At 64.0% G+C, this 56,692-nt stretch carries 52 protein-coding genes and 1 pseudogene (1 of these 53 only partly in view); 29 read left to right on the top strand and 24 right to left on the bottom strand.

Annotated elements, in window-relative coordinates; all coding sequences use genetic code 11:
• Positions 1-184 precede the first annotated feature (184 nt).
• From AB4099_RS10540 to AB4099_RS10485, 12 genes are all read left to right on the top strand, one after another.
• Positions 185-961, top strand: coding sequence for a DeoR/GlpR family DNA-binding transcription regulator (locus tag AB4099_RS10540; protein ID WP_113519034.1), 777 nt, complete (start codon positions 185-187; stop codon positions 959-961).
• A gap of 146 nt (positions 962-1,107) precedes the next feature.
• A complete protein-coding gene (gene glpD / locus AB4099_RS10535; protein ID WP_441478014.1) occupies positions 1,108-2,652 on the top strand; it encodes a glycerol-3-phosphate dehydrogenase in 1,545 nt (514 codons plus the stop codon).
• A gap of 122 nt (positions 2,653-2,774) precedes the next feature.
• Positions 2,775-4,268 (top strand): carboxypeptidase M32, encoded by a 1,494-nt coding sequence (locus tag AB4099_RS10530; RefSeq protein ID WP_441478013.1) that lies wholly within the window; start codon positions 2,775-2,777, stop codon positions 4,266-4,268.
• Between the two features lie 111 nt (positions 4,269-4,379).
• Entirely contained in the window at positions 4,380-5,171 is a 792-nt protein-coding gene (locus AB4099_RS10525) for a DeoR/GlpR family DNA-binding transcription regulator (RefSeq protein ID WP_441478012.1), read from the top strand.
• Between the two features lie 130 nt (positions 5,172-5,301).
• The gene (gene phnD / locus AB4099_RS10520; protein WP_441478011.1) at positions 5,302-6,291 is read left to right on the top strand and encodes a phosphate/phosphite/phosphonate ABC transporter substrate-binding protein; all 990 of its coding nucleotides are present in this window, start codon (positions 5,302-5,304) and stop codon (positions 6,289-6,291) included.
• A gap of 23 nt (positions 6,292-6,314) precedes the next feature.
• Positions 6,315-7,112, top strand: coding sequence for a phosphonate ABC transporter ATP-binding protein (gene phnC, locus AB4099_RS10515; protein WP_441478064.1), 798 nt, complete (start codon positions 6,315-6,317; stop codon positions 7,110-7,112).
• Positions 7,109-7,918, top strand: coding sequence for a phosphonate ABC transporter, permease protein PhnE (gene phnE, locus AB4099_RS10510; RefSeq protein ID WP_441478010.1), 810 nt, complete (start codon positions 7,109-7,111; stop codon positions 7,916-7,918). The genes phnC and phnE (AB4099_RS10510) overlap by 4 nt, the downstream gene beginning before the upstream one ends.
• Positions 7,915-8,754, top strand: a complete 840-nt coding sequence (gene phnE / locus AB4099_RS10505) for a phosphonate ABC transporter, permease protein PhnE (protein WP_441478009.1) — start codon at positions 7,915-7,917, stop codon at positions 8,752-8,754. The genes phnE (AB4099_RS10510) and phnE (AB4099_RS10505) overlap by 4 nt, the downstream gene beginning before the upstream one ends.
• On the top strand, positions 8,732-9,634 hold the full coding sequence (locus AB4099_RS10500; RefSeq protein ID WP_441478008.1) for a TIGR01459 family HAD-type hydrolase: 903 nt from the start codon (positions 8,732-8,734) through the stop codon (positions 9,632-9,634). The genes phnE (AB4099_RS10505) and AB4099_RS10500 overlap by 23 nt, the downstream gene beginning before the upstream one ends.
• Positions 9,635-9,885: 251 nt before the next feature.
• Entirely contained in the window at positions 9,886-11,076 is a 1,191-nt protein-coding gene (locus AB4099_RS10495) for an extracellular solute-binding protein (protein WP_441478007.1), read from the top strand.
• 1 nt (position 11,077) lies between these two features.
• On the top strand, positions 11,078-12,106 hold the full coding sequence (locus tag AB4099_RS10490) for a Gfo/Idh/MocA family protein (RefSeq protein WP_441478063.1): 1,029 nt from the start codon (positions 11,078-11,080) through the stop codon (positions 12,104-12,106).
• Complete coding sequence (locus tag AB4099_RS10485; RefSeq protein WP_441478006.1) at positions 12,103-13,107, top strand: Gfo/Idh/MocA family protein; 1,005 nt, start codon at positions 12,103-12,105, stop codon at positions 13,105-13,107. The genes AB4099_RS10490 and AB4099_RS10485 overlap by 4 nt, the downstream gene beginning before the upstream one ends.
• A 192-nt stretch (positions 13,108-13,299) precedes the next feature.
• Here AB4099_RS10485 and AB4099_RS10480 read toward each other — a convergent pair whose 3' ends face one another.
• From AB4099_RS10480 to AB4099_RS10470, 3 genes are read right to left on the bottom strand one after another with little or no spacing between them, the layout of a single operon-like run.
• The gene (locus AB4099_RS10480; protein ID WP_113519045.1) at positions 13,300-14,493 is read right to left on the bottom strand and encodes an ABC transporter substrate-binding protein; all 1,194 of its coding nucleotides are present in this window, start codon (positions 14,491-14,493) and stop codon (positions 13,300-13,302) included.
• A 38-nt stretch (positions 14,494-14,531) separates the two neighbouring features.
• On the bottom strand, positions 14,532-15,563 hold the full coding sequence (locus AB4099_RS10475) for an N-acetylglucosamine-6-phosphate deacetylase (RefSeq protein WP_441478005.1): 1,032 nt from the start codon (positions 15,561-15,563) through the stop codon (positions 14,532-14,534).
• A 20-nt stretch (positions 15,564-15,583) separates the two neighbouring features.
• Complete coding sequence (locus AB4099_RS10470) at positions 15,584-16,327, bottom strand: glucosamine-6-phosphate deaminase (protein WP_441478004.1); 744 nt, start codon at positions 16,325-16,327, stop codon at positions 15,584-15,586.
• Positions 16,328-16,445: 118 nt separating this feature from the next.
• Between AB4099_RS10470 and AB4099_RS10465 the strand changes: the two genes are divergently transcribed.
• The gene (locus AB4099_RS10465; RefSeq protein ID WP_441478003.1) at positions 16,446-17,630 is read left to right on the top strand and encodes an ROK family protein; all 1,185 of its coding nucleotides are present in this window, start codon (positions 16,446-16,448) and stop codon (positions 17,628-17,630) included.
• Positions 17,631-17,638: 8 nt separating this feature from the next.
• On the opposite strand, the gene AB4099_RS10460 is transcribed toward AB4099_RS10465, so the two are convergent.
• The 6 genes from AB4099_RS10460 to AB4099_RS10435 form a co-directional block, all read right to left on the bottom strand.
• Positions 17,639-17,806: a hypothetical protein gene (locus tag AB4099_RS10460; RefSeq protein WP_441478002.1), complete on the bottom strand. Its 168-nt coding sequence runs from the start codon at positions 17,804-17,806 to the stop codon at positions 17,639-17,641.
• Between the two features lie 80 nt (positions 17,807-17,886).
• Positions 17,887-18,210 (bottom strand): c-type cytochrome, encoded by a 324-nt coding sequence (locus tag AB4099_RS10455; RefSeq protein ID WP_441478001.1) that lies wholly within the window; start codon positions 18,208-18,210, stop codon positions 17,887-17,889.
• A gap of 131 nt (positions 18,211-18,341) precedes the next feature.
• Positions 18,342-19,976 carry a thiamine pyrophosphate-dependent enzyme gene (locus AB4099_RS10450; protein WP_441478000.1) on the bottom strand — a complete coding sequence of 545 codons (1,635 nt, stop codon included), beginning with the start codon at positions 19,974-19,976 and terminating at the stop codon, positions 18,342-18,344.
• A gap of 78 nt (positions 19,977-20,054) precedes the next feature.
• Positions 20,055-21,035, bottom strand: a complete 981-nt coding sequence (hpaD, locus tag AB4099_RS10445; RefSeq protein ID WP_441477999.1) for a 3,4-dihydroxyphenylacetate 2,3-dioxygenase — start codon at positions 21,033-21,035, stop codon at positions 20,055-20,057.
• Positions 21,036-21,159: 124 nt separating this feature from the next.
• Positions 21,160-22,710, bottom strand: a complete 1,551-nt coding sequence (hpaE, locus tag AB4099_RS10440) for a 5-carboxymethyl-2-hydroxymuconate semialdehyde dehydrogenase (RefSeq protein WP_441477998.1) — start codon at positions 22,708-22,710, stop codon at positions 21,160-21,162.
• A complete protein-coding gene (locus tag AB4099_RS10435) occupies positions 22,707-23,105 on the bottom strand; it encodes a 5-carboxymethyl-2-hydroxymuconate Delta-isomerase (protein WP_441477997.1) in 399 nt (132 codons plus the stop codon). Before AB4099_RS10435 ends, hpaE begins: the two co-directional genes overlap by 4 nt.
• Before the next feature lie 219 nt (positions 23,106-23,324).
• On the opposite strand from AB4099_RS10435, the gene hpaR reads away from it, so the two are divergent.
• Positions 23,325-23,822 (top strand): homoprotocatechuate degradation operon regulator HpaR, encoded by a 498-nt coding sequence (hpaR, locus tag AB4099_RS10430; protein WP_113516636.1) that lies wholly within the window; start codon positions 23,325-23,327, stop codon positions 23,820-23,822.
• Between the two features lie 24 nt (positions 23,823-23,846).
• Here hpaR and AB4099_RS10425 read toward each other — a convergent pair whose 3' ends face one another.
• From AB4099_RS10425 to AB4099_RS10390, 8 genes and pseudogenes are all read right to left on the bottom strand, one after another.
• A complete protein-coding gene (locus AB4099_RS10425; RefSeq protein ID WP_069881005.1) occupies positions 23,847-24,137 on the bottom strand; it encodes a GYD domain-containing protein in 291 nt (96 codons plus the stop codon).
• A gap of 127 nt (positions 24,138-24,264) precedes the next feature.
• On the bottom strand, positions 24,265-25,041 hold the full coding sequence (locus AB4099_RS10420; RefSeq protein ID WP_441477996.1) for a bestrophin-like domain: 777 nt from the start codon (positions 25,039-25,041) through the stop codon (positions 24,265-24,267).
• A 69-nt stretch (positions 25,042-25,110) separates the two neighbouring features.
• Positions 25,111-25,488, bottom strand: a complete 378-nt coding sequence (locus tag AB4099_RS10415) for a VanZ family protein (protein WP_441477995.1) — start codon at positions 25,486-25,488, stop codon at positions 25,111-25,113.
• Between the two features lie 76 nt (positions 25,489-25,564).
• Complete coding sequence (locus tag AB4099_RS10410; RefSeq protein WP_441478062.1) at positions 25,565-26,692, bottom strand: glycosyltransferase family 4 protein; 1,128 nt, start codon at positions 26,690-26,692, stop codon at positions 25,565-25,567.
• Positions 26,693-26,990: 298 nt separating this feature from the next.
• The gene (locus AB4099_RS10405) at positions 26,991-28,235 is read right to left on the bottom strand and encodes a glycosyltransferase family 4 protein (RefSeq protein ID WP_441477994.1); all 1,245 of its coding nucleotides are present in this window, start codon (positions 28,233-28,235) and stop codon (positions 26,991-26,993) included.
• An 11-nt stretch (positions 28,236-28,246) separates the two neighbouring features.
• Positions 28,247-29,008 carry a polysaccharide deacetylase family protein gene (locus AB4099_RS10400; protein ID WP_441477993.1) on the bottom strand — a complete coding sequence of 254 codons (762 nt, stop codon included), beginning with the start codon at positions 29,006-29,008 and terminating at the stop codon, positions 28,247-28,249.
• Positions 29,001-30,332, bottom strand: a complete 1,332-nt coding sequence (locus tag AB4099_RS10395; RefSeq protein WP_441477992.1) for an O-antigen ligase family protein — start codon at positions 30,330-30,332, stop codon at positions 29,001-29,003. The genes AB4099_RS10400 and AB4099_RS10395 overlap by 8 nt, the downstream gene beginning before the upstream one ends.
• 9 nt (positions 30,333-30,341) lie before the next feature.
• Positions 30,342-31,724 (bottom strand): annotated as a pseudogene (locus tag AB4099_RS10390) (GumC family protein); the annotation flags it as partial.
• 499 nt (positions 31,725-32,223) lie between these two features.
• Here AB4099_RS10390 and asnB point away from each other — a divergent pair.
• From asnB to nadE, 4 genes are read left to right on the top strand one after another with little or no spacing between them, the layout of a single operon-like run.
• Positions 32,224-34,161, top strand: coding sequence for an asparagine synthase (glutamine-hydrolyzing) (gene asnB, locus AB4099_RS10385; RefSeq protein ID WP_441477991.1), 1,938 nt, complete (start codon positions 32,224-32,226; stop codon positions 34,159-34,161).
• A gap of 22 nt (positions 34,162-34,183) precedes the next feature.
• The gene (locus AB4099_RS10380; RefSeq protein ID WP_113516627.1) at positions 34,184-34,450 is read left to right on the top strand and encodes an acyl carrier protein; all 267 of its coding nucleotides are present in this window, start codon (positions 34,184-34,186) and stop codon (positions 34,448-34,450) included.
• A gap of 25 nt (positions 34,451-34,475) precedes the next feature.
• Complete coding sequence (locus tag AB4099_RS10375; RefSeq protein WP_441477990.1) at positions 34,476-36,023, top strand: class I adenylate-forming enzyme family protein; 1,548 nt, start codon at positions 34,476-34,478, stop codon at positions 36,021-36,023.
• A complete protein-coding gene (gene nadE / locus AB4099_RS10370) occupies positions 36,020-37,027 on the top strand; it encodes an NAD(+) synthase (RefSeq protein WP_441477989.1) in 1,008 nt (335 codons plus the stop codon). Before AB4099_RS10375 ends, nadE begins: the two co-directional genes overlap by 4 nt.
• A gap of 45 nt (positions 37,028-37,072) precedes the next feature.
• Here nadE and AB4099_RS10365 read toward each other — a convergent pair whose 3' ends face one another.
• Together AB4099_RS10365 and AB4099_RS10360 are read right to left on the bottom strand one after the other, a co-directional pair.
• Positions 37,073-38,188: a hypothetical protein gene (locus AB4099_RS10365; protein WP_441477988.1), complete on the bottom strand. Its 1,116-nt coding sequence runs from the start codon at positions 38,186-38,188 to the stop codon at positions 37,073-37,075.
• Complete coding sequence (locus AB4099_RS10360) at positions 38,185-38,916, bottom strand: N5-glutamine methyltransferase family protein (protein WP_441477987.1); 732 nt, start codon at positions 38,914-38,916, stop codon at positions 38,185-38,187. Before AB4099_RS10360 ends, AB4099_RS10365 begins: the two co-directional genes overlap by 4 nt.
• 189 nt (positions 38,917-39,105) lie before the next feature.
• Here AB4099_RS10360 and AB4099_RS10355 point away from each other — a divergent pair, with 189 nt between their 5' ends.
• The 10 genes from AB4099_RS10355 (at position 39,106) to AB4099_RS10310 (ending at position 50,612) form a co-directional block, all read left to right on the top strand.
• Positions 39,106-40,428 (top strand): lipopolysaccharide biosynthesis protein, encoded by a 1,323-nt coding sequence (locus AB4099_RS10355; RefSeq protein WP_441477986.1) that lies wholly within the window; start codon positions 39,106-39,108, stop codon positions 40,426-40,428.
• Entirely contained in the window at positions 40,418-41,575 is a 1,158-nt protein-coding gene (locus AB4099_RS10350; RefSeq protein WP_441477985.1) for a GNAT family N-acetyltransferase, read from the top strand. Before AB4099_RS10355 ends, AB4099_RS10350 begins: the two co-directional genes overlap by 11 nt.
• A 34-nt stretch (positions 41,576-41,609) precedes the next feature.
• Positions 41,610-42,620: a glycosyltransferase family 2 protein gene (locus AB4099_RS10345; protein WP_441477984.1), complete on the top strand. Its 1,011-nt coding sequence runs from the start codon at positions 41,610-41,612 to the stop codon at positions 42,618-42,620.
• A gap of 42 nt (positions 42,621-42,662) precedes the next feature.
• Complete coding sequence (locus tag AB4099_RS10340; RefSeq protein ID WP_441477983.1) at positions 42,663-43,346, top strand: class I SAM-dependent methyltransferase; 684 nt, start codon at positions 42,663-42,665, stop codon at positions 43,344-43,346.
• A gap of 47 nt (positions 43,347-43,393) precedes the next feature.
• Positions 43,394-45,595: a glycoside hydrolase family 5 protein gene (locus AB4099_RS10335; protein ID WP_441477982.1), complete on the top strand. Its 2,202-nt coding sequence runs from the start codon at positions 43,394-43,396 to the stop codon at positions 45,593-45,595.
• Positions 45,595-45,786 (top strand): hypothetical protein, encoded by a 192-nt coding sequence (locus tag AB4099_RS10330; RefSeq protein ID WP_113516617.1) that lies wholly within the window; start codon positions 45,595-45,597, stop codon positions 45,784-45,786. Before AB4099_RS10335 ends, AB4099_RS10330 begins: the two co-directional genes overlap by 1 nt.
• A gap of 307 nt (positions 45,787-46,093) precedes the next feature.
• Positions 46,094-46,885, top strand: a complete 792-nt coding sequence (locus tag AB4099_RS10325; RefSeq protein ID WP_113516616.1) for an IclR family transcriptional regulator — start codon at positions 46,094-46,096, stop codon at positions 46,883-46,885.
• 333 nt (positions 46,886-47,218) lie between these two features.
• Positions 47,219-48,448, top strand: coding sequence for a hypothetical protein (locus AB4099_RS10320; protein ID WP_113516615.1), 1,230 nt, complete (start codon positions 47,219-47,221; stop codon positions 48,446-48,448).
• Positions 48,445-49,032 (top strand): protein-S-isoprenylcysteine O-methyltransferase, encoded by a 588-nt coding sequence (locus AB4099_RS10315; protein ID WP_441477981.1) that lies wholly within the window; start codon positions 48,445-48,447, stop codon positions 49,030-49,032. The genes AB4099_RS10320 and AB4099_RS10315 overlap by 4 nt, the downstream gene beginning before the upstream one ends.
• An 869-nt stretch (positions 49,033-49,901) precedes the next feature.
• Positions 49,902-50,612, top strand: coding sequence for a hypothetical protein (locus AB4099_RS10310; protein ID WP_113516612.1), 711 nt, complete (start codon positions 49,902-49,904; stop codon positions 50,610-50,612).
• A gap of 84 nt (positions 50,613-50,696) precedes the next feature.
• Here AB4099_RS10310 and AB4099_RS10305 read toward each other — a convergent pair whose 3' ends face one another.
• The 5 genes from AB4099_RS10305 to AB4099_RS10285 all read right to left on the bottom strand — a co-directional run bounded on the left by AB4099_RS10305 (position 50,697) and on the right by AB4099_RS10285 (position 55,575).
• Positions 50,697-51,158 carry a L,D-transpeptidase gene (locus tag AB4099_RS10305; RefSeq protein WP_441477980.1) on the bottom strand — a complete coding sequence of 154 codons (462 nt, stop codon included), beginning with the start codon at positions 51,156-51,158 and terminating at the stop codon, positions 50,697-50,699.
• Positions 51,159-51,633: 475 nt separating this feature from the next.
• The gene (locus AB4099_RS10300; protein ID WP_441477979.1) at positions 51,634-52,134 is read right to left on the bottom strand and encodes a hypothetical protein; all 501 of its coding nucleotides are present in this window, start codon (positions 52,132-52,134) and stop codon (positions 51,634-51,636) included.
• Between the two features lie 210 nt (positions 52,135-52,344).
• On the bottom strand, positions 52,345-52,842 hold the full coding sequence (locus AB4099_RS10295; RefSeq protein ID WP_441477978.1) for a hypothetical protein: 498 nt from the start codon (positions 52,840-52,842) through the stop codon (positions 52,345-52,347).
• A 56-nt stretch (positions 52,843-52,898) separates the two neighbouring features.
• A complete protein-coding gene (locus tag AB4099_RS10290) occupies positions 52,899-54,068 on the bottom strand; it encodes a DUF937 domain-containing protein (protein ID WP_441477977.1) in 1,170 nt (389 codons plus the stop codon).
• Between the two features lie 607 nt (positions 54,069-54,675).
• Positions 54,676-55,575: a LysR family transcriptional regulator gene (locus AB4099_RS10285; protein ID WP_441477976.1), complete on the bottom strand. Its 900-nt coding sequence runs from the start codon at positions 55,573-55,575 to the stop codon at positions 54,676-54,678.
• Positions 55,576-55,719: 144 nt separating this feature from the next.
• On the opposite strand from AB4099_RS10285, the gene AB4099_RS10280 reads away from it, so the two are divergent.
• On the top strand, positions 55,720-56,692 hold the 5' portion of the coding sequence (locus AB4099_RS10280) for a hydroxyacid dehydrogenase (protein WP_441477975.1). Its footprint extends 32 nt past the window's final position; 973 of the gene's 1,005 nt are visible here — the first part of the coding sequence; the start codon lies at positions 55,720-55,722; its stop codon lies beyond the right edge, outside the window.

The raw sequence follows: 56,692 nt of genomic DNA, 5'->3' as shown, positions 1-56,692 counted from the left end.
AAGCTGCCGCGAGAGAGGAGCCATTGCATCGGCATCCTGATGCGCGACACTCTTCGGCGCGTCTTCAGCGATATCGCCGATCCGCCATGGCGAGGTCAGGTACCGCGTAATCAAGCATTCGTATTTTGCGTGTTTCTATTGCAAACTGAAAGCCAATCGCAATCGCGCTCGCAGTGACAGGCCCATGGATCAGCTCAGCACCCCTCGGCAGGCCGAGATTCTGGCCACGGCGCGATTGCAGGGAAAGGTCGGCGTCGACGAGCTGGCTGCTCGCTTCGATGTGAGCCCGCAGACCATCCGCAAAGACCTCAACGAACTGTGCGACCGCAGGCTGATGACGCGTATCCATGGCGGCGCCGTCATCGCCTCGGGGGTCGAGAATGTCGCCTATGAGGCCCGCCGCTTCATCGCGCAGGCCGAAAAGCGCGCCATCGGCGAAGCCGCCGCCCGGCTGATTCCCAACAACGCCTCGCTCTTCATCAATATCGGCACCACGACCGAGGAGGTCGCGCGCGCCTTGATGCAGCATGAGGACCTGATGGTCATCACCAACAACCTGAATGTCGCAACGCTGCTGTACCGGCAGCCCAGGATCGATGTGGTGTTGGCCGGGGGACCGGTCCGGCGCACGGATGGCGGGCTGATCGGCTCGAGCACGGCCGAATTCGTCAGCCAGTTCAAGGTCGATTATGCCGTGATCGGAGCCTCGGCCATCGACGAGGACGGTGCGTTGCTCGATTTCGATTTCCGCGAGGTGAAGATCTCACGCGCGATCATCGACAATGCCCGGCGGGTCATGCTGGTCGCCGACCGGCTGAAGCTGGAGCGCGCAGCACCGATCCGCATCGGGCATCTTTCCGAGGTTGACGTCTTCGTCACCGACGAATTGCCCTCGCCGGCGTTGCGAACCCTATGCAAAGGCGAAGCTGTCCAGCTCGTCGAAGTCGGGCGCCGGGAGTGATCCGCATGGGCGCGCTCGCCCCGTGTTGGCGCAAACTGGCCATGCTGGCGGAGCCATTGCTTTCGATTTTAGGTTCACCTATTCAAAAATCATCATCAAAACGAAACCAAACCTGAAGCTATCATCCCGACAGCCGGAGAAACGCCGTGACCGCCGCTCCCGAGAATGCCGCCCAGCCATATGATCTCGCGATCATCGGCGGTGGTGTTAATGGCTGCGGAATCGCGCGCGACGCCTCCGGCCGCGGCGCCTCCGTCATCCTGTTCGAACAGAGCGACCTCGCCAGCGCGACGTCCTCGGCCTCGACCAAGCTGATCCATGGCGGTCTGCGCTATCTCGAGCATTACGAGTTCCGGCTGGTGCGCGAGGCGCTGATGGAGCGCGAGGTGCTCTGGCAGCTGGCGCCGCACATCATCCGGCCGCTGCGTTTCGTGTTGCCGCACCACAAGGGCCTGCGCCCGGCCTGGCTGCTGCGGCTCGGCCTCTTCCTCTATGACCATATTGGCGGTCGAAAACTCCTGCCGCCGACCAGCACCATAGACCTCCGGCAAACCCCGCAGGGCGAGCCGCTGAAGCCGGAGTTGGTGAAGGCCTTCGAATACTCGGATTGCTGGGTCGAGGATTCGCGGCTCGTCGTGTTGAACGCAGCCGACGCGGCAGCGCGCGGCGCGGACATCCACACGCGCACGAAGGTGCTTCATGCCGAACGCGAGGGTGACGTCTGGCGAATCAGCACGGTGCGGGACGGTGTGCGCAACAGCGTCCGCGCCAAGGCCCTGGTGAATGCGGCCGGGCCCTGGGTCGGGCAGGTGCTGAACGGGATCGTCCGCTCGAACACGCAGGCCGCCGTGCGCATGGTCCAGGGCAGCCATATCGTGGTGCGCAAGCTCTACGAGCATGACCGCTGCTATATCTTCCAGAATTCCGACGGCCGGATCGTTTTCGCCATTCCCTATGAGCGCGACTTCACGCTGATCGGCACGACCGATCGCGACTACCACGGCGACCCGGCGACCGCTTCGGCCACGGCCGAGGAGATCGACTATCTCTGCGCGGCGGCAAGCGAGTATTTCAAGCAGCCGGTGACGCGCGACGGCGTGGTCTGGACCTATTCCGGCGTCCGGCCGCTCTATGACGATGGCGCCTCGATGGCCCAGGAGGCAACGCGCGATTATGTCCTGACGCTCGACGCACCCGAGAGGGAGGCGCCGCTGCTGTCGGTGTTTGGTGGGAAAATCACCACCTATCGCCGACTGGCGGAAGCTGCGATCGAGCGCCTGGCGCCACATGCCGACTGGGCAAAGAAACCCAGATGGACGGTCACCGGCACCTTGCCGGGCGGCGATTTTCCGGTCACCGGCTTCGATACGCTCACCACTTCGATCAGTGCGGCGCATCCGTGGCTGCAGCGAGAGATCGTCACTCGGCTCGTTCGTGCCTATGGTACCCGGGCTCGCGATATCCTTGATGGTGCAAGTTCGCTTGCGGACCTCGGCCAGCATTTCGGCGCCGATCTCTATGAGCGCGAAGTCCGCTACCTCATGCGCGCGGAATGGGCCGAGAGGGCCGAGGATGTGCTCTGGCGCCGGACCAAGCTCGGCCTGAGGCTGTCCGAGGCCGGGGCCGGGACACTCGACGCCTTCATGACCAACACCGCGGAAGCACACCTCGCCCCTGCGACGCAAGGCTGACCTCCTCCAGTCCATCCATGGGCGCGTGAGGCGCGGTTTGCTCCCATGCGCTTGATCAAGCCCTGGGAATGACGCACCACTTTGCGCCCTGCCCTACGGCTACCGGATTGCGAGTTTCCGCCATGACTGCCTATGCCGAGCTTTCCGCCCATTTCGGCCGCGTCGCCGCCCTGTCCAATGCCATCGGCATCCTGCAATGGGACAATGACGCGATGATGCCGAAGGGCGCGGCCGATACGCGGGCCGAGAGCATGGCGTTGCTGCATGTGCTGCGCCACGGCATGGTCACCGAGCCGCGTATCGGCGACTGGCTGCCAGCGGCCGAGGCCGATACGACGCTTGGCGCCTGGGAGAGGGCCAATCTGCGCGAGATCCGGCGCAGCTGGACGGTCGAGACGGCGTTGCCCAGCGATCTGGTCGAGGCATCGAGCAAGGCGGTTTCGGCCTGTGAGATGCGCTGGCGCCAGGCCCGGGCCGATTCCGATTTTGCCGGCCTGCTGCCCTTTCTGGCCGAGGTGCTCAAGCTTCAGCGCGAGATCGGGCGGGCCAAGGGCGAGCGGCTCGGGCTCTCCCCCTATGATGCGCTGCTGAATGATTACGAGCCCGGCGGTCGCGCGCAGCGGATCGACGGGCTGTTCGATGATCTCGCGGCCTTCCTGCCGGGGTTCACGCAGGAGGCGCTTGCAGCGCAGGCCAGGCGGCCTGCCGCACCGAGTCTGGAAGGGCCCTTTCCGATCGAGGCGCAGCGCGCGCTCGGCCTGAAGATGATGGCGGCGCTCGGCTATGATTTCGAGCGTGGCAGGCTCGACATCTCGACGCATCCCTTCTGCGGGGGCGCCGACAATGATGTGCGCATCACCACCCGCTATGACGAGGCCGACTTCACCAAGGCCCTGATGGGGGTCCTGCACGAGACCGGCCATGCCCTCTACGAGCAGGGCCGTCCGCAAGCCTGGTTGAGCCAGCCGGTCAGCCATGCGCGGGGCATGAGCCTGCATGAGAGCCAGTCGCTGCTGATCGAGATGCAGGCTTGCCGCAGTCACGAATTCATGAGCTTCGCCGCGCCGCTGATGCGGGGCGCCTTTGACGCGAGCGGACCGGCCTGGGAGGCCGAGGCGCTGTGGCGCAATGCGACGCGGGTCCAGCCCGGCTTCATCCGCGTCGATGCCGACGAGGTCACCTATCCCGCCCATGTCATTCTGCGTTATCGCCTGGAACAAGCCCTGATCGCGGACGCCATGCCGCTCTCGGAGCTGCCCTCGGCCTGGAACGAGCAGATGCGGGCGCTGCTCGGGATCACGCCGCCGGACGACCGGCTCGGCTGCCTGCAGGACGTGCACTGGCCGAGCGGCGGCTGGGGCTATTTTCCGACCTACACGCTCGGTGCGATGACTGCGGCGCAGATCTTCGACGCAGCCTGCCGGGCCCAGCCGGAAATCCTGCCCGCCATCGGACGCGGAGACTTCTCTCCGCTCCTCGGCTGGTTGCGAACCAACATCCACAGCCAAGGCTCGCTCTACGAGACCGATGAATTGCTGACCCGCGCCACCGGTCGTCCGCTCGATGCTGGAGTGTTCAAGGCGCATCTGCGCCGACGCTATGTCGGAGAATCGTGACATCACCTGCAAATAGTCTGGCGGGAATGTAAGATATCTTCCACAATCACAGACGAGCCAGGCGCGGCACTCCAGCGCCCGGTTCTCTTTGTCACGGTGCAAGAGGTCTACATGTCTCCGCGCGGCGCAGCTCCACCCAAACCCGCCGCACTGACGCGCCGCCAGCGCAGTGTGCTCGCGGCCGTCCAGGAGCTTGGCTTCGTCACGATCGACGGGCTCGCAAGGGAGTTCGAAGTCTCCAGTCAGACGATCCGGCGCGACATCATCAAGCTGCAGCAGGCCAATTACCTGCACCGCTTTCACGGCGGCGCCGGATTGACGGACGGTACATTTCGCCCGGGCTACGCGCAGAAACTGACGACAGCCCCTGCCGGCAAGGAACGGATCGGCAGGGCGGTGGCGGAGATGATTCCCGAGGGCGCATCGGTCTATCTCGATGTCGGGACGACGGTCGAAGCCGTCGCGCGGGCGCTTTTGAGCAAGATGACCCTGAGAATCATCACCTGCAGCGTCTCCGTCGCAATGATCTTCTGCTCCCATGGCAAGTTCGACGTGTTCGTGACGGGCGGCAGCGTCCGTGGGGCGAACGGCTCGCTCGTCGGCAGCGTCACCACCGAAAGCCTCAAGATGTTCAGGGTCGATTATGCGGTGATCGGCTTCGGCGGCTTCGACGACGACGGCGCACCGATGGATTTCGACCTGGAGAAGATCGCGGTGCGGCAGGTGGCGCTGGCCCATTCCCGCCATGGAATTGCGGTCGCGGATGCCTCCAAGTTCGGCAAAGCCGGCGTTGCCCGCGTCGCGCCGCTCTCGGCCTTCCATGCCCTGGTGACCGATAGCGAACCGCCCAAGCCCTTGCGCCGCTTGTTCGACACGGCCGGCGTCCGCTGCGTCGTGGCCTAAGTCACGATTTGAGAGGATAGCCGGCAAAATCATGATTGCATGATCGTTCCCGCGCATTATGATCATTTCAGATCAACCGCACCGGCCATGCAGGCCCAAGAAGATGCGGCAGATAATCTGGAGGGAACGGATGGTTCGGATTTCGCTGGCCGCGCTCGGCGCGGTAGCTATGGGGCTCGCCCTGGCATCGCCCGCCCATGCGCAGAGCTGCGCCAATCGAGGCACGCTCGATGCGCGCTATTGCGATGCGGATAACGATCTCCTCGCGGATACGCCGAGCGACAAGGCGCTACAGAAGAACCCGGATACGCTGGTCTTCTCCTACACCCCAGTCGAGGACCCGGCCGTCTACGAGAACGTCTTCTCCGATTTCCTGGCCCATCTCAGCAAGGTCACGGGCAAGCGCATCCGCTGGTTCGCGGCGGAATCCTATGCGGCCCAAATCGAGGCCATGCGCTCGGGCCGCCTGCATATCGCTGGCGTCGCCAGCGGTCCGACGCCCTTCGCCGTCAATCTTGCCGGCTTCGTTCCGATCGTCGCCATGGAGCGCAAGGACGGCGGTGTCGGCTATACCTTGCAGCTGATCGTGCCGAAGGACAGCCCGATCAAGAGCATTGCCGACCTCAAGGGCAAGCGCGTCGCCCATGTCGCGCCCTCCTCAAATTCCGGTGACACCGCGCCGCGCGTCCTGTTCAGGGAGAAGGGCATCGAGCCGGGCAAGGACTATGAGGTGCTGTATTCCGGCAAGCACGACAACTCGATCATGGGCGTCGTGAACAAGGACTATGACGCCGCTCCGGTTGCATCGAGCGTGGTCGACCGCATGAGGGCGCGCGGCATGTTCAAGCCCGACGACCTGCGCATTGTCTATGAATCGGCACCGTTCCCACGGACCGCTTTCGGCATCTCGCATGATCTCGCGCCCGAGCTGCAGGACAAGATCAAGCAGGCCTTCGCGACCTTCGACTTCCCGAATTCCAAGCTCGCCAAGGAGTTCAAGGACGAGAAGGGCTTCAAGGCATTGAGCTACAAGGCCGACTGGGCCGATATCCGCACGATCCAGCGGGATACGGGCATCGTCTACACCCAGGACGGCCTCTCCAAGCTGAAGCCGGATTGATGACGGCCCCCTCCGGCATGCCGCTGCTGCGGATCGAGGCGCTCGAAAAGACCTACCCGACGGGCAAGCGCGCCCTGGCTGGCGTCGATGTCACCATCGATAGACCGCAGGTCGTCGCGATCATCGGCTCGTCGGGCGCGGGCAAGAGCACGCTGATCCGCTGCATCAACAGACTCGTCGAGCCGACGGCCGGGCGTATCCTGCTCAATGGCGGGGATATCGTGGCGCTCGATCGCAAGGGCCTGCGAGCCGCGCGGCGGCGGATCGGCATGATTTTCCAGGAGTACAATCTGGTCGAGCGGCTGACCGTTATGCAGAACGTGCTCTCGGGCCGGCTCGGCTATGTCGGCCTGATCGCCTCGCTGCGCTATCGCTTTCCGGCAGAGGATATCCAGGCGGCCTTCGCGCTTCTCGACCGTGTCGGGCTCGACGGCTACCACAACCAGCGCGCCGATGCTCTGTCGGGCGGGCAGCGGCAGCGTGTCGGCATTGCGCGCGCACTGATGCAACGGCCCGATCTGCTGCTGCTCGACGAGCCGACGGCCAGCCTGGACCCGAAGACCGCCCGCCAGATCATGCGGCTGGTGCGCGAACTGGTCTCCGAACGGCAAACGCCGGCGATCATCAATATCCACGATGTCGCGCTGGCAAAGGCCTATTCCGATCGCATCATCGGCCTGCGCGACGGCGTCGTCGTCTTCGACGACGGCCCGGCCGAACTGACGGACGAAGTTCTCTCGGTCATCTATGGCGACGAGGACTGGGCTTTGCCTGGAGAGGGCGACGACGAACCCACCCCGGCGCTCAGTTCCGCCTCATGAGCGTAACCGCCTCCCCCGCCTATCCGACGACATGGCGGCCGCCGAGCCTCTTTGGCAGCCGCCGGCGCAGGTTCATCTTCTGGGCCGCCGTCGTCGCCTATGTGATCTGGTCGGTGTCCGACCTCAATATCGACGGCAACCGCATCCTCGCTGGCCTGCCGCGCGCGCTCGACATTTTCGCACGCATGGTCCCGCCGGATTTTTCGCGCTGGGAAATGCTGCTTTCCGGCATGGTGGAGAGCATCCAGATCGCGATCGCCTCGACGATCCTCGGTGCCCTGCTCGCAATCCCGATCGGGCTGGCGGCCGCTGCCAATCTCTCGCCGCGCCCACTCTATCTGCTGGCGCGCGGCTTCATCGTGGTCGGGCGGACCTTCCATGAAGTCATCATCGCGATCTTCTTTGTGAAGCTGTTCGGCTTCGGACCCGTCGCGGGGCTGCTGACGCTCGCCTTCTCCTCGGCGATCTTCCTCGGCAAGATGCTGGCCGAGGACATCGAGAACATGAAGGAAGGCCCGGTTGAGGCCATTCGCGCGACCGGCGCGAGTTTTGGCCAGGTCGTCGGCTACGCTGTCGTGCCTCAGGTCATGGTCAAACAGCTCGGCGTGCTGATCTATCGGCTCGACGCCAATCTGCGCCATTCCACCGTCATCGGCATCGTCGGCGCAGGTGGCATCGGCCAGACGCTCTCGGCCTCCTTCTCCCGCTACGATTTCGATTTCTCGAGCGCCATCCTGCTCACCATCGCAGCGCTTGTCGCGCTTGGCGAGTGGTTCAGCGACTGGGCACGGCGGAGGCTCAGGTGAAGGCGAAAGCAAACCAGCGCCGGGATGGCGGGGCGCGGCCCGAGCGCAGCTATCCCGACCATTGGGAGCGCCATACCGCGCGCGAACGGCTGACGCAGTGGCTCTGGCTCCTCGGCGGCGCGTTCGCTGCCGTCTGGTCGGTTTCGGCGCTCGACATCGAATGGGCCTTCTTCGCCGACGCGCATGAGCAGGCGGCGGACCTGATCCAGCGGATGTGGCCGCCGCGCTGGTCCTATCTGCCCGTTGTCGTGCGTCCGCTGATCGAGACGATCCATATCGCGACACTCGGCACCATGATCTCCATCGTGCTGGCGCTGCCGGTCGCCTTCCTGGCAGCGCGCAACACCACGCTGAATCAGGGAACCTGGCTCGTCGGGCGCGCGATCCTCGTGCTGTCCCGTTCGATCAATACGGTGATCTGGGGGCTTCTCTTCGTCGCCATCTTCGGCCCTGGCCCGGTGGCCGGCATCTGTGCGGTCGCGGCCCGTTCGGTCGGCTTTATCGCCAAACTCGTCGCCGAAGCGATCGAGGAGGTCGAATCCGGCCAGATCGAGGCGGTGGAGGCGACTGGCGCTGGCACCTTCCAGATCTACGGAGTCGCCATTCTGCCGCAGATCCTGCCCGTGCTGATCGGCACATCGATCTATCGCTGGGACATCAATGTGCGGGAGTCGAGCGTGCTCGGCTTCGTCGGCGCCGGCGGTATCGGGCTCCTGCTCTACGCCTCGATCAACCAGTTCGCCTGGAGCCAGGTTCTGGTCATCCTCATTGCCATTCTGGCGATCATCATCATCAGCGAGGCGCTTTCCGCCTATGTCCGTTCACGTATCACCTGAAACCGGGGCCCCCGTCAGGCATCTCTCCGGCCTTGCCGAAATCGCGCAGCGCTATGACGGCTTCCTGCTCGACCAATGGGGCGTGCTGCATGACGGCACCACCCCCTATCCCGGCGCGATCGATTGCCTGGAGAGGCTGCGTTCGGCTGGCAAGGCCATCATCATCCTGTCCAATTCGGGCCGGGGAGCCCGAGAGAATGAGGAGCTGATCGCCCGGATGGGCTTTGCCCGCGCGCTGTATGATCATGTCGTTTCGGCCGGAGACGATGCGCGGGATGCCCTTCTGACCGAGCCTGATCCGTTCTATCGCGCTCTCGGCCGCCGCTGCTACCTCTTCGCGCGCGACGGCGAGGACCATTTGATCGACGGGCTGGGCCTGGCCAGGGTCGAGCGCATCGAGGACGCCGATTTCCTGTTCACGCTGAGCATGAATCCGCCGCAGCAATCGCTGGCGGGCTGCCGCAGCGTGCTTGAGGCTGCGGTGGCCCGCGATCTGCCGATGATCTGCGGCAATCCCGATCTCTACCGCGTCCATGCCGACGGTACGCTGCATGAGGCGCCCGGACTTGTCGCACGGACCTATGCCGAGATGGGCGGGCGGGTTCGCTATCACGGCAAGCCCGAGCCGCGTATCTATCGCAGCAGTCTGCAGCGGCTTGGCCTGGCTCCGCGTCAGGTGCTTGCGGTCGGAGATTCGCTCGAGCATGACGTCGCCGGCGCAACCGGTGCCGGGATCGATGTCGCCTTCATTGCCGGTGGCATTCATCGTCAGGATCTGGGCTGGCCAACGTCGGGCACGGTCGACCGTGCCAGCTGCGCCAGGCTTTTCGGTACGTCCGGATGGGCGCCCGGTTACGTCTTGCCCTATTTCGCGTGGTGATATCGACGCCCTGACTCGGCTACCGCCGATTCCCACCTGCGTCCTATTCTGACGATCAGCCGGTCCTCGGGCCCCCAGGCCTTGGGGGCCGGCTTCTGCGCGCCGTCATGCTCTCCGCGAAGCCGTCCCCCTCCTCAAGGTCAAGTTCCACCCGCTAGTCGGGCCGGAATTGGTGTACTAGTATACATGTCAAGGCCTCGGCGCGCGGCCGGTCTGGTTGCGCGGATAGCAGGCCTATCCAGGGAGAGACCATGACCGAATTCACACGCCGCGGCGTGCTGCATGGAGCAGCCAGCCTTGCCGCTCTCCAGGCGACAGGCGCCTTCGCCCAAGGCCTGCCCCTGCCTTCCAGCCCGGTTGCGCTGAACATCATCGATGTCGCCGGCAACCTGCAGCTGACCCAAGCCTCGATCGAACGCTTCGCCAGGGAAAACCCAAAGCTGATCTCGCGGGTGAATTTCTCGCGGGCGCCCTCGCCGGAGCTGCCGGCGAAGCTCAAGGCGCAGCAGCAGGCCAATCGCGTCGATCTCGACCTCGTGCTGACCGGGCCGGGCGCGATGTCGGACGGCATCCAGCAAGGACTGTGGATCGACGTCTGGAAGTCCTACCCGTCGCAATTGCCGAAGGCCGAGGAGGTCTATCACGAGCAGGCGCTGATGATGCAGCGCAACTTCGGTCAGAACGAAGGGGTTGCGGTCGTCTATTCGCCATCGGGACCGCTCTTCGAATACATCCCGGCCCGGCTGAAGACCGTGCCCAAGACGGCTGCCGAGCTGCTGGCCTATGTAAAAGCCAACCCCAAGCGCTTCACCTATGCCCGCCCGCTGAATTCCGGTCCCGGCTGGACCTTCCTCCAGGGTATGCCCTACATCCTCGGCGACAAGGATCCGAGCGATCCGATGAATGGCTGGGACAAGACCTGGGCCTATCTCAAGGAGCTCGGCACCGGCATCGACTACTATCCCGGTGGCACGGCCGCGACGATGAAGGAACTCGGCGAGGGCACGCGCGACGTCATCGTCTCGACGCTCGGCTGGGACATCAACCCGCGCGTGCTCGGCATCGTGCCGAAGGAGGCCGAGGTCTTTGCGCTGGAGAACACCCACTGGATTCCCGACACCCAGTTCATGTGCATTCCCAAGGGCGTGCCGGAGGCCAAGGTCGCCGTCATCTTGGCACTGATGTCGTTCATGCTGAAGCCCGAGCCGCAGGCCGCGACTTATGACAAGGGCTATTTCTATCCCGGCCCGGCCGTGAAGGGCGTGACGCTCGCCATGGCGCCGCAGGAAAGCCGCGACGTCATCAAGGAATTCGGGCGCGCCCATTATGACGAGTTGATCGCCAAGCTGCCGACCCGCCCGCCTCTGACTCCGGAACGGCTCGTCGCCGCCTTCCGGCGCTGGGACCAGGAGATCGGCGTTGGCCACGGAGCACCCCAATAGCATGCGCTTTGCCGCCATCGGCCTCGACCACCGCCATATCTACAACATGGTCGAAGGTCTCCTCGAAGCCGGCGCTGTCTGCGCCGGCTTCGACCCGCGCACCAGCGACGAGCGTGTCCTTGTGGGGTTCCGCGAGCGCTTTCCGCAGCTCCAGGCCATGGATGCCGACCGGCTGATCGACGATCCCTCGATCGATCTCGTCGCCTGCGCAGCCATTCCCTCGGAGCGCGCCGCGATCGCGATCCGGGCCATGCAGGCCGGCAAGGACGTCATGGTCGACAAGCCGGGCGTGACGACATTCCAGCAGCTTGCCGATGTCGAGGCGACGGTCGCCCGGACCGGGCGGATCTTCTCGATCTGCTTCTCCGAGCGGTTCTTGGTGCCCTCGACGATCATCGCCGCCAAGCTCATCGCCGACGGTGCGATCGGGCGGGTGGTACAGACCCTGGGTGTCGGCCCGCATCGCCTCAACCGGGCGATCCGGCCGTCATGGTTCTTCGAGACGAGCGCTTTCGGCGGCATTCTCACCGATATCGCCTCGCACCAGATCGACCAGTTCCTGCACTTCACCGGTTCGCGCGATGCCGACATCGTTGCGTCGGGAACGGGCCATTTCGGTGGCGCGGAGCTGCCGGATTTCGAGGATTTCGGGGAGATCCTGCTGCGCAGCCCGCAAGCCGGCGGCTATATCCGCGTCGACTGGTTCACCGCCGACGGGCTTCCAACCTGGGGCGACGGGCGGCTGACCATCCTCGGGACGGAAGGCACGATCGAGCTGCGCAAATATGTCGATATCGCCGGCCGGCCGGGCACCGACCATCTCTTCCTCGTCGACGGCAAGGGCACCCGCCATATCGATGCCTCCGGCGAGCCGCTGACCTATTTCCGCAATCTGGTCGCCGATATCGGAGACAGGACGGAGACCGCGATGTCCCAGCAACACGCCTTCACGGTCTGCCGGCTGGCGCTGGAAGCGCAGGCAAAGGCCGTGCGGCTGCCCGCCCGCACGAGCGAAAGGACTGCTTCGTGACCCGCAAGATCGGCATTGCCATCGTCGGCCTCGGGCCAGCTTCCCTGCCGCATTCCCGCAGCCTGATCGACCTCGCAGAGAGGGTCGATGTACGCTGGGCGGTCAGTCGCTCGGCAGAGCGAGCCGGGGCCTACGCCAAGCAGTTCGCCTTTCCGGTGACGACCGATCTCGATGCCGTGCTGGCTGATCCAGCGGTCGAGGCCGTCATTGTGCTGACGCCGCCGAGCAGTCATCTCGACGTCTCCGCGCGCTGCTTCGAGAATGGCAAGCATGTGCTGGTCGAGAAGCCGCTGGAGTTGACGGTCGCACGCGGCGAGGCGCTGGTCGAAGCCGCGCGCCGTGCCGGCAAAGTCTTCGGGGTCGTGCTGCAGCACCGATTCCGGCCTGCGAGCCTGCGCCTCAAGGCTGCACTGGCCGCCGGCGAACTCGGAACCGTCGAGGCCGCTTTCCTCAGCGTGCCGTGGTGGCGTCCGCAGGCCTATTACGACGAGCCCGGCCGCGGCACGCTGGCGCGTGACGGTGGCGGCGTGCTCCTGACCCAGGCGATCCACTCGCTCGACCTGTTCCGCTCTTTGGTGGGTGTGTCCCAAGTGGTCGCGGCGCAGGCGCGGACCACGAAGCTGCACCGCATGGAGACCGAGGATTTCGCCTCGGCGCTGCTCGAGCTCGGCAATGGCGCACCGGGCACGCTGATGACGACGACCGCCGCCTATCCCGGCCATCCCGAGCGCATCGAGATCATCGGGACCCAGGGCTTCGCGACATTGATTGGCGGCACGCTTAGCCTCTCCTTCCTCGACGGCCGCAAGGAGATCGTGGAGGCGGAGGGCAGCACGGGCAGCGGCGCCAATATCATGGATTTCCCCCATGATGCGCACCGCGCGGTGATTGCCGATTTCCTGGATGCGATATCGACCGGCCGCGATCCCGTGGTGACGGGCAGCGAGGCGCTGGCATCCCAACGCGTCGTCGATGACATCCTCGCGGCCGCGAGACGCTGAGGCCGCGCATATAACGGCCTGTCGACCCATCATGGCATCCCGGACGCCGCGAAGCGGAGATCCGGGAACCATGTCGGCGGCATATCTCGCAAGAAGAGCAGATCTGGATCCCGGGCCGCCCTGAGGGCGCCCGGGGTGTCCCTGTTGTGTCCGGGACCGTCGTGTCCCGGACCTCGCGTTTGACCGCGACGCTCAGCGGGCGCGCTTGGCGCCGACCATTTCGTCCCATTTGCGGAAGGCCACGACCATCTTGTCGGGCTTCAAGGGCAGCTCGATCGGGTTCTTGGCAATCAGGTCGGCATATTCCGGCCGGCCGAATTCGGCGATCACCTTCTGGCTGCTCTCCGGGGCCAGCGACAGCGGCACGTTCTTCACCGCCGGGCCCGGATAGAGATAGCCCTCGTCATAGGCATAGGCTTGGGCCTTCGGCGTCAGCACATAGGCCATCAGATCGAGTACCACGGCGAGGCGATCGTTCGGGACGCCCTTCGGTACGCACATGAAGAAGGCGTCCGAAACCCAGTGGAAGCCCTTCAGCGTGCCGATCATCGCCGATTTCGGCACGATGCCGAGCGCGCGCGGGTTGATGTCCCAACCGGTGGTCGAGATGATGATGTCGCGCGAGCCCTCGCCGAACTCCTTCATCGTCGCGCCGGTGCCAGCCGGATAGTAGTCGATGTACTGGCCAAGCTCCTGCAGATAGGCCCAGGTCTTGTCCCAGCCGCCGACCGGATCCTGCGGATCCTTGTCGCCGAGGATATACGGCAGGCCCATCATGAAGGTGCGGCCCGGTCCGGAATTGGTCGGGCGCGCATACATGAACTTGCCGGGATTGGCCTTGGCCCAGGCGAGCAGCTCGTCGGCCGTGGTCGGCACGTTCTTGACGCGCTCCGGTGCATATTCGAGCAGCGGGCCGGAGGGGTAGTAGTTGACCACGACGCCAAAGCCGTCGCCCTGCGCTCGGTGCAGGTTGAGCGCGGCCGGCTCGTAGTTCTCCTCGATATTCGGGAATTTGTCGGCGAAGTCGGGCAGGATCTTGAGCCAGAGCTTCTGTTCGAGGCCCGCTGCAAGGCCGTCGCTGCCGGTCAGCACGAGATCGAGATCGGCGCGGCCGGCCTCCTGCTGCGCCTTGATTTTGCTGGCGAGTTCCGGTGCCGGCGCCTTCACGAAGGTGATGCGCGAGACCAGCTTCGGATTGGCCGCGCGATAATCCTCGAACGCCTTCTGCATCAAGGCCAGCGCACCGCCGACATCGATGATGTTGATGCCGACTGGCGAGGTCGGCAGCGGCGGCGAAGCCGCAAAGGCCGCTGGCGCTCCCGTCGCCATCGCGGCCAGGCCGCCCAGCACGGTGCGGCGGTCAATCCCCGTGAAATCCTTGCTCATGGTCTCTCCCTCTTTGGTTAGGCTGATCGTTGGGTTGTCTAGATCTTGCCCGCGTCGTAGCGGCGTTCCTCGGGTCCGATGCGCACGCGCTGCACGGCGAGATCAGCGGACCACTCGACCTCGCTCAGTGGCAACACCAGCCCCCTCGCCCGCAAGGCTGGCTCAAGCGCCGCCAGCGGATGGCTCGAGGCCATCGCGACCGCCTCCTCAGGCGCCGCCAGGCCCCAGGCCACGATATTGCGCACCCCCTGATCGAGGCAGAGCGCCGAGCCGGCGAGCGAGACGCTTCCCGGCTGGCGCACGGAGCCGTCGGCCTTCCGCTCCACGCTCATGCCGGCGAAGGGATAGTTGCCGGGCTCCGCCGCTGCGGCCGAAACCGCGTCGGTCACAAGGATCGAATGGCCAAGTCCTTTGGCGCGCAACAGAGATTTCAGGGCCTTGGGATGGACATGGATGCCGTCGGCAATGAAACTTGCCCAAAGCCCGTCTTCGGCAAGCTGCGCGAAGATCGCATTGGCGAGCTTGTGCGTGACCTGCGGCATGCCGTTGCCGAGATGGGTGGAGAGGGTCGCGCCCGCTGTTGCCGCGGCCGCGACCTGATCGAAGTCAGCCGCTGTATGGCCGAGAGCGACGATCCTGCCCTGGCCATGCAGTGCCGCGATCAGGGCCGGCACGGCCTCGACCTCGGGGGCGACCGTCACCATCAGGATCGGCCGGTCGAGCCCTGCTTCGAGGCGATCGACCAGGCCGGGATCGGCGGCGGTCATCGCGGCGGCCGGGTGACAGCCGGAATAGCCGTCAGCCGGATTCAAGAAGGGCCCTTCGAGATGGTAGCCCGGGCACATCAGTGGGCCGAGCCGGCTCGCCGAGATCGCGGCATCAAGCGCGCGCAGGCGCTGTACCAGTTCATGCGGATGGGCGGTGATCACTGTCGGCAGGCAAAAGGTCACGCCCGTCCGAAGCATCGCCTCCAGCGCCCGGTCGATCTCGGCCGCCGTCACCACGCCTGAATTGAAGTCGACGGCCGCAAAGCCGTTGACCTGGAGATCGACGAGGCCGGCCGTCAGCATGATCGCGCTCTTTCCCACCATCAGCCGCGCTTGAGCAGGGAGGCCGCTGGCGGATCGAGGAACAGCACCGTGTTCTTGTGGGTCTGAAGGATCGAGGCGGGGTAGAGCGGGCTCACCGGACCTTCCAGCGCGTCGCGCGTGGCCTTCGCCTTGCGCTCGTCCGGCACCGAAAGGACGATCAACTCGCTCTTCAGGATCTGGCGGACGCTCATCGAGATGGCGCGCTCCGGCACCGCTTCGAGGCTCGGGAACCAGCCTTCGCCGAACTGCTGCTGGCGGCAGGCATCATCGAGCTTGACCACGATGTAGGGCTCGTCCGTCTCGAAATCGGCCGGAGGGTCGTTGAAGGCAAGATGGCAGTTCTCGCCGAAGCCGGCGAAGCAGACATCGATGCGTCGTCCCGCGATCAGTTCGCCGAGCCGGCGCGCCTCCTGCTCGGCATCACCCTCGCCATCGACCGGGATGAACTCGACCTTGCCACCCAGCGGGGCGACAAAGCGCTCCTGCAGATAGCGACGGAAGCTCGCCGGATGCTCCTGGCCGAGACCGACATACTCGTCGAGATGGAAGGCGGTGACCTTCGACCAGTCGATGCCCTCGGCAATGACGAGATGGTTCAGCATCTCGAACTGGCTGGCCCCGGTCGCGACGATGATCGTCGCATGGCCGTGACGCGCCTGTGCTTCGCGAATGGCCGCAGCACCACGGGCCGCAGCCTGAACGCCGAGGGTCTGCTTGTCGGCGACGATGTTGATATCGATCATGCTATTTCTGAACCCGGACAGAGCAAATTGTTTCAAAATTCTCAGATCGAGCTTATGAGCGCCTCTGTAAAATGCAATCTCAATTTCGGAACCGTTAGGTTCTAAAATATGGATGCCCATGACACTGCCAGCCATCGACCAGATGCTGTTCTCCGACGGACACGGCAGCGACCGCGCCCGCGCCTTTACACTCGTCGCACGCGGCCAAGCCCATTCCCGGCCTGAGATCGGCGCCGCGCTCGGGCTGCGCTCGACCACGACATCGCGCCTCGTCGGCGATCTGGTGGAGCGCCGCCTGCTGCTGGAAACCGCGGGGCAGAAAGCCGGCCGCGGCCGTCCGGCCGGCCTTCTCATTGCCAATCCACGCCGCATCGGCGCTTCCGTGATCTATGTCGCGAGCCAATCGCTGGTCGGTGCCTTGGTCGATCTCGATGGCCAGTTGCTCGAGGAACGCGTAGTCGAAATTGCCTCGAAGGCGGATAACGGCGTTGTCGCAGGCGTGATGGCGACGCTTGGCGCGAACCTGCTTGCGGCCATGCCGCGCGGCATGGAGCATGCCGGCACGGCCGTGTCGCTCTCGGGCCTGCTCGATCTCAGGCGCAAGCAATGGCTGATGTCGTCGCGCTGGCCGAACCTGCGCGGCCTCGATGTCGGTATCGCGCTCGGGGAAACGGTCGGGCCCGTCGTGGTCTGCCGCAATCTCGACGCCGAGTTGCGCGCGCGCATGGCGCAGGATTCCGAGCAGTTCTCGGACGGCGCGCTCCTGCTGCACTGGGGTTGGGGCATCGGGCTCGGCTACGCCATCGGCGGACGCTCGCTTGCGCCGCCCGGCGGCTCTTTCGGAGAAGTCGGGCACTGGCGCTTCGCCGCGCTCGATGGCCGCCGTTGCGGCTGCGGCAACACCGCCTGCCTGGAAACCGGCGCAGCGCTTTGGTCGCTCCTGCCAGAACTGCGCCGGCGTTGGCCCGATCTCGCGGAGGACGAGAACCGCCTCTACCGGCAACTGGCGCGCTGCGACCTGACCAGCCTGCCCGAGATCGACACAGCTGCACGCTTGCTGGCGCGCGCACTCGCCAATGCAAGCCGCCTGCTCTTTCCGACCCGGATCATCGTGACCGGCCCGTTCGTCGCCAATGCGCAGCTATGGGCGCATTTCGACGGGTTGTTCAGGGCCGAGGGAACAATGCACGGGTTGATGATGCCTGAACTCGTCAGCGACCGCTCGAGCCGGCACTATGAAGTCCACGGAGCGGCGACGCCGCTGCTCAGCAAGGCGCTCGCAGGGCTCCTGCAGGGATCCTGACCTTTGCGTCAATCCTCAGCGGTTTCGCGCCGCAATTCCCAGGCGAGCATCGCCTCGGCGAGCGCATGCAGTTCCTGTTCCTTGGTGCTGGTATCGGGGGCAGTCTGAAGCTCCGCAACACGCAGCTGAGCTTGCTCATAATCCTCGTCGGTATGAATTACGATCGGTTGTTTCATGACAGCCCCGCGCTACGTCCGGGTCATGAAAGAGGCTGACCCAACCTGATTATAACCCAAAAATCGGCGCGGATGTTCCGCTAACGCGGCGGCAGCGCGGCATAATAGGCCGCAATCGCCGCAATCTCGTTCACCGACATATGCCGCGCCATGTAGCGCATCTCCTTGTGAGCCCGCTTGCCGGTGCGAAAGGCCATCATCTGGTTGAAGAGATAGCGCTCATTCTGCCCCGCCAGATGGGGCACTTCGGTGTCGCGGGCAATGCCATCTGCGCCGTGGCAGGCAGCACAATCATCGAGCGGGGATGTCCGCGGCTCGGACGCCACCGGTGCAACCATCATCAACCCGGCCACCGTGAGCGAGGCCGCCGCCGTCATCCCCAAGCCAAATCTGAACCAGCTCATGATCGAGGCTCCTCCCATCGCAGCCTTCGCCGCAAAGCCATGGCGAGCCTGTCGCACGGTAAGCGTTAAGATCGCGGAAGCCCTCGCCCTGAAATGCGCTGGGTCCGCACTGGCTCGCGCCTCCAGGCGCGCTACCGCGTCGCCGGTGGCGCCGGATGGATGAACGGCCAAGGGCTTGCCTCAGTGCCGCGCGGAATCGTGATCTCGATCAACGCCGGCCGATCATCGGCCAGCGCCTTCTCCAGCACAGGGCGGAAGGCTTCGGGTGTGTCGACCCGAACGGCCTCGACCCCGAAGGACCGAGCGAGCTGAACGAAGTCAGGGTTGACCAGATCCGACCCGATCAGCCGGCCCTCGAAGCCCGTCAGCTGGTCGCGCCGAACATTGCCATAGGAGCTGTTGTTGAAGACCAGCGTGACGACGCCGATGCCATACTGCACGGCCGTCGCCAGTTCCTGGACAGCGAACATGAAGCCACCGTCGCCGGTGATCGCAACCACGGGCCGATCCGGCCGGGCCACTTTCGCGCCAAGCGCGGTCGGGAAGCCGGAGCCGAGCGTGCCCTGATAGCCGGAGGACAAATAGGTCCTGGGCTCATAGACCTTGAAGCCGTACCAGGAAGCAAAGCCGACCTGTGACAGTTCGTCGGTGACGATGCCGTCCCTCGGCAAGACCTCGCGCAGGACCTGCAAATAGGCCATTTGCGGTTGGATCGCCTGGATCTTGGCTTCAGCTGTCGCGGTCGCCTCCGTAATCACCGCGCGACGGCCGGGGCGGCTCTGCGGCAGCCGTCCAGCGGCCTTGGTGAGCGCAGCCGTGGCCGCACGGGCATCGGCCAGGATCGCGACATCGGGAACGGAGCGGCGCATCTCGACCGGATCGATGTCGATGCGAACCGATTTCAGGTTCGGCGGCGTGTGCGACCAGCGCCAGCCCGGCAGCTCCAGGCGCGTACCGATCCCGATCAGCAGGTCAGTCTGGGGCCAAAGCTCATAGGCCGCAGCCATGGTGAGGCCGAGTTCATGGTCATTCGACAGGATGCCGCGACCGCTGCGGAAGGCGATGACCGGCGCATCGATCAGTTCGGCCAGTTGCAGGATGTCATCCGCGGCATCGAACGCGCCGCTGCCGACGAAGATCATCGGCGCCTTCGCCTCCGAGATCAGTCTCGCGGCGCGGTCAATCGCATCGGCGTCAATGGGCGGCGGCGGCGAGGGATCGAGCACGGACGCGACCGGCATTTCCGCCTGCTGCGTGAAGACGTTCCAGGGCATTTCCAGCGCCGCCGGACCGCGCCGTCCCGAGAGCATCGCCTGGAAGGCACGGGATACGGCGGTCGGCGCCAGTGCGGGATGCTCGACACGCTCGGCCCATTTGGTGAAGCCGCGCAGGGTCGCAAGCTGGTCCGGCATCTCGTGCAGGTGCCCGCGACCGCGATCGAGGAAGGGCGTTGGCACCTGCCCTGTCAGGCAGAGCACCGGCTCGTTGCCGCCGAAGGCCGTCAACAGGGCCGCCCCTGCATTCAGGATGCCGGGGCCGGGCACGACGGTGCAGACGGAGGGCCGACCGGTGGCCCGCGCATAGCCAAAGGCCATGTAGCCGCAGGCCTGCTCGTGACGCGCGCCGATGGTCGCGATCCTGTCCTTGTTGCGCTCGAGCGCGTCGAACAGGCCGTAGATCTGTGCCCCGGGAAGGCCGAACACCGTATCGATGCCATGATCGATCAGCCCGGACACAAGTCCCTCGCCGCCAGTCGCTCTCACCATATCCGCCTCACCTTGTCCTGCAGACTGGCCCAATGGGCCAGGACATCAACCTGAGTGGAGTCCCCGCGCCTCGCGAACTCACGCAGCGATGATCGGGGACGCCTGGAAAGAGGGTTGGCGCACCGGCGTCTCAGCGAAGTGCGTGCCCTCCTCGAACCAGGAGCGCGGTGCCGGCGCGCCCCAGAGGGTCTGGCGCTGCGGATCGCGCAGATCCCAACGGATCGGTTCGTGGTCGGGGTCGACCGTCTGGTAGTCCGAGCAATAAATCTCGATCCGATGACCGTCAGGGTCGCGGATATAGAGGAAGAAGGCATTCGAGATGCCGTGCCGCCCCGGGCCGCGCTCGATATTGGTGACATAGCCGGTGGTCGCCATCAGATCGAGCAGGTCGATGATGTTGAGCGGCGTCGGCACCCAGAAGGCAACATGGTGGAGGCGCGGCCCAACCCCATGGGTGAAGGCCATGTCGTGAACGCCGCCCTTGCGGTGCATCCAAGCCGCCCAGAGCCGGCTGCCATCCTCGTTCACCGTGTATTCGGTCGTTCGGAATCCGATCGCGTTATAGAACGCGACGGACGCGTCGACATTGTCGGAGAAGCAGTTGAAATGGTCGATCCGGAGCGGCTTCACGCCCTTGTAGAGTGCGTATTTCTGATGAACCGACGGAAGCTTGTCCATGCTGAAATAGAACTCCAGCGGGACGCCGAGCGGGTCGACGGTCCTGAGCGTGCGGCCCTGGAACGGCTCCTCGACAAACCGGGCCGGCAGGCCGTTCGCCCGAAAGAAATGATGTGCCTTGTCCAGATCCTCTTCCGAAAAAACCTTGAAGCCGAGCACCTTTGCGACCGGGCTTTCACCCTTCTCCAAGACGATGCAATGGTGTCCACGTTCCTCCATCGCACGCATGTAGAGGCGGGTCTGGCTCTCGTCCGTCACCTGCAGCCCGAGCGTATCGGACCAGAAGGCTCGCGAAGCCGCCAGGTCGCTCACGGTCAGGACGACGTGATTGAGCCGCACCACCTGAAAGGGCGGATTCAATACCGGCTGCGGGACAGGCATAGAGCTTCCTCCTTGGTATCTTATTCCTGGTGCCGGCCTGCTTTTCGAGGCCTTGATGCTGTGAAGCCGGTGGCACGGCTGCGACCACGGCCGCCGTTCCCGCTTCGATCCGTCCCGTTACCGGTCAGCCTCCGAGCCCGAGCTTTGGGACCTTGTGGCTGTCATAGGCGACCGCGATGTTCTTCGTCTCCATGTAGAAATCGAAGGAATAGTCGCCGCCGTCACGGCCGATGCCGGAATTCTTGATGCCTCCGAACGGGGTCGGCAAATGCCGCACATTCTCGGAGTTCACCCAGATCATGCCGGCTTCGAGATCGCGAGCGACACGGTGCGCGCGGCCGATATCACGGGTCCAGAGATAGCCGGCGAGCCCGTAGCGGACATCATTGGCGATCCGAACCGCATCGGCCTCGTCTTCGAAGGGAATCATGGTCAGGACTGGGCCAAAGATCTCCTCCTGGGCGATCCGCATTCCAGCTGCAGCGTCGACATAGAGCGTCGGCTCGACATAATTGCCGGCCCCCTCCATCGCCCGCCCGCCGCCGCAGGCGACGCGTGCCCCGCCCTCTCGCGCGAGCGCAGGGTAGGACAGGACCTTTTCGGCATGACGCGGGTGGATCAATGGCCCGATCTCGGTTGCCGCATCGAGCGGGTGGCCGATTTTGATACGCCGGACACGCTCGGCGACTCTTTCGCTGAAGCTGTCATAGATCGAGCGCTGGACCAGCGCGCGCGAGGACGACGTGCAGCGTTCGCCATTCAGCGAGTAGATCATGAACAGCACGGCATCGAGAGCGCGGTCCAGGTCGGCATCGTCGAAGACGATCACCGGGTTCTTGCCGCCGAGTTCGAAATGCACGCGTTTCAGCGTTTTTGCGCCCTGAGCCATGATGTGCGAGCCGGTCGTGGTCTCGCCGACGAAGGCGATCGCCCGGATCGCGGGATGCTCGGTCAGGGCCTTGCCAGCCTCTTCGCCCAGTCCGTGCACCAGATTGACGACGCCTGCCGGCAATCCATGGTCACGGATCACCTCATCCATGATCTCGGTCAGGATGACCGCGGAGAGCGGTGACCACTCGGCCGGCTTATGGACGACCGTGCAGCCGGCCGCGAGTGCCGGCGCGATCTTCCAGGTCGACAGCATGAAAGGCGTATTCCACGGCGTGATCACGCCCACGGGGCCGATCGGTTGGCGGATGGTGTAGTTGATATGGTCGGTATCGGGCAGCGAAAGCCCGTTGCCCGCCTCGGTGGCGCGATCGGCGTAGAAGCGAAAATTCTCGGCGCCGCGCAGCGCAGCCTTGGCCATGTAGCGGATCGGCTGGCCCGTATCGCAACTCTCGACGAAGGCGATCTCCTCGGCTCGCGCCTCGATCGCATCTGCGATCGCATGCAGGATTTTGCGACGCGTCGCACCTGGAACATCGCGCCAGACCTTGAAGGCCGCCTCGGCAGCGCGGGCAGCACGGTCGATCTCCGCTGCACCACCGGAGGCGACGGTGCATTGATGCTCGTTGGTGGTCGGATCGAGCGTTTCGAAGGTGGCGCTCGTGGCGGAGAGCACGCGCTCTCCGGCAATGACATGCGGAACGACCCCGCCGGCGAGGAAACGCGCCATGGCGCGCTCGGCCCCCATCAGATTGCTGGCGAGTTTCGGATCGATGGCCCGGTTCATGCGAGGCCTCCCTTGCGTGCGAGGCGTTCATGCAGATTGTTTGTCTTGATCGAGGCCGTCCCGTCGATCTCCTGGACCTCGACCGTGAGACCGAGCCCGATCTTGCTGAACAGGTCTGCGGTTTGCGCTTCGAGCGTCGCCATCAGCGCTTCGGCGACCCGCCGGCGCGTCGCGGCATCCCGGCCCTCCCCGATCCGAGCCAGAACGGCAACAAAGCCATGGGTAGGATCGCCATCGGCAATCGCGAAGATATCGCGGCGTTCGGCCCGCGTCCGCAGGCCGCCAATGGGAAAAACCCCGGTTGCGAGCGCTGTTGCGTGCAATTCGTCGACCAGCCGGCGGAGCGACAGCGCCGGCTCAAGATTGGCCGAATATTCGACGATGATATGCGGCATCCGCGCACCCGTCTCGTGTTCGAAATTAAATTAACGTGTTAAATTAATTCGAGCAAGCGATTATCGCCGCAAAAAAACCGCTAGAATGGTTGCATTGCTCTGATCCTGCGTCAGCCGCTCCGGAAGGGATCACGTTTGAGAAGCCCCGCACCACCCCCGGATGATCCCTCGCAAGGTGGGACGCGCGTCCATCTTCGCCATTTCTCGAAATCGCTGCCGATGTCGCTGTTGCGGGCGCGCGAGGCGGTGATGCGCTGCTTTCGCCCGTCGCTGCGGCAGTATGAAATCACGGAGCAGCAATGGCGGGTGCTACGGGCGCTGAACTCAGTGCCCAGCCTGGAAGTGACCGATCTTGCGCGCGCAACCTTCCTGCTCGCGCCGAGCCTGTCGCGGATCCTCGTCGATCTCGAAGCGAGACACCTCATCACGCGAGCGGCCGATCAGCGTGACCTGCGTCGCGCCATCATCTCAATCAGCCCGGCCGGCGCCAGTTTGATCGAAACGGTCACGCCGGTCTCGGAAGCGATCTACCACGACATCACCAGCCGCTTTGGCGACGAGAAGCTCGCGACTCTGCAGGCCTTGCTGCGCGAACTGGAGGACGTGGCCAGCGCAGTCGCGCCCCATGACGAGAGCGTGGGCAAACCGCCCCCACCTCTGGAAACCACCCGGAAGAAGCGGCGAATCCCTCTGAAGCGAAAGCGCAGCGCGAGCTGACGGACGCGCTGCGCTCACGCCTGCTCAGACCTTGCCGAGGATCGTGGTCATCTCGGCCGGGGTGAAAGCCCGCATCGTCTGGTTGCGGATGTTGCCCAGCTTGGCAACGGCAAGACTGAGCGCAGTGGCGCTCATCTCGTCGGGAGCGTCCACGGTGACAAGGACGTCATACTTGCCGAGCGTGTAATAGGCGTCCTTGACGGTGATCCCCTTGGATTTCGCCATCTCCCGGAATGCCTCCAGGCGTTTGACGCTGTCATTGACGTTGCGGATGCCTTGATCGGTGAAGTTCGCGAGGACGACATAGGTAGCCATGACGCGCTCCTCCCTTTGAGCCCCGGCACAATGCACCACGGCCGGAGACGCCAGTCGATCTGTACCTGGGGGAAAAGCGTGCCTGCCTTGCGAGACGCGCGTCCAGGACCGCCTGGGAGCGCCTTGCCTATTGCGAGCTCTTGATGGCCTGGCTCACCCGGGCCGATGAAATGCTCGTTTCGCCTCTGAACGGTTCGTCCATGATGATGATGAGGCCGAGCACCATGCCGATTGCGCCCATATGCGTGGCGATCAGGGCAATCGCTGCAGGGTTCAGGTAAAAGCGGCCGTTCATCAGCATCGCACCGAGCAGAAAGACCAGGATCATCCACCAGAAAATCCCCGGCACGCTCTTCGTTGCAGCTTCGAGCCGGCCCTGGCGATAGTCCTCCAGTCTGTCCAGCAATCCGCGCAGCGAGGAGGCCGAATCCGGATACCCCGCCGCAACCTTGCGCACCTGCAGGACCAACGCAGCGAGCGCACGATCAGCCGTTGCAGAAAGCCCCGCATCCTCTGTCGAGAGGGAATGCCACTCATCGCGGGTCACGGCACCGACATAATCTCGCAGGGCCTTCCGCGCCGCCTCGGGCTCGCTCCCGTCGAGACTCGCGAGATCGCGATCGAGGCGCGCGATATAGGAGCCCTCACGCGAGACCGCATCATCAGCTCGCGCCAGATTTACACGGACATCCGCAAGCATCAGGGCGAGCACGAAAACCGAGAAGGCCAGCAGACTGCCATGAACGACCTCGGCGAGCTTGTTGGGCTCGTCGACAGCGTCCCGAGGCCGGGCAAACCAAAGGCGACGGGCAATGGAGGCGAGCAGTACCCCCAGTACCGCCGTCGACAATCCGCAGATGATCAGGATCACTGCGTCCGAATAGGCTGCGATCAGTTGTATCATCGAGAGCATCACCCTCCTCACAACAACGATAGCATGCTGGTGGGCGCTGCCGCGGGTGCAGCGAGACGCCTACCCCCTGAGTCGCTCACGATCCAGGTAGGCTGTGAGCCCCGGCAGCAGGCGGGCAGACAGCCAACTCGCCGCGACACCGCTCACGCCTCCGGCGATCTTGACCAGCGCATCTCCCAGCCGGGCATGCCTGTCGGGTGACAGCATCTGGAAGAGCTCCAACCCTATCGCGATCCCGACGGTCAGCAGGAGTACGATCCCAATCCGCCTGGAGTAGGCGGTGGCGAACAGGAAACCCAAGAGCCCGAATGCGCCGAACCGCTCGAGATGAACGGCGTCGCCGATTCTCGGACGCAGTTCTATCGCGGACAAGGTTGCGTAAGCGATGAAGGCGAGCGTGAACCATGCCAGAGCGCGTAGAACTCTCCTGAATGTCATGGTCCGTCGATCTCTGGCTGTGGGCGGCGAGCTGCGAGCGCTCTATCGCGCGCTCTCGCTCACAATGGAAGCCCGCCTATTTCGCCAGCAGCGCCCGATAGACCTCCAGCGTCTTCTGGGTGACGTTCTGCCAGCTATAGGCCAGCTCCACCCGCTTGATCTGGGAGCGGGCCTGTTCCTCGCTGAGCGGATTGGCGATCTTTGTCATCATCGCGGCCGCGAGCGCATCGACATCCCCAAGCGGAAAGTAATCCTCCGGAGGCAGGCCAAGCTCCTGGTTCGCGGCGATATTGCTGGCGAGCACCGGGAGGCCGGACGCCATGGCCTCCAGGAGCGCGATCGGCATCCCCTCATGGCTCGACGGCAGGACGAAGAGCGCGGCATTGGCGAAGAGTTCGGCAAGCCTGTCGCCGGACTGGAAGCCGGTCAAGACGACGCCGGGCACGGCCTGGGCCATCTCCCTGACCTGCAGGGAATAGGCGGTTTCAAACTCCGCCCCACCTGCCAGGACCAGGCGAAGGTCAGACTGCCCGCTCCTCGCAAAGGCTTCGATCAGGTCCGTTTGCCGCTTCTCAGGAACAAGGCGGGCGGCAAGCAGGACATAGCGCTTGGGCTGCAGGCCAAACTCCGCCAGGATACCGGTCTGATGCGTGCCCCGGGAGATAGCCACGCCATTCGGCACGAAGCTGACCGGAGTATCGTACTTGGAGCTCATGCTCTGGGCGACCTGGCTCGAGACCGCGATCCGTCCATGGGACAGGCGCATGCCGAGATATTCGCCAAGCTTCAGCGCACGCCGGGCAACGCCGCCCCATTTCTGCCTGTCGTAATCGTAGCCGTGATGGGTAACCACCACCTTCATGCCCAGGAGACGGGCGAGAGGCACCATCAGTGCCGGGCCCACCGCATGAATGTGCAGGATGTCCGGCCGGCGCACCGCCGCGAAACAGACGCCCAGGAAGGTATGGACGATGGCCTCCAGCGCCATCTTGCGGGGCGCCCAGAGCGAGAAGACACGGATGCCGTTCGCGGGAGACGGCACAGACGGCAGGTAGCGGTGTCGGCCGATGACTTCAACGTTCCAGCCGCATGCGGCCATCTCGCCGGCCAGCATCTCGACATGTTTCTCGACGCCGCCCTGAACATTGGGGATGCCGCGGAGTCCGAGGAAAATGACGCGCCGTGGAATATCCTGATTTGCCATAGTCACCGGCCGTGCGGGAGGCACCTCGAAGGGAAGACTGGTCAATGACGCCTCCGCCGATTGCTGCCCGGCCGGTCTTGAACGACAATGCTGAAGACGATCCCGCTTTCAGCTCGGCGCCAGACCTCGGAGAGATTGCTCTTGGGAAGGTAAAGAGTGGAACCCAGCGTTCTGGAAAATCCCTCTACCTGATTTCGACCAATTTTACAGAACGCGGGCGGGCATCCGCAATAGACAGCCCCACACTCTGTGTGTTTTCCATTTATTAACCTTTACGTCACTTTTTTCTTCGTGGTTTTCAGGCGGCCCCGAGCGCGGCATAGAGGCTCAGTGTCCGGTCGCGAAAGGCGGCGGCGGAGAAGTCCGCTGCGATCCATTTCCGCCCCGCCGCTCCCATCCGCGCTCGCTCGGCCGCCGGGAGCGCGGCCAGATCTGCCAGTTTCTGCGCGAGATCCTGCGCGTCTCCCGAGGTCACCAGCATTCCGGTTTCTCTCTCCTGGATCATCTCCGGGATGCCGCCGATGGCGGCGCCCACAACGGGACGTCCCAGCGCATAGGCTTCCAGGATACTGATCGGCGCGTTTTCGTACCATTCGGAGGGCAGTACCAGCGCTCGGGATTGTCCGATCAGGCGGTGCAGGTCCTGCCCTGACAGGTGCCCCACGAAGCTCACATCCGCGCCGGTTTCGTCGGCGAACTGGCGAAGGGCTGCGTCATCCGGCCCAGTGCCGGCCACGATGAGCCGCTGCTTCGAGAGAGCGACGGCCTCGATCAATGTCGCAAGCCCCTTCTCGGGCGCGAGGCGGCCGGCGAAGACGAAATAATCGCCCTCCTCCCAGTCGCTACGGTAACGCTCGACATCGACGAAATTCGGTATGTATTCCAGCTGCTCGCGGGGCCAGCCCCATTCGACCAGCTTCTCCAGATAGAAGCAGCTGGGAACGACGATGCGGTCGAGCTTGTCCCGGTAGAGGCCGAGCGAGCGATGCACCAGCGTTTCCGCGAGGACCAGGGTGCTGTACGGCACGGATCCCTTGATGCAGCGATGGCGCAGGACATTGTAGATATGGCCGCCGCGGCAATCCTCGCAGATTTTTCCGTCGCGCAGCATCTTGTAGGACGGACAAGCCAGCTTCAGGTCATGCGCCGTCATCACCACGGGAATTCCAGCCGACTTCAAGGTCGCGAAGATCGCCGGGGAGAGGTGGTGGTAGACGTTATGGGCGTGGGCGACCGAGGGGCGCGCCTGCTCGATCAGTCGCGCGATATTCCGCTGCGCTTCGAGCGAATAGATGATGCTGGCCGCCTGGACGACCTTTCGCAACGGGCTCGTCCGGCGACCATATTCGATTTCCGAGACGAAATAGCCTGACCATGGCGAGGGCTCATTGCTCTCATGCTGCATGGCAAAGGGAACGACATCCCAGCCGATCCTTTCGAACATGGTCATGTGGTCGAAGAAGACCGCCTCCGCCCCGCCGCGGCGGTAGAAATAGTTATTGATCGCCAGCAGGCGTTTCCGAGCAGGTTGGGGCTTTGCCACGTCGCGGCTCCTCACCAGCCGATCCGATCCAGCATGCGATCGACAGGCAGGACCGCGCATCCGCGCTCGACCGCGTGACGCACCAGATGCTCGAATGTGCCCGGCGTGCAGCCATAGGGGGTTGGGTCTGGTGCGATGTCATGCGTGAAGAAGACGAGCCAGCCGGGCATGTCGACGACCTCGTCGATCCAGCTTGTCAGGGCGCGTGCCTCCGGATCGGGCTGGCGAATCTCGACGGCCTTGAGCATCAGGGGATCGACCGTACCGCGATTGATCGCTTCACCGGCCCCGCGGCAAGTGCGGAAGCGCCGGCGAAACTCGCGGCGCGCCAGCGGCCATGCCGCATTGTATGGAAAGGCGAAATTGGCCGGCTTCGCGGAAATGCCGGCCTGCGCGAGATAGGCGGCATTGCGGTCCAGGTCGCGCGGCAGTTCGGCGCCGGGAATGTCGCGGATTCTGCGATGCGAGAAGGTGTGGCAGCCGATTTCGTGACCGCGTTCGGCCAGATCCCGGCATCCTTCCGGGACGATCAGCACCCGGCCCGGCTCGACCTGCCCGGCAAGTCCTCCGGCGATGTAGAACGTGCCATGCACCCCGTATTTCTCGAGGATCGCGGCTCCTTCGCTGCGGGCCGAATCTGGAACATCGTCGAAGGTGAAGGAGACCAGCGGGGTCTCCGTCTCCAGGTGGCGCCTGGACCCTGCAAGCCCCCAGATCAGGCGATTGCTCAGACTGTCGAGCTTGGCTCCGAGCTGTTTGGATACACTAGGCATGCGCGACGGCCCTTTCCGATCTGGTCCGGGGCTCCGGCGCCAGCGCGGCCGAAGCCTGCAGGGACAGGCCGTAGAGCGCGAACAGCAAGGTGAACCAAAGCGAGTTGCCACCTTCGAAGAACAGGCTCTCGAGGCCGGCATTGAAGATGGCGTAGAGCCAGATGCGGGTGAAAAGCCGGGTCAGATGCGAGTGCTCGGCGTCGGATTCCAGCCGTGAAATATTTCGGAGCGGCAGGACGATGAGCCAGACCAGCGTCAGCAAAAGCCCAGGGATTCCCGTCATCAATGCGACGTCCAGATAGGAATTGTGCCCGTTTGCCGCGGCAACCGCCCAAGTTTCGACCGAGCCGCCGCTGTGGACAAGCTCCGATGTCTGCCAAAAGCCCTTGAAGCCGTATCCTGTCAGTGGCCGGTCTGCGAGTTCGGAGACGGCAAAGCGCCAGATATCGGCGCGGTTGGTAAAGGTGGCATCGATCCCGAGTTCATTGATGAAATCGCCCAGCGGCCTGAAGACCGCGGCCCCGATCGCGAAGACGTTGAACAGCCCAACGCCGCCGATGACGATCGGAATGCGCAGGAAGCGAACCTTCTCGAAGACCCATGCGAGAAGAAGGATAGCCGGCAGCATGGCCGTCGAGGTCTTGCCACCGGTATTGATCAGGAAGAGGAACGACAGGAACAGGATCGTCATGCCCGCAATCCGCGACCAGGCATTCATGACGAAGAGGCCGAAGAATGCCGCGACCACCATCGCCGCTGCAGCGCTGTTCTTGTGCGGGAAATGCCCGCGCCACAAACCGGCATTCATCGGCTCGCGCAGCTCGGACGCCTGGTGGATCGCCAGAAGCGGCTTGAACAGGATACCGTAATAGCTGACCCCCAGCATGATGAGGGTGCCGATACCCAGCATCTTGGCAAAATGCCTCTCGGAGGCTGGCAGCAGCAGATAGACGCTGGCGTTGATGGTCACCATGACGGCCAGAACGGTGCCCTTGATCCCGAGCATGGGGTAGGTCGAGATCAGCGAAACAAGGAAGAACCAGGCGAACAGCAGGCCCAGCAGCACGCGCGGCTGCAGGATGATGCTGCGCATCGGATGAAGCAAACCGTAGGCGAGCGTGCCTGCGAACAGCAGCAGCGACACGATCTGGTTCATCAGATTGGAGTTGCCGGCGCTCGGGTCCAGCACGGCCTCGCCGGTCAGGTCGACGAAAGGATTGAGGGAAATCCAGAAGAACAGGAAGATCGCCATGAACAGGGCGGTGCCGACGGTCTCCCTCAGCCTCTCTCCTCGATCAGCCTCCCCCTTGGCGGCGCTCCCCATGGCCGTCGCTCAAGCAGCTGCAGGCTGCGGATCACGGATATAGGTCCAGGCTCCACGCGTCAGGGCTGCCGCAATGCCGAGCATGAGGCCCAGCATGGCGGCTGCCGCCAGCAGGATCAACGTACGCGGCGGCCAGCTGCGCGCCTTTGGCGGCATCGGCGACGAGATGACACGGACATTGCTGGTGTCGATCTGCTGGCGCTCACCGATCTGCTGGGCACGCGCCAGGTGGGTTTCGTAGATCGCAGCCTTGGCGCGTGCATCGCGCTGCAGGTCGCGCAGCTGCACCTCGGCGTCGTTGTCGGTGAAGACGTTCGATTTGCCATCACCCGCCTTGTCCTGCAGCATTCTGAGCGTCGTCTGTTCCCTGTTGAAGTCAGCCTTCGCGCCTTCCAGGATGCGGCGTGCTTCGCGGGACAGGGCGCCCTCGAGCACCTGCTGCTCGGATAGCGCGGTAATCAGCTGCGGATGTCGTGCGCCAAAGGTCGCCCTGATCGACCCGATCTGCTGCTGCAGCGTATTATATTGCGCCCGCAGGCTCGTCATGGTCGCGGAATCGAAGATTGACGCGCTGGCTGCCCGCCGTTCCGCGATCGCCGCGCTCATCTGCCTGTAGCGCGATTCCGCCTGGATGAAGCGCTGCTGCGCATCCAGAACCTGCGTATTCAGCTCGCCCGAAAGCCGCGTGCTGACGAGCTCGCCATTATTGGACTGCAGCCCCTTCGCGCGCCGAAAATCCTCGACCCTCCGCTCCGCTTCGGTCACGTTGCGGCGCAGTTCGTCCAGGCGGTTATTGAGGTTCTTCACTACCCGGCCGGCGCTTTCGGCCGCTGACTGGAAAAGCTCGGCCTCGAAGGCTTCGACAATCGCGTTGGATATCGCGACAGCCTTCTCGGGATCTTCCGCCCAGAGCTTCATGACCACGACGAAGGAGCGCTCCTCGCGCCGCGCCTCGACCCGTTCGGCCAACGCACGCATCACGGCAAGGCGATTGTCCTGATTGGTATCCCTGGACGAGATCAGGCTCCTGAGCGCCGACAGATAACCAGGTTGCACGAACTCCGGGTCGTTGGTCAGGTCGAGCCGGTCGATGACCCGAGCCAGGACGTTGCGCGAGGTTAGGACCCTGAGCTTGCTCTCGACCTCGAGCAGTTGTGCATCACGCTGCGGATTGCTCGTGAAGACATCGTCCCGGACGACGTTCAGGTTCGAGGGATCAATCAGGATGTCGGTGTAGACGGTATAGCGAGGCGGCGTCGTGACCGCATAGACCAGCGCCGCAGCGACGCAGATGATGATGGCGGCAACGATCAAGCCTATTCCCTGCCGCAGCCAGACGAGGATATCGTCGGCCCCGACATCGGCGAGTAGGCGGAGACGGGCAACCGGACTTCCGCTTCCGAACGAGCCCTGCCTCCGGCTCGACGGCGAGGAGTGTGAGCCGGGAGATGTAGCTGCATCATCGCGCAGCGATTCTGAGCGAATCCGGGAATGGCCTGTCGGCAGAGGCGTTTGTCGCTGCTCCGACTCCTTCGGCCCGTACATCCGCTTCGCCCTCAGCACGCAACTCTAGACGGAAGAGACGCGCCTATCCCCCGTAAACATGCCCTAGGGGTATGCTCCGGCCCTGAATTTTACGTTAATCGCGAGAAGAACACCCCGCTCCGGGAGTGGCAGCCCGGCCCTCAATCCCGAGGCAAAGTTCATCTGCGTCATCGGCCCCGCGAGAGTGCAATCTTCGGCCTTGATCCGAAGTCTAATCAAGAACTTGGGGTCTTGGCGGACGCTTCGAAATTTACCATTCGCATGGATATCCCCAAGCGTTAACGTATGCTCGCCCCTGATTGGCTATAAGTCCAAGGGGACACGAAGGACCTGGAAGCATCTCGGTATGTGCGGATTTGGGGGCTATTTCGGCGCGGTCCGGGATGGGAGGGAACTCCTTGAACGGATGACGGCTGCGATCGCGCATCGCGGCCCAGACGAGCGAGGGCTCTTCACCACCAAGGACGCAGGCCTCGGGCATGCACGGCTGTCGATCGTCGGCCTTGGGGATGGCCAGCAACCGATGTCCGATGCGGCGGGTGAGCTGACGATCGCCTTCAACGGCGAGATCTTCAACTATGTCGAACTGCGCGAGCAGCTGCGCGCAAAGGGGCACCGCTTCCGGACATCGAGCGACACCGAGGTGATCCTGCATCTCTACGAGGAGATGGGAGAGGATTGTCTGTCCGTCCTCAATGGTGATTTCGCCTTCGCGCTCTGGGATGGCCGGCGCCGCCGCATGGTTCTGGCCCGGGACCGCATGGGCGTCCGGCCGCTGTTCTATACGAGGCAGGATGGCCGGTTCTATTTCGGCTCGGAGGTCAAGGCGCTTCTTCAGGTCCCCGGCGTCAGCGCAGAGATTGATCCCCTCGCTCTCGACCAGATCTTCACATTATGGGCGCCGATCGCGCCGCGCACGGCCTTCCGCGACATCTTCGAACTGGAACCCGCGCATCTCATGATCGTCCAGGAGGGCAGCGTCTCGACGCGGCCCTATTGGAGCCTGGACTATCCCGATCGGGATGCGCCATCCCGGCACACGGACGAACGCGCCGCGGCAGAGGAGCTGCGCGCCCTGCTGACCGAGGCAACCCGTATTCGCATGCGGGCCGATGTCCCGGTCGGCTCCTATCTCTCAGGTGGGCTCGATTCCTCGATCACCTCCGCGCTTGCGGCGGGCATGGCGCCTGGCGGCCTCAGGACCTTTTCCGTCACCTTTGACAGCGCCGAACATGACGAGAGCGCCTTCCAGATGGAAATGGCCCGGGCGCTCGGGACGCAGCACAGTTCCGTCGCTTGCGGCGAGGGCGATATCGCCGCGGTCTTTCCCGATGTGATCCGTTTCACCGAGCGGCCGATCCTCAGAACCGCGCCCGCCCCACTTTTCAAGCTGTCCGGCCTTGTGCGCGAGGCGGGGCTGAAAGTGGTGCTGACGGGTGAAGGCGCGGACGAGGTCTTTGCCGGCTATGACATCTTCAAGGAGGCGCGGGTTCGGCGCTTCTGCGGCAGGCAGCCCGGCTCCCGGATCAGGCCGCATCTGTTTCGCAAGCTCTATCCCTATCTGCCAGGCCTCAGGCAACAATCCGCAGAATATCTCGCATCGTTCTTCGGGGCGGGCGGCGCGGCACTCGACGATCCGCTGTTCTCGCATCGGCCGCGGTTCGACGGCACGGCGGCGACGAAGCTGTTCTTCTCGGGCGACCTGCGCACCACGCTCTCGGGCTACGACGCAGCCGAGGAACTGGTGTCGCGACTGCCCGAAGCCTTCAGCCGCTGGCACCCCTTGCATCAGGCGCAATATCTCGAAGCCCGCTTCCTGCTCCCCGGCTATATCCTGTCCAGCCAGGGCGACCGCATGGCGATGGCCCATGGCATCGAGGGGCGCTTCCCCTTCCTCGACCATCAACTGGTCGAGTTCGCCGCCGGGCTTCCCCCCGAGATGAAGCTGAAGGGGCTTGTCGAGAAGCACATCCTGCGCGAGGCGACCAAGGACCTCCTGCCGCCCTCGATCAGTCGACGGGCAAAGCAGCCCTATCGCGCGCCGGACAGTCACTCCTTCGTCGGTGCGGGCGCCGCCGATTATGTCCAGGCCGCCATGGGCGAGGCGCAGGTCGCAGCCGGCGGCCTGTTCAATCCCAAGGCCGTGGCAAAGTTGCATGAGAAATGCAGCACGCGCCCGGCCTCCGGCTTTCGCGACAACGCAGCCTTTGTCGGCATCCTCTCGACGCAGCTCTGGCTGCAGACATTCACCGGCACGAGCGGCCGCAGATCAGAGGCCGCCTGAACCGGCCAGGAAAGGGAAAGACATGAGCGAAACAATCAGGGACAGCGTGAAGGCCTTCGTCGTCGAGAACTTCCTGTTCGGCGATACCAGCCATGAGCTCGACGGCACGGCGTCGCTGATCGAGAACGGCGTCATCGATTCCACCGGGGTTCTGGAGCTCGTGGCCTTCATTGAGGATCGCTACGGGATCACCGTGGCCGACGCCGATATCGTGCCCGCAAACCTGGATTCGCTTGATCGCATCTCGGCTTTCATCGCGTCGAAGCTGGCCGCGCCGGTCACGGCGTAACGACTAGGGGCGGAGCAACAGGCTCATGCGGATCGAGCAATTCCTCGTCACGAACGCCGCCGCACAGGCTGCGAAAACGGCGCTGGTCACCGACCAGAGACGGCTGCGCTATGACGAGCTGGATGATCTTTCCAGCCGGCTGGCCACCACGCTCGCCGCAAGCAGCGTGAAGCGGGGCGACCGCGTCCTCGTTTTCATGGACAATTGTTGGGAAGCTGCCGTCTCGATCTTCGCAATTCTCAAGGCCGGCGCGACCTTCAGCCCGATCAACGCCTCGACCAAGGCCGACAAGCTGGCCTATGTCATCGGGGATTGCGAGGCCGCCGCGATCCTGACGCAGGCGAAACTGTTGCCGGTCGTAACGCAGGCGCGCGCGTTGGTCCCAGGGCAGGCGCTCTTTGTCGCTTCGACGCAGTCGCCGGCCGGCCGGCCGCTCGAAGGCGCGGTGTCCTTCGAGGATTGCCTGAAGGGCTCGCCCGCTCCAGTCGATCATGGCGGCATCGATATCGACCTTGCCATGCTGATCTACACCTCGGGCTCCACGGGCCGGCCCAAGGGCGTGATGATGACGCATCGCAATATCGACGCGGCGGCCGACTCGATCACGATCTATCTGCGCAATACGCCCGACGACATCATCCTCAACGTCTTGCCTCTGGCATTCGACTACGGCCTCTACCAGTTCCTGATGGCGATGAAGCTTGGGGCGACCCTCGTCCTGGAAAAGTCCTTCGCCTTCCCGCAGGCGATCTTCGAGCGCATTCGCACTGAGAATGTCACTGGTTTTCCGCTCGTGCCGACGATGGCCGCGATGATCCTGCAGATGCGCGATCTCGAGCCGGGGTTCCTGCCGAGCCTGCGTTATCTCTCGAACACGGCCGCAGCCCTGCCGCCCGCCCACATCGCTCGACTGCGTGAACTGTTCCCCGGCGTACGGCTCTATTCGATGTACGGCCTGACGGAATGCAAGCGCTGCACCTATCTGCCGCCGGAAGAACTCGACCGCCGGCCGGGCTCGGTCGGGATCGCCATTCCCAACACCGAGGCGCTGGTCGTCGACGATGAGGGCAACCGCGTGGCTCCGGGCGTGCCGGGCGAGCTGGTGATCCGCGGCCCGCATATCATGCAAGGGTATTGGCGCAACGAGGCGGCAACGGCACAGATGCTGCGCCCAGGGCCGAACCCCTGGGAGAAGCGCCTCCATACCGGCGATCTCTTCCGGACGGACGAGGAGGGCTTCCTCTATTTCGTCGGCCGCAAGGACGACATCATCAAGACGCGCGGCGAGAAGGTCGCTCCGAAGGAAGTGGAAGCGGTGCTGCACGGCCATCCCGGCATCGCCGAAGCGGTGGTGATGGGCGTGCCCGACCCGGTGCTCGGCCAGGCCATTGCCGCCCTCGTCGTCCTGTCGGATGCGAGCCTGAGCGAGCGGGACATCATTCGCCACTGCGCTGTCCATCTCGAGGATTTCATGGTGCCGCGGATCATCGCGTTCCGGACCGAATTGCCGAAGACGGATACCGGAAAGGTCAGCCGCAGGCTGGCCGCCGAAACGCTGGGAGCAGCGGAATGAACCTCCCCCCTGCCCCGAGCTTGCTCGCCTTCTCGGCAGCCACGCTGACGATCGACAACGCCGCGGAGACGGAGCGGATCGTCGCCGAACTGCGTGGGCAGTTGCGCGGCATGCGTAAGCGCGGGCTCGTGCTCGGCCTGTCCGGCGGCATCGATTCCAGCGTGTCCGTCGCGCTGGCGGTCCGCGCCGTCGGCGCCAAGAACGTCTTCTGCCTGTTCATGCCGGAGAACGATTCTGATCCTGAAAGCCTCCGGCTCGGCCGGCTGGTGGCCGACACGTTCGGGATCGAGGCCGCGGTCGAGGATATCGGCCCGACGTTGCAGGCCATGGGTTGCTACGAACGACGCGACGGCTTCATCCGTGAGCTCGTGCCCGCATACGGATCGGGCTGGGCCTCCAAGATCGTCATTGCCAACTCGCTCTCGGGCGACGGCTACAACATCTCGTATCTGGTCGTTCAGGATCCCGAAGGCCGGCAGACGAAGCTGCGCATGCCGCCTGCCGTCTATCTCGGCATCGTCGCCGCCACCAATATGAAGCAGCGCACGCGCAAGCAGATCGAATATTATCACGCCGACCGGCTGAATTTTGCCGTGCTCGGCACGCCGAACCGGCTCGAATATGATCAGGGCTTCTTCGTGAAGAACGGCGACGGTGCCGCCGACGTGAAGCCGATCGCCCATCTCTACAAGAGCCAGGTTTATGCTTTGGCGGCTCATCTCGGCATTCCCGAAGAAATCCGCAGGCGGCCGCCGACGACCGATACCTACACCCTCGAGCAGACGCAGGAGGAGTTCTACTTCTCGCTGCCTTATGACCGCATGGACCTGTGCCTCTACGGGCTCAATCACGGCCTCTCAGCCGAAGAGGTCGGCACGGCCACGCAGTTGACGGCAGTCGAGGTCGAACGGGTCTGGGCCGATATCGCGGCCAAGCGCAAGGCGACCCGGTACCTGCATCTGGGGCCGCAGCTCGTGCGCCCGGTGGACGAAATCGCGCATTGAAGCCAGCGCACCGGCGGCGGCCCGGCCGTCGCTGGTGTGCGAAGACTAGTCGAAGCTGCCGCCGTTCAGGCGGTTCCAATGTTCGCCCGCCAGTCCGTTCAGGAAGCCCTGCCCATGGCGGAAGGCCTGAACGAGCTCCTCATCGGGCGAATGCACGACTGTCGATGCGATGTGGCTAAAGGCGATACGCCGGCCCAGCATGGCTTCCAGCAGAGCGGGCTGTGTGCGACCGCGCAACCCCGCAACGCCGCGCGTCGCCGCGTGGCCGATGAGACAATCGATGACCGGGCCTGCCTGCCCCGGCTTGGCGAGAACCTGGAGGACACGCGCGATCCGCCCTGGTCGGGCGTGATACAGAAAGGCGCCGATAGGCGCCCCGCCGGCCGAGGTGACTTGCGCATACACCGCCTCGCCATAGTCCGGTTTCTCGGACGCTTCGGTGATGATGTGGGCGAGTTGTTCTCCTGACCAATCCGGACGCAGCGCGAACTGTTCCGTCAGCGGAGCGACAAGCGCGGCAAAGGCGGACTGATCGATTTCGGTGACCTTGAGGCCGCCTTTGACATTCCAGTTCGCGGGCACGCCCGACCAGCGCAGATCGTTATCCTGCATGCGGCCACGCAGATAGCGATCGAGCCCCCGGGAGAGCGGGTTCAGCAGCCGCACCGCCCCGATCCGGCTCGCGGCCAGATCGAGCATGAAGGCCGATGGCCGGATGATACGGACCCAGTCCAGGCTGTACTGCGGCAAGGCGATCCCGCGCAGCCTCGTCCACATCTGCGCGGAGATCTCGCTGGCGGTTTCGCTGAAGGAGAGATCCTGCGGCCCGGCGAGAAAGGTCTTGAGCAACCGCGCACCGGCCATCGGGTCGCTCGCCCGCCGCTCGACCATCAGCGAACCGCAGATCCCTGCGCGCAGCTTGCGGCCGCTATGGCTCATCGGCAGCACATTGACGCCGACGAAGCCCGAAATGCCGCCCTCACTCGACACATGGACGAGGGACGCGATCTCCGGATCACAGCCCGGCGCTTCGAGATAATGTCGGCGCAGATATGGAGCGAGCGTGGGAGGAGGAGCCACGCCGCGATCCCGGAAGATCCTTTGAAAAAGCCCCGTAACCGCCGGGATATCGGCGGCGACCAGCGGGCGGATCTCGCTCATGCCGGTCGGCCTGTCGCTTCGGTCGATGCTTGCCCGAACTCCGGGAGCTTGCGGACAAGGGCAACCCGCGGCGTTCCCGCCTCATTCGCGGCGAAGGTCATGGATTCGTAGGCCTTAGTCCTGGCAATGAGCGCTGCCGCTTGCCGATCCTGGCCCTCGCCGAATTCGAACAGCAGCCAACCGCCCGGCTTGAGGAAGGCTACGGCATCCCGGATCACGCGCTGGTGGATCGATATGCCATAAGGGCCACCGTCAAAGGCTTCGCGCGGCTCGGCCTCGAGCAAATGGGCGCTCTCCCCCTCGAGGCGCGACGTGGAGATATAGGGCGGGTTGCAGACGATCAGGTCGACGGCCCCCTCCAGGCCATCGCCTGCGAGAGCGGAGAACAGATCTCCCTGCCTGATGGTGACACGGTGCTGAAATGCCAGGCGCTCCGCGTTTCGGCGGGCGAGCTCGACGGTGCTGTCGGTCAGATCAGCGGCCCAGACGCGCGCCGACGGAATCTCGGCTGCGATCGCCAAAGCGAGATTGCCCGAGCCACAGCACATGTCGACCACGATCGGCTCCGCAGCGGCCCGTTCGCGAAGGATCGCGACTGCTCTCTGGCCGAGGAGTTCGGTTTCCTGGCGCGGCACGAGAACGTCGGGCGCCAGTTCCAGGCTCACGCCCATGAAGCGATGCAGGCCGGGCCGGGGCTTGCCGTCGAAATCCAACACTGTGTGCGGCATGAACGCCCCTTTCCTTGCTGAGCGCCTCATTCATCCGCGAGAAACTATGGCGGTCAGGTAAACGGAGACTGAAATGAAGTGAACGGAGGGTGTTAACCGCACAATCATTTCTGCGTGTTACTGGCCGTATTGTCGATGGTGGACGCCACCGAGTACCGCTATCTCGGTTGTTGTCAAAGGCAGGACCGGATGGCTTCGGATAACGCGAAAGGATCGAGTCATCGCAGAGCGTTTCTGCCTATGCTCGTGTCCTATGCCGCGTCCGGCGGCAGCCTCGTCATCAGTTCCGCCGCACAGCTTCTGACCTTTGCCATCCTGGCCCGTTGGCTCGGCGTCCATGAGTTCAGCCTCTTCGTCGCCATCACCGCGATTTCGAACATCGCGGTCCATATGTGCGGGCTCGGTGCCATGGAATGCCTGGTTCGCCGCGTGGCGCGCGACCGGGCGATCTATCCGGACATGCTTGGCCACAACATCATCCTGACGGCAGCCAGCGGTCTGTTCCTGGTCCTGCTCGGGGCGGTGGCTCTGCCCTTCTTCTTCACGCTCTCCAGCGATCCGGCGACGAATGTCGCAGTGATCACCCTGATGCTCGTCACGAATATCATGCTGGTCCGCATCATCGTGCTGGCAGAGCAGATCTTCATCGCCCATTCCGATTTCGGCTCGGCCAACACGGTGGTGGTCAGCTTCGCCATCGCGCGGACGATCGCCGCCTGCCTTGCCTGCATCGTCTTCGGTGTTTCGACGCTCGCGACCTGGGTGCTGTGGCAGTTTGCCTGCCATGTGCTCGTTGCGCTGGCGTGCTGGCGCGCCATTCGCGGGCTGGGCCAGCCGAAATACCGGATCGTGCGCGAAGAGCTGCCGCTCGGGCTCTATTTCAGCATTCCCTTCATCCTGCGGGCGATCCGGCAGAACGCCGACCTGCTCGTGCTCAGCCTCGTCGCGACAGCCGAAATCGTGGCGAGCTACAGCGTGGCGCGACGGATGCTGGAAAGCAGCTATCTCTCGGTCGAGGCGCTCAATCGCCTGGTCTACCCGGGTTCGGCCAAGGCGACGGCCGCCGGCCTGCAGCACGCCCTGCCCCGCGTCAGGAAGGTTCTCGTTGCAGCCACCGCGATCAGCATCGCGGCGGCGATCGCCGTCTTCGTGCTGGCGCCGATCCTGCCCCATCTGTTCGGCAAGGACTATGTCTCGCTCGTCTCCTTCGTCAGGGTTCTCTGCTGGGTGGTGATACCACTGGCGATGTGGTCCGTGGCCGTGGAGGCGCTCGGAGCATCGGGCCACCAGCCGACCCGCGCCGCCGTGATGGGGCTCGGCAGCGTCATCGGCGCCGTGGTTGCTGCCTGCGCGACCTGGTATGCGCCACCAACCGGCACTTTCGTCTCCTTCTATGTGATCGAGATCGCCATGGTGGCTGCGGCCTGGGGGGCGCTCCTGCATGTCGTGAACAGGGACAGGGAAGAGGCCCGCAAGCAAGGTCTCGCGGCGGGAATTGCGCATGGACGCTGACCTGCAGCAGAACCTGAAGCCATCCCTTGCGACCAGTGGCGAGGAGAGCCCTCCGCGCGGCTGCGGCGTGCGCCCGATGACGAAGCGCGATATTCCCGCCATCGCGCGCCTGTTCAGCAAGACGTTTCGTGACCGCAAGAGCGAGGTGGCGCCTGATCTGGAAGGCTATCTCGAGACCGTCTTCTTCGGCAGCCCGCATTATCGGCCGGAGCATGGCAGCATCGTCTATGACAGCGCTGCCGGCAAAGTTGCCAGCGCCATCCTTGCCCTCCCCATGGAGTTCACCGTCCATGGTCGCCCGATCATCGCCAAGCTTCTCTGCGCCTTCATGGCGGATGGGAAAGAGGGCGCGGCAGGAGCGGCGCGCCTTGCCCGGCAGATGCGCGCGGCCCGGCAGGATCTCTGCTTCTCCGACAACGCCTCGCCGGTCAGCGCCGATCACTGGGTTGCGGGAGGCGGTGTGGTTCTGCCGGTACAGAGCCTCGAATGGCAGCGCACGTTCCGGCCTCTTGCTGCCGGGGCGATCGCGTGGAGCCGCTACGTGCCGCTGTTGCGGCCCCCTGGCGTCCTGCGCCTTCTCGGCCTGTTCGATGGCCTGCTGCGCCGGCGACGGTCGTCGCTGGTCCCGGCCGCGGCAGCGGGCTGCCGGACGATCAGCGTCAGCCCGGACGAGTTCTTCCGCTGTGCCGGCCCGATGATGGAACGCTTTCCAATCCGGCCGGTCTGGTCAAAGCCTGAGTTCGACTGGCTCGTCAGCGTCGCCGCACTGAACCAGGGCCTCGGCTCCCTGGAGTACAGGACCGTGATCGCAGAGGATGGCCGCGTGATCGGCGCTTTCCTCTTCTTCGGCAATAAGGGCCGGGAAGCCAACGTCCTGAACCTCCTATGCGCGGCGGGCCACGAGTTCGACGTCACCGGGCAGATGTTTTCGCATCTGGACGGAGAGGGCTATGCCCAGGCGAGCGGGATGGCGCAGCCATTCCTGATGAACGCGATATCACGGCAGCGCTGGTTGTCATTCAAGCACCGCGGCTATTTCTGCATGGTCACGCGCCATGCCGCGATCAACGACGCCGCACTACGCAACGAGATTTATATCGGCGGGCTTGCATCGGAAACCTGGAGCAGGCTGCTCACGGATTTCTGACGTCGTGGCGCTCGTATCGACACTGGAGGCCCGATTGGCCGTTTCGATCATCATCAAGACCCTGAACGAAGAGAAGCGCATCGCAGCGACGATCGAGAGCGCGCTGGCGGCGCTTGGCGACCTGCAGGGCGAGGTGGTCATCGCCGATAGCGGCTCGTCCGACCGTACCACCAAGATCGCATCAGGTTACCCAGTCGTGATCGCCCAGATCGTTGCGCCGGCGCGGCCGAGTTGCGGGATCGGGCCGCAACTCGGCTTCCAGCATTCCCGCCACGAGTACATCTGCCTGATCGACGGAGACATGCTGGTCGATGCCAGCTTTCTCGATGCTGCCATCCGTTTTCTCGTCGAGAACCCTGCCGTGGCCGGCGTGACCGGACATGTCGAGGAAATGCAGGTCTCCAATCTCGAATATGCGAGACGCGTGCAGCGCAATGGGCCCGAGAACAGAACCGGTCCGATCGACCGGATGAATGGTGGCGGGCTCTATCGGCGCAGCGCGATCGAGCAGGCCGGCTATCTCTCGGACCGCAATCTGCATGGCCATGAGGAGATCGATCTCGGTATCCGCCTGCGGAGCCGCGGATGGAAACTGCATCGGCTCGACCGGCGCTTCGTCCAGCATTTCGGCCATACGCTCAATTCCTACAGGCTCCTGACGAGGCGCTGGAAGAACAAGTATCTGCACGGTGTCGGCGAGTTGCTGCGTGCGTCGCTCGGCAAGCCCTATTTCTTCCAGCTTCTGCGCGAACTCCCCGAGCTCAAGCTATGGAGCGCGGTCTATCTCTGGTGGGGGCTCTCGATCGCAATCCTGCTGTTCCTGCCCGACAAGGCGTTGGCTCTCGGGCTGGTCCTCGCCCTCTTCGCCGGCATCGTGGCGCTGATGAGCCTTCGCAAGGGTGGGATCGGCATGGGGCTCTACACCGTTGTCGCCTGGTTCTTCCACGCCGCAGCGCTGCCTGTGGGCTTCCTGCGGCGGCGGCACCCACCCGCCGCGCCCATCGAAAGCCGCATCATCCATGAACCGGCGAGAACGGCCGCCTAATGGGCGCAACCGGGCCACGAACACCTCAGGAAAGCTCCCTTCATGACCGACGACACTGTGGAGAAGAATGTTCCGCTCTGGGACCGGATCGTGCATTCCTCGTCGGAGTATTTCCGGAGGAAGCGCGGCGGCTTGTTTCGGGAGATCATTCCCGAATTCACGTCGCTCAAGGTCTGCGACGTCGGCGGCTCCAGGCACTTCTGGGAAAAACTCGACCCGGCCGACGTTCCCAAGGACCTGACGCTGGTCAATATCCGCGACGACGGCCAGGCGCGCTCGTTCACCGGCTCGTTCGGCGATGTGAAGGTCATCGTCTATGACGGCGACCGCCTTCCCTTCGAGGACAAGTCGTTCGACGTGGCGGTGTGCAACTCGGTGATCGAGCACGTGCCGCCGGCCAAACGAGCCAATCTTGTGCGCGAGATCAACCGCGTCTCGAACTACTACTTCATCCAGACGCCGGCCTTCGTCTTCCCCATCGAACCGCATTTCTTTTGCCCAGCCCTCCACTGGCTGCCGCGTCCGCTCGCCCGCCATGCCGTCAGGCTGTCGCCGTGGCGCTTCCTGTCCAAACCCTCCGAGGAGCACATCCGGGAGTATTTCGAGGAGATTCAGATCCTGACCCTGAAGGAGTTCCGCTCCTATACGCCTGAGGCGAGCCTGGTCCGGGAGACAATCGCAGGCCTCACCAAATCCTACATCCTGCACGGCCCGTCGCGGCCCTGAAGGCGCAACGGGATCGTCCAAAGGGCGCTGAATGGGGGCTGGTCGGCATGAAGAGACTGCTTTCCTCACTGGCCGCGGTGCTGGCTTTGAGCGCCACCGCGTCTTGCGCCATCGCCGCCGACCAATGGCTGCCCGTTCGCGAGGTGTCGCTGGAGATCCGCCCCGGCAGCCCGCTCGACTTCTCCGCGCTCCTGCCCAGCCGGGCGAACGGGCCAAAGGGCGCCATCGGCGTGGGCCAGCGAGTGGTGGCGCGGCAGGACGGCCGTCTCGCCCTCGCCCAGGCGCCTGGAGAACCGGCACGCCTGTTCTGCGCCTCTCTGGCATGGAGCCCTGCCTCGGGCGGCTTTCCTGATCGCGTCGGGGCCGACCGCTACGCAGAGCAACTCGCGCGCCACGGCTACAACATCGCCAGGCTAACCTTCCTTGACGCATCGCTGATGTCCGGCCGCGGCAAGGATTTCGATTTCGACCCCGACACGCTCGACCGCATTCATTATCTGCTCGCCGCACTGAAGCGGAACGGCATCTACTGGATCATCGATGGGATGACCTCGTGGCGCGGCGCCTATGGCGGCTATGACGACCGCTGGGATCCAGCCGGCAACCTCAAGCTCGCGCTGCATCTCGACGACGCCGCCTTCGCCCATTGGAAGAACTTCACCGAAAAATTCCTCGCAAGGGTCAATCCCCATACCGGCATCGCGCCGATCCATGACGATGCGCTGGCGCTGGTCATCCTGGTCAATGAGAACGGCATCGAGTTCGAGGGCGTCGTGCAGGACCGGCCTGGCAAGCCACCCTATGACGCGATGCTCGCGGCCCCCTTCAATCGCTGGCTGGCGAAGCGCTATGCGTCGACGGCTGCTCTTTCGAAGGCCTGGGGCGGGCTCGGCTGGACCGAGCGACTGGAGAATGGCTCGATCGCACTGCCCGGCAACCGTTACGCCGATAGTCCGCGCATGCGCGACCTGCAGGCCTTCTTTACCGAGGTCGAGACCGAATCCGCCGCAAAGATGAGCCAAGCGCTACGCACGCTCGGCTACAAGGGCCTGATCAGCACCTATAACAACTGGCCGACGATCCAGACCGCCCTCAGCAGGCGTGGCCTCGAAGCCGTGACGATGAACACCTATCACGACTGGGTCGGGGGCTATGCGCCCGGCAGCAAGCTGCTTCAGCAGAGTTCGGTCGGCGACGGCGCCAACGCGATGCGCATGATCGCGGCCGCGCGATGGCTCGGAAAACCCTTCATCGTCAGCGAATACGATCACCTGTTCTGGAACCGCTATCGCTATGAGGGCGGGCTGGTCTTTCCGGCCTATGCCGCACTGCAGGGCTGGGACGTGCTCTGCCGGCACGCCCACGGCCCGATCATCCTCGCCTATGGCGAGCCCTATCCGCACAAGCGGGCGATGCTACCCTACGCGATCGCCCTCGATCCCGTGGCCCGCGCGGGCGAGACCCTCTCCGCTCTCCTGTTCAGGCGCGGCGATGTCGCCACCTCCCGGATCACGATCCCGTTCGCGGTTCGCGGCGAGGAGGATCTCGGCAAGGATATGCAGGCACGGGAACCTGAAAACCTGACGGATCTGGCTCTGGTCGGGCGGATCGGATTGCAGGCTGCCGACCGCATCGGCGAACAGATCGCCGTTCTTCAGCCCCGCGACACGAATCGCGCGGCCGGGATCATCGACAGGCTGAAGAAGAGCGGCGCGCTCTCGCAAGGAAATGCCACCGACATCGCGGCAGGGCTCTACCAGAGCGACACGGGCGAGATCGTCCTGAACCGCCCAAGCCGGCAGTTGCGCGTTTCGACGCCCGCGACCGAGGCCGTCGCCTTCTCCTCACAGAGCCTGCCGGCCAGGCTCGGAACAATGAGCGTCGACGCTGCGGAGGGTGACGGTCTCGTCGCCCTGGCCTCGCTCGACAGGCCGGCCTCCCTCGCCAAGGGAAGCCGCTTCCTGCTGATCTTCGCCACCGATGCCCGCAATACCGGCATGACCTTCCGCGACCGGCAAGAGAAGGTCATCGAGGATTTCGGCCGGCTTCCGGTGCTGATCCGCAAGGGACAGGTTGATCTGCGGATCAACAGGACAGCGCCGCGCTGGCAGCTCTCACCTGTCTCTCTCGACGGAACGGTGAAACCTCCGATCACCCGTGGCGCGGGCCCGGTTACCTTCCGCCTCTCGAACGATCTCCCGACCGGCCCGACGACCTATTTCCTCCTGGAACTCCTGGAGGGCGGCTGATGGCTCTGCCGCACCCGCTGGCCCTGGGCGCCGGGAGGAACGAGTTCGACGCGCATTCGGCCCGCTCAGCTGCTTCACCGGATGGGGCCGGAAGGCCCGGCATGAGCGGCCCGAAGATCATGCGGGGCAGGCGGCGGGCGGTCACCGGCCTCGATCCCGGAGCCTCGGTGGTCTGTGATGAAGCCTGGTAATTTTCCATGCGCCAGCGTCGTGCGATTCGCGCCGGACGCCTCGACCTGAAATCGCTTTTTGCCGGGCTCAACATCGCCGGCTCCGACATCCCCCCACACCGGACGGTTCCTGACCGCAGCTGAACGACCGTATCACCCTGGCAAAGACGGCCGTGCAAGCACCATCCGCCCGTCGCAACGGGAGGTTTGCGCAATCCGTCGCTGCCCTTGCTCTTCACTGTTGTTTCGGGCACGTTTCATGCCGTTGCAGACATGAATACTGGCTGAAAGCGGCTGGAGAGCGTGCGCTGCGCGCCTGACGCCTGGGATGCCGTTCAGATCTGGGAGTCTGGTACCCCGCCTTATGGACAGAACTCTTCAAGACGGCCTGAAGATTCTTGAAGCCTTGGCCAAGAGCGATCAGCCGAGGAGCGTTAGCGATCTGGCGGAGCAGACCGAACTGAGCGAAAGCCACATTCAGAGTGCTTTGGACGTCTTTGAGCATGCGGGCTATCTCGCGCGCGAGCCCGACACAGGACGATGTGGGCTATCACTGAAATTGTGGGGGCTGGGTGTCGGCCTGTTCGCCCGGTTTGAGCTGAAGCGGGAAGCGCAGCGCCACCTCTCCGAACTCGCCCTGCGCACGCGCGAGACCGTGCATCTGTCGGTCCTCACCGGCCCCGATGTGATCTATATCGACAAGATCGATAGCCCCGAGCCTCTTCATGCCAGCTCCGATATCGGCGGCAAGGCTCCGGCGCACGCGGTTGCGATCGGAAAGGCGATTCTTGCGTTTCAGCCTTCGCATGTCATCGAAGAAATCGGGCGGAATCTTCTCACCTTCACGCCAAGGACCATCAATAGCCTTGAAGCGCTTGAGCACGAATTGTCAGCGGTCCGCTCGCAGGGCTATGCCGTCAACCTCGGCGAATGGCGCGGCGCCGTCTATGGGCTGGCAGCCCCGATCAGGCGCGCCGATGGCGTGGTCGAGGCTGCGGTTGGCATATCGGGGCCATCGACCCGGCTGACCCCCGAGATAATTACGCTCATGGCGGAGCAGGTCATGGAGGCCGCAGACGAGATATCGCGCGGGCTCGGCTATGCCGGGACGGGGCGATAGCACCTCCTCCGCAGCGGACACTGGTCCGTCGAATCAGCAGCAAGACCGCGACGGCTCGGTCGATCTGACCCGCCTTATGACGGCATGCCCTCGCCGAGCGCTTCATCCACGGTCACTCGTTCGACATGCCGATACCCCGGTGGAGAGCCTCTGCCTCCAGGAAAAAGGGAGGTTCTGCTCGTACGAAGGGGCCGATCGCGTTTCACCAGCGCAAAGTGACTTCGTCTGCGTCGTCCACATGCGTGCTCGGTTGAATCGCTGCTCGCTGGCGCAAGAGCTGGCGATCCACTAACAAAAAGCGCAGGCCACGCATTGGGAGCAGGACAGCCGGCGATGGCGGATTCGAGTGTTTTCAGGCGTCGCGTGTATCACATCGGCGGCTACGATCATGCGCAGCCCGCGGTCGTGCATGGTCGCTTTGTCAGAGAAACGCGACGTTTTGAGCGTGCGTGGGCGGCCTCCGTGGTTTCGTCGGAGCCCAGCAACAGCGATGACGTCTCGACCTGGCAAGTGCTCACGGCTGGCCCCAACTGGCGGGTCGAAACCGAGTATTGCGCAATCAGATGGGACGATGTGGTGGAAGCCACGAACAGGCGACCGATATGGTGGCGCATTCCCCAAGGCCTCCTCGCTTTCGTTGATTTTATCGTGGCCGGAGCGCTCTGGGGCTATCTGCGCGCCAGTTGGCGCTACGCGATGTTCTTCCTCTATCCATTTTTGATTCTGGCGATCATTGCCGCATTTTCGCTTGCTGGCGGAGTGGCCCTGGCGCGAGCCACCGACTCCAGCGCGATCGGAGCCCTGGGAGCGATTGGCGCCTTCCTCATCTTGTTTCTCGCCGCCGATCGTTGGGTCTATCTGGGGCTTCTCTTCGACGACTGGATCTTTGCCCGCCAATACATTCGTCGTGGCGATCCAGTCCTCGAAGGGCGCCTGCAACGCGTTGCGGCCGATATCGTCGAGGCCCGGCGCAGCGGCGCCGCGGACGAGATTCTCATCGTCGGACATAGCCTTGGAGCCGTGCTTGCGATCGATCTCATCGACCACGCGATCAAGCTCGGGCTGGAGGACCAGGACGAGCGTCCTCGCCTCACGTTTCTGTCCGTGGGATCGTCGACCCTCAAGATCGGGCTTCATCGCGCCGCTCGTCGTTTCCGCGCCGCCGTCGAGCGCGTGAGCGCCTGCCGCGCCGTGTTCTGGGCGGACTACCAGGCGCGCTCGGACGTGATGAATTTCTACCGGGCCGATCCTCTGCCGCTGATGGGTTTGCCCGCCACGGGCTCCCCGGTCATTCGCAGCGTCAGCATCAGGCGCATGATCGATCCGGCCCGCTATCCCCGCATTCGCAAGAACTGGTACCGGATGCATTGCCAGTTCGTCAGGGGCAATGATCGACGAGCGCCGTATGATTATTTCATGTTCGTCTGCGGGCCGCTCTTTGCAGAACAACAGGTCAATGCCAAGGAAGGTGCCATGCAAGCACTCGATGCCGACGGTCGATTTCTCGTTTCCCCCTCCCCGGCCCCGACGGGCGATCACACCACCGAGGTCGCCAAGCGATGACCCTGAGCATCGCCAAAGCGATCTACGCGCTGCTTGCCGTTGGCTGGTACATCATCCGCATCCCGCATGAGCGACGTGCCCGCCGGACTCCGGTTTCCCGGAGCGCGCGCGGGTTGCGGGAAATCATCCTGCTGAGCATTTCGTTCACGGGCCTCGGACTCTTGCCCTTTATCTATGTCGCGACCGGGTTCCCGCGCGTTGCGAACTACCCGTTCCAGCCGGCACTCGCCTGGCTCGGTGCCCTTGTCGCGATCGCGGCTCTCATCCTGTTTCATCTCACGCACCGGGCTCTCGGCCGCAACTGGTCCGTGTCCCTGGATCTCCGCGAGAGCCATCGCCTCGTGACGGAGGGCGTGTACCGGTATGTACGGCATCCCATGTATTCGGCCTTCTGGCTGTGGGCGATTGCCCAGGCCCTCCTGCTGCCCAACTTTGTCGCCGGGCTGTCTGGCCTGATCGGTTTTGGAACGCTGTACTTCTTCCGCGTCGGCCAGGAAGAGCGCCTGATGCTCGACGCGTTCGGCACGGAATATGGCGACTACATGGCGCGGACCGGCCGCGTCATGCCAAGGTTCCACGCCTGAGCGCAAGGTCACAGTCTCGCGACCTGCGCGCGCACAGGGGTCGGTCGCTCTCGGCCCGATGGGGTGACGCGACCGAGAATTGGGGGCTCTGCCGGGCGCTCGGCCGAGTACTCTGTGCGGGTGCAGCCATTGCGGCTGCCACAATGAATCGACAGGTGAAGGTCAAGTGACATTCCGCTGCGCTCGTCGCGCGGCGGTGGCGATATTATCGCTGCCAGAGTGCTGTGCGGCGAAAGATCTAAGCGCCCTCACGTTGCCCGCTAAGACCTGTCTAGTTTCCAGCACGAATCATTCGACTTCACCTGGACGAAGAATGACATCCCCGCGTTGAATACGTTGCTCGGAAGATGTGAGCGAAGCATCAACGACGTTAGAGCACCTTCGGCCGGTTCAGCCTCGGGAAACCACGAACGTCTTCGCTTCGGCAGAAACTGGCCTTAGCCGATTGAAAGTGCTGAGGATATTTGGAATACTCGATGTCGTGCCGCACTGCCGCGATCCGGGGCAAGGAAGTGGGTTTGGTGTTGCGCATCCGCACTAGTAGCCGAACTTGTTTCAGTCATAGTTGCAATGTTCTCAACGAGGGCGAATCAATGAAAAAGCTTATGATCTTGGCTGTATCCGTTGCGTTGGTGGGCGTTGGTGGCTGCACCACTTATGGTATTGGCAAGGGCAAGGGGAAGGCTCCTCCTCCAGTTGCTTCTCCGATCGTTACGAAGGGCTGACGCTCGATATTCTGAAAACGGCCGGAACAATCCGGCCGTTTTCTTCGTTTGATTGATTGCTCTTCGAGAGCTTAATGACGCAATTATTGGTGTAATAGCGCCTGACGCCGAAGCTATTGTTCTTCCGGAAAACGGAGCTCTGCGGTGTGGTTTGATCCAAACACTCGAGCACGCGCTCGCATTGTCTTTGCTTGTGCTGCTGCAATTTCATCCTCCCTCTGGATAGCCCAGGCCAGGGCACAGGAGGATCGGTACGCGCCACCTCCCGAAGCCACCAACGAGGCTATCGTACAGGATCCCCGGCCGACCGGTTCGATCGGTAAGCCGACATCCAGGCAGCATCGGCGAGAAGCCGACCAGCGAAGTGGTCAGTATTTCGTTGAGTTCCGATCGCGCTATGCACTCAGTTACGGCCATACGTTTCTGGTCCATGGCCGGCTGAACGCAAGGGGTGAAGTCGGCCAGGTCAGGGCAGAACAGGTCGCAGGCCTGCATCCAGCCGGCGAAGGTCCTCAGCTCTGGTCTGTTGGGCATGTTCTCCCCGTTCCCGCGGAAACGGGCCCCAGCGATGGCGACCTGGAGGATGAGTACATTTCGGCTCGGTACAGGGTTCTGCTGACCGAAGCCCAGTACCGCCGCGTAGCGGCCTATATCAGGCAGAAACAGCAGAAGCCGACGGCCTGGCACGCAGTGCTCTATAACTGCAACAGATGGGTTGGCGAGGTTGCGCAGTACATGGGGCTGAAGGCCCCTGACAATACCCTGCTCTACCCGCCTGACTATATTGCCAGTCTGCGCGCCATCAATAGCGGGCGCGCCAGGGACGACGCAGTGCCGGCGTCCCTCCAGCAATGAGCCGGGAGCGTCGTTCTGCTGCGCGTTCGCGTGTGCGCGACGAGCGGCGGGCGGCGATGCCGGAAATTGCCCGGTGCGTGCCCGTCAGCGCAGGACGATGACGGGCGTACCGACCCCGACGCGGTCGAACAGATCGACAATATCGTCATTGAACATGCGAAAGCAGCCATAGGACGCGAAGGTGCCGATGGAATCCGGCCTGTTGGTGCCATGGATTGCGTACTGACCACCGCCGGACAATGTGAGCGCACGCGCTCCCATTGGGTTTCTTGGGGAACCGCCCGGGATGACGTCCGGCAGGCTTGGATTGTCCCGCTTGATTTCATCGGGAGGCGACCAGGCAGGCTCAACATGCTTACCCTCGACCTCGACCTCACCGAGCCATTGCTTGGAAGACTTCCCGACCGCGACGCGATAGCGGATGGCAGTTCCGTCTCCTTGCACCAGGTAAAGCCGGCGCTCCTTTGTCTTGATGACGATGGCGCCTGGTGACGCATCTCCCTTATAGGTAACGGTTTCGCGAGCGTTGACTGGGATCGCGACCATCATGGCCGCCAACACGATGCATGTCCGGAGCACTGCCAAGCTTCCTGCACTCAGATCGTCTGCGTCGCGACGACTTCAACGATCGCTTCATATCAAGGTCTCGTTGATTATTAGTGCATGATTTGGGTTTACTCCAGAGGAAGTGTAACGCACAGTTTTACGCGCCCTCCAGGGAACCAATGAGGTCGGAGTGGCGGGCTCTCACCCATACGCGGCATGATGACGGTTAGGAGTGTCATGCCGGGGTGGACACGGTCGCAGTCTACATTGTTTTCGATACCAGGGCAGCGCCCCCGGCGTCGTAACCAGGACGACGCCTTCCGGACCGTCGCAACGTTGCGACTGCCCGCCAGCCGATCACCGTACGTCGCGGCTCCGATATGGGGCCTCAGTGGCCTGCGCTGGCCACGAATTGCTCAGCAGGATCTTCAGTGCGCCGGGACCGACTGCGAACAACGCCACGAGTGGCTGCGGATCAGTTCGCCGGGTCGCGAGCCGCCATCGTTTGAACGCCCGCCGGCGGCACGGACGTGTGGCCGCTGGTCGCCGCGCCAACCCGTTGCTGCGTCGCCTTCGACACGAGCCGCGATCGATTGAGAGCCGTGAAATCGCTGGCGCTATGGCTCTGGCCAGCGCGGCCCTCGAAGACCAGCACATCCGCATGGGTCACGACGATATCGCCGCGCCGCAAGGTCGGGTCCTCCAGATACCAGTATGGATCCGCTGCCGGATCGAGTTTGACCACCGGCGCCGTCGGCTTGGACGCCACGAGCTTGCGCGGCTGCTGCCGCCGCTTGGGGCGGACGGTCACGCTCAGCGGCGTGGGTGGGACCAAATAGACTTGCGGGGGCGGCTGAGGTTGCCCGAACAGCGCGCGCGCCAGGTCATCCAGGAGACCGGCGGATTGGGCGGGGGGGACCACAAGGAAGCTGGTCACACCAATGATGAGCAGCCCACAGCTTCGCGCAAGTTTCATAGGCCGATCCTCGCGAACTGATCGTCTGGGCCCTGTTCACCCAAAGTCTGCGACGACGGTTTCGCCTCATCGCGCCGCGGGCCGGATTGCACCCAGACCAACTCTCCCGCCCTTCGAAGGGCTCATGGGCTGCGCCGCTGTGCAGCGCTCCCCGGCAACTCAATCAATCTCGTATCTCATTCACGCCTGCGCTTGCGTGACGTGTCTCACTCAAGCGGCGCGCAGCGCCGTGGACACATCCGTCAGGGTCGCTCTCTCCGCTGCACTGACCTGGGTTCCACCAAATCCCATGAAACCACCTTCGCTCGAGGCTTCGGCCACTGTCTCCGCCACATGCGAGAGCCATGCCTTGAATGCAGGAGCTTCGGTCGGGGCCTTGGCGTCGACGAGCTCTGCCACGCGCGTCAGCATTGCCAGAATACTCTGCTTGGCATCCGCCGGGGTTTTTCCGGCCAGTTCGGCGCGAAGCGACTCGCGCGCCTCACCTCGCCCTTCCGAGCTCTCCATGTCCGCGACGATGGCTCTTGCAAGCTCGCCTGCGTCCGCGTCGCTCTTGGCGCTCAGAAGCGCACGCCCACTGGCGAAACTCTCCTTGAACATGCCCCACAGCCCGCTGGGCTCGGCAAGCGTGACCGCCATGCCGGCCAGTAGCGGACTGCCCAGGATCAATTTCCATTCGTCTGCTCCAAAGTTCGCCTTGATCGCCATCGGGGCCTCCTGCGCTTGGCGCTCGGTCGAGACATCACGAACGCCGTATCTGCGTGCTAGGCCCGCGCCAGGGCATCGAGGTTTGCCCGCACGCCATCGAGCGTCGGCTTGGCGATTTCGGCCACGCCAGGGATCGCCAGCACCTTGGTGAACAACTCCTCCAGCGACGGCCTGACGGCACCGATCAAGGCCATCAGCGCGGAGCGGCTGCTGGCAGGTAGCTGACTGACCACGCCGTTGACCTTGTCGAGTTGGGCTGCCGCCCCCTGCAGCTTGGGCAAGGCCGCCTTCGCCGAGGCCGCATCCGTTACGCCCTTGAGCGTGCTCGCGAGCCCATCAATCGCCGATTGAACTTCGGTCCCCACGTTCACGCCGCCCGCAGTCACGTTCTGCAGGGACTGCATCGCTTGCGTTGCCACGGCGCCTGCCTGCCCAATTGCGGTTTGTGCCGGCTGGGTCGGCTGAGTTGCCACAGGTCTGGGCTGTTCAACGACGACAGGCGCATGGCGCCCGAAGAACCACCAGCCAACCGCAAGCACAGCAATGATCGGCAAGGCCCATGTCAGCCATCCCGGCATCCCACCGGTTCTCGCCTGCGCAGTTGCACGATCGGCGATGACGCCGGTCGTGTTAGCTGTCGATCTTGCAGTGTTCGCGACAGTGCTCGCGCCACTGCCGATCGCGCCGAGCAGGCCAGCTTTGCCAAGCATGTCAGCAAAGCCTGAGGGCAAGGCAGCCGAGATATTCGCCTTCTGCGACGTCAACATCTGGGCGAGGCCTGAGGCATCCAATCCCGCCGCCGACTTCTGTTGACCCAGCGCTCCCATTACGACCGGTGTCAAAAGGCCAAGCAGCGAGGAGCTCGCCCCGCCTCCGAGGCCCGCGAATTTCGAGATTGCGCCGGCAAGCCCGGACATCGCCGAGCCGCCGAGGAGCGAAGAGAGCATGTTCATACCGCTATCGGCGACTGTCTTCTGGCCAGAGCCGCCGATCATGCTGGCGAGACTGTCAAGCATTCCCGGCTGCTGCTGGGAAACCGTGTCGAACAATTTGCGTGATCCCTCCGGCGTGGACACGACACCTGCAAGCGTCGCCAAGAGTCCGGGGACAGCGGCATTGGTCGCTTTGCCGACCGAAGACTGGTCGACGCCCAATGATGCAGCCAGTTTGGACATCAGATCAGGTGACAGGAACTGCATGATGACTGATACGAGATTGACACTCATGGCGGGTTACTCCGCTGAAATCGGCGCATGAACACGCCAATACGAGAAATCTCTGCAGGTTATATCTTTATTTATTAGAGAATAACTTCAATTTGGCTTCGTAATTCTGGCTCAATCGAAGTATGGAATCGCAATGGGGGCCGATGAATGAACATCGCCCCGAGAAAGGCGATAGGCCTGGTCCCAGGTGAGCAGTTCGGCAGCAATGTAATGACTGAATGAGGGCAATCTTTTCTCTGATGAGAACTTACGGCACAAATATCATTCGCGCGTCATTCCGATCGGCAACAGGCGCGCGGAACGGCAACTGCGCTGCAGTATCAGCGCTCGCTGAGATTACACCCTTGTCGGCTGGGCCGCAATTCAGAAGACCTGCTTGCACGCCATCGGTTTGCAGCTGGCCGTTTGGTCATCGGCAGTGCGAGTTGCCCCAGGGTTCATGAGCGCATCACCTCTGGTTTCGTTCCGGAACTCGTGCAATGCGCCTTCACTTGAGCAAGCCATGTGGGATGCGGCGGCAACCGCGGTGCCAGCCCTCACGGCGGAGCCTCCCCTTCGGTCGTCGGAAAGACTGACCGGAGTGAGCGCCGCACCAACGGCGTTCCCCTCACGCTCCCCCGAGAGGGCCAAGGTCTCGCGCGATCAGGCTGTAGAGAGCCTGTGCCGCCGGGGTCAGCGTTTCCCCATACCGCCGGATCACGGAGACCGGCCGGTCGATGACGGGGGCCACCAGCGGGATCTGGGTGAGGTCCGGGCGCAGGTTCTCGACGATCGAGGCCACGAGGATCGCCACGCCAAGACCTTCGGATGCCAGCCCGATCGCGCTCGAGAAATACTCGACGACAAACTTGGTCCTGACCTCGATGCCCGAGCGGGCGAGTTGGGCCTCCATGAGCAACCTGTTGCCGCTGCTGCCGCCGAGCGTGATCAGGTCGAAATCCGCGAGTTCCGCCCAGGCTATGGCCGCTTTCCCGGCGAGCGGGTGGTCGGTCCGGCAGTAGGCGACGAAGGGATCGCGAACCAGGACCTCGTTATGGAGGTCCGGCTGGTTCGGCGGCTGCACATGCAGGCCAAACTCTGCCTGGCGTCGGCGCACGGCTTCGATGACCAGGATGCTGGTCCGGTCGAGGATCTCGACGCGGTTATGCGGATGCTGCGCGGCATAGGTCCGCAGGATGCGCGGCAGGCGCCGATACATCAGCGACGGCACCGAGGCGATCGCGATGTCGCCGGTCGAAAAACGCGAAATCGTCTTCAGCCGATCGAAGGATCGGCCGACCTCGTCGACCATGCGCTTGGCCTCCGGCAGGAACTCCCGGCCGATGCTCGTCAGCGCGACTGTGCGTGTCGTCCGGTCCAGCAATTTCAGACCGACATGGCTCTCGAGCCGTTGGATGCGGCGCGTCAGCCCGGTCTGAGTGACATGCAGCTTCTCCGCCGCCTTGTTGAAGCTGCCGAGCTCGGCGATCTGGATGAACGCCTCGACGCCGTCGATCGGGTGTTTCATGCGATCGGGTGTTTCATGCCAAAAGATCATCGATATATGTCATTATTTCAGCATACGAGTGACTGCCCAACGGTCAATAGTGTTGGGGAAGGCGCTGCATCTGGCATCACCGGGGTAGAGAAAGCGCCACGAGGAAACGCACTGATGATCGATACCCGTGTCGCCACGCGTGGCAGACGCGTGCTTGTCACGCATGACCGGTTGGCCGAGGGCGCCATCCAGCTTCTCAACGCCCATGACGTCGATGTCTTCTTCTCGCCTGCCTATGCGGCGCCCGATCTCGTGGCGCAGAAGGTTGCCGAGCTGCAGGTCGATGCCTTGATCGTCCGGCAGGGCCGCGTCGATGACGCAATCATCGCCGCGTCGTCTAAGCTCCGGGTCATCGCCAAGCACGGTGTCGGCGTCGACAATATCGATCTTCACGCCGCGGCAGCGCGGAACATCCCCGTCATTCGCGCCATGGGCTCAAACTCACGCGCCGTCGCCGAACACACGATCGCGCTGTCGCTCACGCTGTTGAAGGACATTCCCCGTCTTGATCGGGCTGTGAAGGGCGGCGAGTGGCCGAAGCCCAGCTTTCTCGGGCGGGACATCGCCAGCACAGTGATGGGTCTCGTCGGCTTCGGCGCGATCGGCCAGGAGGTCGCCCGGATCGCCACCGGGCTTGGCATGCCCGTGATCATGCACGACCCCCATGCCCAGCGCGAAATCGCGGAGTTCGGAAACGGAGGCAATCGCGATCTGGAAAGCCTGCTCGCGGAAGCCGACATCGTCAGCCTGCATTGCCCGCTGACGAACGCGACGCGAAATCTTCTCAATGAGGAGCGTTTCGGCCTGATGAAGCCGACATCCTTCGTCGTCAACACGGCGCGCGGCGGCCTGATCAGTGAGCCGGCTCTCTGCGAGGCGTTGCGTGAGGGCAGGATTGCCGGTGCCGGTCTCGACAGTTTCACGCTCGAGCCGCCAGCCAGGGACAACCCACTCTGGACGCTGCCCAACCTGATCGTAACCCCGCATATCGCCGGCGTGACACAGGGCTCGGCCATGGCGATGGCGGAAATCGCGGCCCAGCACGTCATTTCGGTGCTGGACGGCAACGAGGCCGATGCTCGCAGCC

Origin of the sequence: Allobosea sp. 2KB_26 (assembly GCF_052115715.1) — a bacterium.
Classification (GTDB): Bacteria; Pseudomonadota; Alphaproteobacteria; order Rhizobiales; family Beijerinckiaceae; genus Allobosea.
The sequence above is the reverse complement of the archived record's forward strand: the minus strand, read 5'-3'. Positions and strand labels throughout refer to the sequence as shown.

Excerpts from the sequence above, each read along its gene's own strand:
- AB4099_RS10540 (WP_113519034.1), top strand. The coding sequence starts at position 185 with ATGGATCAGCTCAGCACCCCTCGGCAGGCCGAGATTCTGGCCACGGCG.
- AB4099_RS10530 (WP_441478013.1), top strand. The coding sequence starts at position 2,775 with ATGACTGCCTATGCCGAGCTTTCCGCCCATTTCGGCCGCGTCGCCGCC.
- AB4099_RS10525 (WP_441478012.1), top strand. The coding sequence starts at position 4,380 with ATGTCTCCGCGCGGCGCAGCTCCACCCAAACCCGCCGCACTGACGCGC.
- phnD (WP_441478011.1), top strand. The coding sequence starts at position 5,302 with ATGGTTCGGATTTCGCTGGCCGCGCTCGGCGCGGTAGCTATGGGGCTC.
- phnE (WP_441478010.1), top strand. The coding sequence starts at position 7,109 with ATGAGCGTAACCGCCTCCCCCGCCTATCCGACGACATGGCGGCCGCCG.
- AB4099_RS10500 (WP_441478008.1), top strand. The coding sequence starts at position 8,732 with ATGTCCGTTCACGTATCACCTGAAACCGGGGCCCCCGTCAGGCATCTC.
- AB4099_RS10495 (WP_441478007.1), top strand. The coding sequence starts at position 9,886 with ATGACCGAATTCACACGCCGCGGCGTGCTGCATGGAGCAGCCAGCCTT.
- AB4099_RS10490 (WP_441478063.1), top strand. The coding sequence starts at position 11,078 with ATGCGCTTTGCCGCCATCGGCCTCGACCACCGCCATATCTACAACATG.
- AB4099_RS10480 (WP_113519045.1), bottom strand. The coding sequence starts at position 14,493 with ATGAGCAAGGATTTCACGGGGATTGACCGCCGCACCGTGCTGGGCGGC.
- AB4099_RS10475 (WP_441478005.1), bottom strand. The coding sequence starts at position 15,563 with ATGCTGACGGCCGGCCTCGTCGATCTCCAGGTCAACGGCTTTGCGGCC.
- AB4099_RS10470 (WP_441478004.1), bottom strand. The coding sequence starts at position 16,327 with ATGATCGATATCAACATCGTCGCCGACAAGCAGACCCTCGGCGTTCAG.
- AB4099_RS10465 (WP_441478003.1), top strand. The coding sequence starts at position 16,446 with ATGACACTGCCAGCCATCGACCAGATGCTGTTCTCCGACGGACACGGC.
- AB4099_RS10460 (WP_441478002.1), bottom strand. The coding sequence starts at position 17,806 with ATGAAACAACCGATCGTAATTCATACCGACGAGGATTATGAGCAAGCT.
- AB4099_RS10455 (WP_441478001.1), bottom strand. The coding sequence starts at position 18,210 with ATGAGCTGGTTCAGATTTGGCTTGGGGATGACGGCGGCGGCCTCGCTC.
- AB4099_RS10450 (WP_441478000.1), bottom strand. The coding sequence starts at position 19,976 with ATGGTGAGAGCGACTGGCGGCGAGGGACTTGTGTCCGGGCTGATCGAT.
- hpaD (WP_441477999.1), bottom strand. The coding sequence starts at position 21,035 with ATGCCTGTCCCGCAGCCGGTATTGAATCCGCCCTTTCAGGTGGTGCGG.
- hpaE (WP_441477998.1), bottom strand. The coding sequence starts at position 22,710 with ATGAACCGGGCCATCGATCCGAAACTCGCCAGCAATCTGATGGGGGCC.
- AB4099_RS10435 (WP_441477997.1), bottom strand. The coding sequence starts at position 23,105 with ATGCCGCATATCATCGTCGAATATTCGGCCAATCTTGAGCCGGCGCTG.
- hpaR (WP_113516636.1), top strand. The coding sequence starts at position 23,325 with ATGTCGCTGTTGCGGGCGCGCGAGGCGGTGATGCGCTGCTTTCGCCCG.
- AB4099_RS10425 (WP_069881005.1), bottom strand. The coding sequence starts at position 24,137 with ATGGCTACCTATGTCGTCCTCGCGAACTTCACCGATCAAGGCATCCGC.
- AB4099_RS10420 (WP_441477996.1), bottom strand. The coding sequence starts at position 25,041 with ATGATACAACTGATCGCAGCCTATTCGGACGCAGTGATCCTGATCATC.
- AB4099_RS10415 (WP_441477995.1), bottom strand. The coding sequence starts at position 25,488 with ATGACATTCAGGAGAGTTCTACGCGCTCTGGCATGGTTCACGCTCGCC.
- AB4099_RS10410 (WP_441478062.1), bottom strand. The coding sequence starts at position 26,692 with ATGGCAAATCAGGATATTCCACGGCGCGTCATTTTCCTCGGACTCCGC.
- AB4099_RS10400 (WP_441477993.1), bottom strand. The coding sequence starts at position 29,008 with ATGCCTAGTGTATCCAAACAGCTCGGAGCCAAGCTCGACAGTCTGAGC.
- AB4099_RS10395 (WP_441477992.1), bottom strand. The coding sequence starts at position 30,332 with ATGGGGAGCGCCGCCAAGGGGGAGGCTGATCGAGGAGAGAGGCTGAGG.
- asnB (WP_441477991.1), top strand. The coding sequence starts at position 32,224 with ATGTGCGGATTTGGGGGCTATTTCGGCGCGGTCCGGGATGGGAGGGAA.
- AB4099_RS10380 (WP_113516627.1), top strand. The coding sequence starts at position 34,184 with ATGAGCGAAACAATCAGGGACAGCGTGAAGGCCTTCGTCGTCGAGAAC.
- AB4099_RS10375 (WP_441477990.1), top strand. The coding sequence starts at position 34,476 with ATGCGGATCGAGCAATTCCTCGTCACGAACGCCGCCGCACAGGCTGCG.
- nadE (WP_441477989.1), top strand. The coding sequence starts at position 36,020 with ATGAACCTCCCCCCTGCCCCGAGCTTGCTCGCCTTCTCGGCAGCCACG.
- AB4099_RS10365 (WP_441477988.1), bottom strand. The coding sequence starts at position 38,188 with ATGAGCGAGATCCGCCCGCTGGTCGCCGCCGATATCCCGGCGGTTACG.
- AB4099_RS10360 (WP_441477987.1), bottom strand. The coding sequence starts at position 38,916 with ATGCCGCACACAGTGTTGGATTTCGACGGCAAGCCCCGGCCCGGCCTG.
- AB4099_RS10355 (WP_441477986.1), top strand. The coding sequence starts at position 39,106 with ATGGCTTCGGATAACGCGAAAGGATCGAGTCATCGCAGAGCGTTTCTG.
- AB4099_RS10350 (WP_441477985.1), top strand. The coding sequence starts at position 40,418 with ATGGACGCTGACCTGCAGCAGAACCTGAAGCCATCCCTTGCGACCAGT.
- AB4099_RS10340 (WP_441477983.1), top strand. The coding sequence starts at position 42,663 with ATGACCGACGACACTGTGGAGAAGAATGTTCCGCTCTGGGACCGGATC.
- AB4099_RS10335 (WP_441477982.1), top strand. The coding sequence starts at position 43,394 with ATGAAGAGACTGCTTTCCTCACTGGCCGCGGTGCTGGCTTTGAGCGCC.
- AB4099_RS10330 (WP_113516617.1), top strand. The coding sequence starts at position 45,595 with ATGGCTCTGCCGCACCCGCTGGCCCTGGGCGCCGGGAGGAACGAGTTC.
- AB4099_RS10325 (WP_113516616.1), top strand. The coding sequence starts at position 46,094 with ATGCCGTTCAGATCTGGGAGTCTGGTACCCCGCCTTATGGACAGAACT.
- AB4099_RS10320 (WP_113516615.1), top strand. The coding sequence starts at position 47,219 with ATGGCGGATTCGAGTGTTTTCAGGCGTCGCGTGTATCACATCGGCGGC.
- AB4099_RS10315 (WP_441477981.1), top strand. The coding sequence starts at position 48,445 with ATGACCCTGAGCATCGCCAAAGCGATCTACGCGCTGCTTGCCGTTGGC.
- AB4099_RS10305 (WP_441477980.1), bottom strand. The coding sequence starts at position 51,158 with ATGGTCGCGATCCCAGTCAACGCTCGCGAAACCGTTACCTATAAGGGA.
- AB4099_RS10300 (WP_441477979.1), bottom strand. The coding sequence starts at position 52,134 with ATGAAACTTGCGCGAAGCTGTGGGCTGCTCATCATTGGTGTGACCAGC.
- AB4099_RS10295 (WP_441477978.1), bottom strand. The coding sequence starts at position 52,842 with ATGGCGATCAAGGCGAACTTTGGAGCAGACGAATGGAAATTGATCCTG.
- AB4099_RS10290 (WP_441477977.1), bottom strand. The coding sequence starts at position 54,068 with ATGAGTGTCAATCTCGTATCAGTCATCATGCAGTTCCTGTCACCTGAT.
- AB4099_RS10285 (WP_441477976.1), bottom strand. The coding sequence starts at position 55,575 with ATGAAACACCCGATCGACGGCGTCGAGGCGTTCATCCAGATCGCCGAG.